Annotated in this window: 37 protein-coding genes (2 of these 37 running past the window's edge); 14 read left to right on the top strand and 23 right to left on the bottom strand. The window is 73.5% G+C overall.

Annotated elements, in window-relative coordinates:
* A protein-coding gene (locus tag ACFV5H_RS04960) for a ricin-type beta-trefoil lectin domain protein (RefSeq protein ID WP_385192869.1) crosses the window boundary here: on the top strand, positions 1 to 1,075 show its 3' portion. It extends 158 nt beyond the left edge of the window; only the last 1,075 of its 1,233 coding nucleotides appear in the window; the start codon falls outside the window, past its left edge; it ends in the stop codon at positions 1,073 to 1,075.
* Positions 1,076 to 1,142: 67 nt separating this feature from the next.
* On the opposite strand, the gene ACFV5H_RS04955 is transcribed toward ACFV5H_RS04960, so the two are convergent.
* Together ACFV5H_RS04955 and ACFV5H_RS04950 are read right to left on the bottom strand one after the other, a co-directional pair.
* Entirely contained in the window at positions 1,143 to 5,111 is a 3,969-nt protein-coding gene (locus tag ACFV5H_RS04955) for a metallophosphoesterase (protein ID WP_385192867.1), read from the bottom strand.
* 140 nt (positions 5,112 to 5,251) lie between these two features.
* The gene (locus ACFV5H_RS04950; RefSeq protein ID WP_385192864.1) at positions 5,252 to 6,313 is read right to left on the bottom strand and encodes an acyltransferase family protein; all 1,062 of its coding nucleotides are present in this window, start codon (positions 6,311 to 6,313) and stop codon (positions 5,252 to 5,254) included.
* Positions 6,314 to 6,531: 218 nt separating this feature from the next.
* On the opposite strand from ACFV5H_RS04950, the gene ACFV5H_RS04945 reads away from it, so the two are divergent.
* The gene (locus ACFV5H_RS04945; protein WP_385049612.1) at positions 6,532 to 7,083 is read left to right on the top strand and encodes a tellurite resistance TerB family protein; all 552 of its coding nucleotides are present in this window, start codon (positions 6,532 to 6,534) and stop codon (positions 7,081 to 7,083) included.
* Here ACFV5H_RS04945 and ACFV5H_RS04940 read toward each other — a convergent pair.
* On the bottom strand, positions 7,060 to 18,876 hold the full coding sequence (locus ACFV5H_RS04940; protein WP_385192862.1) for an amino acid adenylation domain-containing protein: 11,817 nt from the start codon (positions 18,874 to 18,876) through the stop codon (positions 7,060 to 7,062). The two genes, ACFV5H_RS04945 and ACFV5H_RS04940, sit on opposite strands and share 24 nt — an antisense overlap.
* A gap of 132 nt (positions 18,877 to 19,008) precedes the next feature.
* On the opposite strand from ACFV5H_RS04940, the gene ACFV5H_RS04935 reads away from it, so the two are divergent.
* Both ACFV5H_RS04935 and ACFV5H_RS04930 read left to right on the top strand, forming a co-directional pair.
* Entirely contained in the window at positions 19,009 to 20,460 is a 1,452-nt protein-coding gene (locus ACFV5H_RS04935) for a WGR domain-containing protein (RefSeq protein ID WP_385192860.1), read from the top strand.
* A gap of 135 nt (positions 20,461 to 20,595) precedes the next feature.
* Positions 20,596 to 21,318, top strand: a complete 723-nt coding sequence (locus ACFV5H_RS04930; RefSeq protein ID WP_385192857.1) for an FAD binding domain-containing protein — start codon at positions 20,596 to 20,598, stop codon at positions 21,316 to 21,318.
* A 51-nt stretch (positions 21,319 to 21,369) separates the two neighbouring features.
* Here the strand turns inward: ACFV5H_RS04930 and hypE are convergent, their stop codons facing one another.
* From hypE to ACFV5H_RS04855, 15 genes are all read right to left on the bottom strand, one after another.
* The gene (hypE, locus tag ACFV5H_RS04925; protein WP_385049622.1) at positions 21,370 to 22,437 is read right to left on the bottom strand and encodes a hydrogenase expression/formation protein HypE; all 1,068 of its coding nucleotides are present in this window, start codon (positions 22,435 to 22,437) and stop codon (positions 21,370 to 21,372) included.
* Complete coding sequence (gene hypD, locus ACFV5H_RS04920) at positions 22,430 to 23,560, bottom strand: hydrogenase formation protein HypD (protein WP_385049625.1); 1,131 nt, start codon at positions 23,558 to 23,560, stop codon at positions 22,430 to 22,432. Before hypD ends, hypE begins: the two co-directional genes overlap by 8 nt.
* Positions 23,557 to 23,859, bottom strand: a complete 303-nt coding sequence (locus tag ACFV5H_RS04915; RefSeq protein ID WP_385049628.1) for a HypC/HybG/HupF family hydrogenase formation chaperone — start codon at positions 23,857 to 23,859, stop codon at positions 23,557 to 23,559. The genes hypD and ACFV5H_RS04915 overlap by 4 nt, the downstream gene beginning before the upstream one ends.
* Before the next feature lie 42 nt (positions 23,860 to 23,901).
* Positions 23,902 to 26,277, bottom strand: a complete 2,376-nt coding sequence (gene hypF, locus ACFV5H_RS04910) for a carbamoyltransferase HypF (RefSeq protein ID WP_385192855.1) — start codon at positions 26,275 to 26,277, stop codon at positions 23,902 to 23,904.
* Positions 26,274 to 26,969: a hydrogenase nickel incorporation protein HypB gene (gene hypB / locus ACFV5H_RS04905; protein ID WP_385049633.1), complete on the bottom strand. Its 696-nt coding sequence runs from the start codon at positions 26,967 to 26,969 to the stop codon at positions 26,274 to 26,276. Before hypB ends, hypF begins: the two co-directional genes overlap by 4 nt.
* Positions 26,970 to 26,971: 2 nt before the next feature.
* Positions 26,972 to 27,367 (bottom strand): hydrogenase maturation nickel metallochaperone HypA, encoded by a 396-nt coding sequence (locus ACFV5H_RS04900; RefSeq protein ID WP_385049636.1) that lies wholly within the window; start codon positions 27,365 to 27,367, stop codon positions 26,972 to 26,974.
* A 104-nt stretch (positions 27,368 to 27,471) separates the two neighbouring features.
* The gene (locus tag ACFV5H_RS04895) at positions 27,472 to 27,588 is read right to left on the bottom strand and encodes a DUF6893 family small protein (RefSeq protein ID WP_385049638.1); all 117 of its coding nucleotides are present in this window, start codon (positions 27,586 to 27,588) and stop codon (positions 27,472 to 27,474) included.
* Positions 27,585 to 28,127 carry a hydrogenase maturation protease gene (locus tag ACFV5H_RS04890; protein ID WP_385192852.1) on the bottom strand — a complete coding sequence of 181 codons (543 nt, stop codon included), beginning with the start codon at positions 28,125 to 28,127 and terminating at the stop codon, positions 27,585 to 27,587. The genes ACFV5H_RS04895 and ACFV5H_RS04890 overlap by 4 nt, the downstream gene beginning before the upstream one ends.
* The gene (locus ACFV5H_RS04885; RefSeq protein ID WP_385192849.1) at positions 28,124 to 29,533 is read right to left on the bottom strand and encodes a hypothetical protein; all 1,410 of its coding nucleotides are present in this window, start codon (positions 29,531 to 29,533) and stop codon (positions 28,124 to 28,126) included. Before ACFV5H_RS04885 ends, ACFV5H_RS04890 begins: the two co-directional genes overlap by 4 nt.
* The gene (locus ACFV5H_RS04880; RefSeq protein WP_385049646.1) at positions 29,530 to 30,168 is read right to left on the bottom strand and encodes a DUF6084 family protein; all 639 of its coding nucleotides are present in this window, start codon (positions 30,166 to 30,168) and stop codon (positions 29,530 to 29,532) included. The genes ACFV5H_RS04885 and ACFV5H_RS04880 overlap by 4 nt, the downstream gene beginning before the upstream one ends.
* Positions 30,165 to 30,806 carry a DUF5947 family protein gene (locus ACFV5H_RS04875; protein ID WP_385049649.1) on the bottom strand — a complete coding sequence of 214 codons (642 nt, stop codon included), beginning with the start codon at positions 30,804 to 30,806 and terminating at the stop codon, positions 30,165 to 30,167. The genes ACFV5H_RS04880 and ACFV5H_RS04875 overlap by 4 nt, the downstream gene beginning before the upstream one ends.
* Positions 30,803 to 31,387: a hypothetical protein gene (locus ACFV5H_RS04870; RefSeq protein WP_385049652.1), complete on the bottom strand. Its 585-nt coding sequence runs from the start codon at positions 31,385 to 31,387 to the stop codon at positions 30,803 to 30,805. Before ACFV5H_RS04870 ends, ACFV5H_RS04875 begins: the two co-directional genes overlap by 4 nt.
* Positions 31,384 to 33,165 (bottom strand): nickel-dependent hydrogenase large subunit, encoded by a 1,782-nt coding sequence (locus tag ACFV5H_RS04865; protein WP_385049655.1) that lies wholly within the window; start codon positions 33,163 to 33,165, stop codon positions 31,384 to 31,386. Before ACFV5H_RS04865 ends, ACFV5H_RS04870 begins: the two co-directional genes overlap by 4 nt.
* A gap of 66 nt (positions 33,166 to 33,231) precedes the next feature.
* The gene (locus ACFV5H_RS04860) at positions 33,232 to 34,320 is read right to left on the bottom strand and encodes a hydrogenase expression protein HypE (protein WP_385049657.1); all 1,089 of its coding nucleotides are present in this window, start codon (positions 34,318 to 34,320) and stop codon (positions 33,232 to 33,234) included.
* Positions 34,321 to 34,375: 55 nt separating this feature from the next.
* Positions 34,376 to 36,082, bottom strand: coding sequence for a hydrogenase maturation protein (locus ACFV5H_RS04855; protein ID WP_385049659.1), 1,707 nt, complete (start codon positions 36,080 to 36,082; stop codon positions 34,376 to 34,378).
* Between the two features lie 251 nt (positions 36,083 to 36,333).
* On the opposite strand from ACFV5H_RS04855, the gene ACFV5H_RS04850 reads away from it, so the two are divergent.
* Positions 36,334 to 36,720, top strand: coding sequence for a hypothetical protein (locus tag ACFV5H_RS04850; RefSeq protein WP_385049662.1), 387 nt, complete (start codon positions 36,334 to 36,336; stop codon positions 36,718 to 36,720).
* A gap of 41 nt (positions 36,721 to 36,761) precedes the next feature.
* Here the strand turns inward: ACFV5H_RS04850 and ACFV5H_RS04845 are convergent, their stop codons facing one another.
* Positions 36,762 to 38,240, bottom strand: a complete 1,479-nt coding sequence (locus ACFV5H_RS04845) for a glutamate-cysteine ligase family protein (protein WP_385059461.1) — start codon at positions 38,238 to 38,240, stop codon at positions 36,762 to 36,764.
* A gap of 269 nt (positions 38,241 to 38,509) precedes the next feature.
* The gene (locus tag ACFV5H_RS04840; protein WP_385192847.1) at positions 38,510 to 38,953 is read right to left on the bottom strand and encodes an SRPBCC domain-containing protein; all 444 of its coding nucleotides are present in this window, start codon (positions 38,951 to 38,953) and stop codon (positions 38,510 to 38,512) included.
* Between the two features lie 137 nt (positions 38,954 to 39,090).
* Between ACFV5H_RS04840 and ACFV5H_RS04835 the strand changes: the two genes are divergently transcribed.
* Positions 39,091 to 39,534, top strand: coding sequence for a DNA-binding protein (locus tag ACFV5H_RS04835; protein WP_385059456.1), 444 nt, complete (start codon positions 39,091 to 39,093; stop codon positions 39,532 to 39,534).
* A gap of 8 nt (positions 39,535 to 39,542) precedes the next feature.
* On the opposite strand, the gene ACFV5H_RS04830 is transcribed toward ACFV5H_RS04835, so the two are convergent.
* Positions 39,543 to 40,202: a lysophospholipid acyltransferase family protein gene (locus tag ACFV5H_RS04830; RefSeq protein ID WP_385059453.1), complete on the bottom strand. Its 660-nt coding sequence runs from the start codon at positions 40,200 to 40,202 to the stop codon at positions 39,543 to 39,545.
* A 203-nt stretch (positions 40,203 to 40,405) separates the two neighbouring features.
* Here ACFV5H_RS04830 and ACFV5H_RS04825 point away from each other — a divergent pair, with 203 nt between their 5' ends.
* From ACFV5H_RS04825 to ACFV5H_RS04805, 5 genes are all read left to right on the top strand, one after another.
* Positions 40,406 to 40,600 carry a DUF2795 domain-containing protein gene (locus ACFV5H_RS04825; RefSeq protein WP_385059450.1) on the top strand — a complete coding sequence of 65 codons (195 nt, stop codon included), beginning with the start codon at positions 40,406 to 40,408 and terminating at the stop codon, positions 40,598 to 40,600.
* Between the two features lie 71 nt (positions 40,601 to 40,671).
* A complete protein-coding gene (locus ACFV5H_RS04820) occupies positions 40,672 to 41,085 on the top strand; it encodes an SRPBCC family protein (protein ID WP_385051067.1) in 414 nt (137 codons plus the stop codon).
* Between the two features lie 31 nt (positions 41,086 to 41,116).
* Entirely contained in the window at positions 41,117 to 41,653 is a 537-nt protein-coding gene (locus ACFV5H_RS04815; protein ID WP_385051066.1) for a (2Fe-2S)-binding protein, read from the top strand.
* Positions 41,654 to 42,673: an FAD binding domain-containing protein gene (locus ACFV5H_RS04810; RefSeq protein WP_385051064.1), complete on the top strand. Its 1,020-nt coding sequence runs from the start codon at positions 41,654 to 41,656 to the stop codon at positions 42,671 to 42,673.
* A complete protein-coding gene (locus ACFV5H_RS04805) occupies positions 42,670 to 44,799 on the top strand; it encodes a xanthine dehydrogenase family protein molybdopterin-binding subunit (RefSeq protein ID WP_385192845.1) in 2,130 nt (709 codons plus the stop codon). The genes ACFV5H_RS04810 and ACFV5H_RS04805 overlap by 4 nt, the downstream gene beginning before the upstream one ends.
* On the opposite strand, the gene ACFV5H_RS04800 is transcribed toward ACFV5H_RS04805, so the two are convergent.
* Positions 44,777 to 45,586 carry a pentapeptide repeat-containing protein gene (locus tag ACFV5H_RS04800; RefSeq protein WP_385192843.1) on the bottom strand — a complete coding sequence of 270 codons (810 nt, stop codon included), beginning with the start codon at positions 45,584 to 45,586 and terminating at the stop codon, positions 44,777 to 44,779. The genes ACFV5H_RS04805 and ACFV5H_RS04800 overlap by 23 nt on opposite strands.
* 116 nt (positions 45,587 to 45,702) lie before the next feature.
* Entirely contained in the window at positions 45,703 to 46,650 is a 948-nt protein-coding gene (locus tag ACFV5H_RS04795; protein WP_385051058.1) for a methionyl-tRNA formyltransferase, read from the bottom strand.
* A 256-nt stretch (positions 46,651 to 46,906) separates the two neighbouring features.
* Here ACFV5H_RS04795 and ACFV5H_RS04790 point away from each other — a divergent pair, with 256 nt between their 5' ends.
* From ACFV5H_RS04790 to ACFV5H_RS04780, 3 genes are all read left to right on the top strand, one after another.
* Entirely contained in the window at positions 46,907 to 48,256 is a 1,350-nt protein-coding gene (locus ACFV5H_RS04790) for a lysine N(6)-hydroxylase/L-ornithine N(5)-oxygenase family protein (protein ID WP_385051057.1), read from the top strand.
* A gap of 97 nt (positions 48,257 to 48,353) precedes the next feature.
* Complete coding sequence (locus ACFV5H_RS04785) at positions 48,354 to 49,409, top strand: iron-siderophore ABC transporter substrate-binding protein (RefSeq protein ID WP_385192841.1); 1,056 nt, start codon at positions 48,354 to 48,356, stop codon at positions 49,407 to 49,409.
* Between the two features lie 102 nt (positions 49,410 to 49,511).
* Positions 49,512 to 57,671, top strand: the 5' portion of a protein-coding gene (locus tag ACFV5H_RS04780; protein ID WP_385192839.1) for an amino acid adenylation domain-containing protein. The gene runs 5,982 nt beyond the window's last position; the window shows 8,160 of its 14,142 coding nt (coding positions 1–8,160); its start codon is at positions 49,512 to 49,514; the stop codon falls past the right edge of the window.

Here is a 57,671-nt window from a genome sequence, read left to right as displayed (position 1 = left end):
GGCGGTCGACTCCTCGAAGTGGCAGATCGAGACCGGCGACAACGTCAACAACCACGAGCGGCAGTACTATACGTCCGGCAACAAGAACGCCGCCCTGGACGGCCAAGGCCATCTGGTGATCACGGCCCGCAAGGAGAACCCGGCCAACTACCAGTGCTGGTACGGCACCTGCCAGTACACCTCGGCCCGGCTCAACACCTCCGGCAGGTTCACCGCGCAGTACGGGCACGTCGAGGCGCGGATGAAGGTCCCGCGCGGGCAGGGCATGTGGCCCGCGTTCTGGATGCTGGGCACACCGGTCAACTGGCCGGACTCGGGCGAGATCGACATCATGGAGAACGTCGGCTTCGAACCCTCCACGGTGCACGGCACGATCCACGGCCCCGGCTACTCCGGCTCCGGCGGCATCGGCGCCGGCTACACCCTGCCGGGCGGACAGGCCTTCGCGGACGCCTTCCACACCTTCGCCGTCGACTGGGCACCGGACTCGATCACCTGGTCCGTCGACGGCAACGTCTACCAGCGGCGCACCCCCGCCGACCTCGGCGGGAAGCAGTGGGTGTTCAACAAGCCGTACTTCCTGATCCTCAACCTGGCGGTGGGCGGCTACTGGCCCGGTGACCCGGACGGCTCCACCGTCTTCCCGCAGCAACTCGTCGTGGACCACGTGTCGGTGACCACCAGCGGCTCGCCGGCCGGCGGCGCGATCCGCGGCCTGGCCGGCAAGTGCGTCGACGTCGCCGGGGCGAACACCGCCAACGGCACCGCCGTACAGCTCTACGACTGCAACGGCACCTCCGCCCAGAACTGGACCGTGGGCTCCGACGGCACCATCCGCGCCCTCGGCAAGTGCCTGGACGTCGCCTCGGGCGGCACGGCCGACGGTACGCCCGTCCAGTTGTGGGACTGCAACGGCACCGCCGCCCAGAAATGGGTCGTCACCGCCGCACGCGACATCGTCAACCCGCAGGCCGACAAGTGCCTGGACGTGACCGGCAACAACTCCGCCAACGCCACCCGCCTGCAGATCTGGACCTGCACGGGCGCCGCCAACCAGAAGTGGACCGTCGGCTGAACCGACGGTGCCGGACACACCGCTGCCCCGGACCGGCCGGTCCGGGGCAGCGGTGTGTCTCAGCCGGTCACCGCCGGGTTTCGACGGACGTGAACCACGGGTGGACGGGTACGCCGGGCCCCCATGTGCCGGGCCGGCCGCCCGCGTCCTTGGTCACGAAGACGCTCGGCTCGGACGCGGTCACGCCGCCGCCGGCCGAACGCGCCGTGACGAACCACGCACGGGCCGTGCCCGGCGCGAGGTTCTTCCAGGTCACCGAGGCGACCTCACCGGAGTCGACCCTGTCCCTGCCGATGACGCGCACCGGGTCGTACAACGCCAGCGAGTCCGTCCGGAACGACGTGGTGCGGGTGTTGAGGTCCACCGGCAGCACCATGTTGTCCTCGGTGCCGTCGTAGCGGTGGTCCGCGTCGTACTCGGTGGCACCGAACTCGTCGAGCAGCGGCGAGTAGGTGTCCACGGTCAGCTCGGCCCGGTCGACGTCGAACTGGAGCATCCGGAAGAAGCTCGAACCGAACCGGAGCTGGTCGTCGGGCCGGTAGCCGCCCACTTCGGTGAGGCCGAGCCGGTCGGCGGACACGGTGTAGAACTGGTAGTCCGCGAGCAGTTCCACCACACCGTGGGAGACCTCGCCCACCTCGGGCCTCACATTGGTGCCCACCCCGTGCTCGTGACCGGCGAGGATCAGGAACACGTTCGGGTTGTCCTGCACCACCGTCTTGTACAGCATCGACCCGTCGGGCGCGGAGAACGGGGCGCCGCGTCCGTCGGGGCTGCTGCTCGGCGCGAGGTAGTCGTGCGAGAGCAGGATGCCGTTGCGGTCGGGGTGGCGGGCGAAGACGGAGGCGGCCCATGCGGCCTCCTCCTTCGTCACCCCGTACGACAGGCCCACCACGACGAAGTCGACACCGCCGGCGGAGAACAGGTCGTAGTGGTTCTGGTTGTCACCCGGCCGCCAGGGGCCGCCGTACTCGGCGTGCCGCCAGCCCTCGGACAGCGCCTGGTAACGGTCCGGCCCGTAGTACCGGTTGTAGAGCGCGTCCGGCCCGTTCTCGGTGCCCGACTGGTTGTCGTGGTTGCCCGCGATCACACCGTTGGGAATCCCGGCGTCGTCGAGGATCCTCTGCTGCTCGGAGGACACCTCCATCTCGCCCACGACCTGCCGCTGGGTGGCCTCGTCGGCGGGCTTGCGGATGTTGTTCTCGATGATGTCGCCGGTGTGGGCCACGTACGAGATCTTCCGCTCGTCCTTGTTGGCGGCGATCCAGCGCGTGACGTCCCCGTACGCCTTCTCCCACACCGCGCGTTCCGCGGCCGTCTCCTGCTCCACCGCGCCCTCGGAGAGGTACTGGGTGTCGGTGAAGTGGACGATCGAGAAGTCGTACGCGTCCGGGTCGGCGAACCGGTCCGGGGCACCGGCGTCGATGTCGTCGGCGAACGGGTCCTCGCCGGTCACCATGACGTGGACCTGCTGCCGGTCGACGTACGCCCGGTCGACGACCGCCGTCAGCACGGTGTCGCCCTCGGCGGCGCCCCGGGCGCTCGTCAGGACGTCCCACTGCTTCGTCGCGGTGTTCCACACGCGCAGCGCGGCGAGCCGTTCGGGGTCGATGACCCCTTCCCAGCGCAGCACCGGCGCGTCGGTACGGCCCTTCACGCGGACGTCGAACCGCTGGTAGGTGACGTCCTGGGCGGCGGGCGCGTCGAGTGTCCTGCCGTCGGCGGGGGCGAGGCCGGTGGCCTTCACCCGGCGTTCGCCCGGCACCCGCAGCGTCGTGGGGACGGAGTCCGCGGTGCCCTCGTACACCTGCCGCGGCGTGAGGATCTCGGCCTCGGAGAAGGTGGCGCTCACCTCGCCCCCGTCGGGCTCCGCCACCTCGGCCGACAGCCGGACACTGCGGCCCGCGTCGGTGGTGCCGGCCTTCGGGGTGAGGCCCGTGGGGGTGTCCGGGATGCCGGCGGAGGTGAACCTCACTTCACGGGTGCCGGCGTTGCCGAGGCTGTCGGTGCCGGACACCGACAGGGTGTGCTCACCGGCGGACAGGCCGGGACCCACGGCCGTGCCGGGCTCGACCGGCTTCCCGTCGAGCTTCACCTCGGGTCCGTCGACGACGCCGGAGGCGTCCTCCAGCCGTACGTCGAGCACGACCGACGCGGTGATCCGCCGCCCGGCGGCCGGGGTGCTGGCGGCGATCCGGGGCGCCGAGTTGTCGGTGACCAGCGTGCGCGTGGCCGTCCTGCCGGACCGGGACGTCGCGGCCAGGATGTGCTCGCCGTCGTCGACCCGCCGGGTGTCGAGGTCGGCCCGCAGACCCTGGGCGGCGCCCTCGACGAAGAACTCGAGGTCGATCTCGGCCAGCGGGTTGACGTTGTCCCCGCAGTTCCCGTCGCCGAGACCGTACGAGCCCTTGAGCATCCGCCCGGTGGCGGTGCCGCTCGCCGGGGTGAGGGTGATGCCGGAGACGGCGAAGTCGTCGCGGTTGTCCCCGCACGAGGTGGGGAACGTGCCGGCGACGAAGTCGACGGTGTTCCAGCCGGGTTCGAGCCACTCGTTGGGGAAGGTCAGGTCGACGTGCTGTCCGACGAAGTCGCTCTCCAGTACCTGCTTGCGGCCGTTCACCAGGACGTGGTTCCCGTAGCGGGCCTCGATCGAGTTGCCGCCCACGGTGAAGCCGAGGGCGGCGGTCCCGGCGCCGAGGGTGTCGCTGACGTGCACGGCCGGGGCGTCGATCGAGTAGTGCAGCTCGACCTCCCGCAGCCGGGTGTCACCGCTGCCGCAGGAACCGTCGCCCAGGGCGTAGGAGTCCGCGATGTCCCGGCCCGTGACGGTGCCGCCGCCCAGGACGAGTTCGAGGTCCGCGATGTCGAAGTCGTCGCGGTTGTCGCCGCAGCTGTCCCGGTACGCGCTGGTGACGACCTTGACGGTGTTGTCGCCGGGCACCAGATGGCGGGCCGGGATCGCGATCTCCACCCGCTGGTTCACCCAGGTGCCGCCCAGGTCGATCCGCTTGCCGTTGACCAGCAGGTGGTTGCCGTACTTGTCGTCGATCGAGTTCGAGCCGACGTCGAAGGAGAAGGTGGCCGCGCCGCTGCCGAGGTGCGCCTCGGTGACGGGCGCCGCGCCGTCCACGGTCAGCGACCCGACGCCGCCGTCGGTTCCGGCCGGGAGGCTCGCGGACACCGTCTGCCGGCCGGCCACCAGCGTGCCGTCCTCGGGCAGCAGCCGGGGCGCGCCCGCGGGCGCGTTGTTGACGGTCACGTCGTTCTCGACCGTCTTGCCCGACGTGGTGGTCGCGCCGATGACGTGCGTGCCGTTGCGGAGCTTCGTGGTGTCCAGCTCGGCGCGCAGACCGGTGGTGCCCTGCGGGTCGCCCAGGACGAAGAAGGTGAGTGCCGCCTTCGTCCGCAGGGTGGGGTTGGAGCCGCAACTGCCGTCGCCGAAGGAGTAGGTGTACTCGTTCTCCTCGCCGTCGGCCCTCTCGCCGAGCAGCTCCAGGGTGATGTCCGAGAGCACGAAGTCGTCGTGGTTGGTGCCGCACGAGCTCTCGACGGTACCGGCGACGATCTCGATCGTGTTCTCGCCCCTGACCAGGTGCCGGTTCGGTATCTCGATCGTGCCCCGTTCGTTGACGAGGTCGCCGATGTCGGCCCGGTGGTCGCCGTTGACCACGATGTGGTTGTGGTAGCGGGCCTCCGTCGAGTTCGAGCCCACGTCGAAGGTGAGCCGGGACACCCCGGCCGTCCGCTCCGCGTCGACCTCCTTCCCGTCGACCGCCAGCTTCGTCACGGAGTCACCGGCGAGCGTAGGCGTGGCCGCGATGTGCCCGGTGCCCTCCAGATAGGTCCCGTCGCGGGGGACCAGCGTCGGCAGGCTGGTCCCCTCCGCCGAACCGGCCTGCTCCGCGGGCCGCTCCGGGGCGGCCCGGGCCGCCGCCGTGTTCCCGCTCACCAGGAGCAGCGCCGCGAGCGCCACTCCCGTGAGACGCCGTGCCCCGGACCCGCCGTCCGGCCGTCTTCGCCGCTGTCCTGTCCGCATCAGCAGCCGCCCTCCCTGATCGCCGCACGATGAAGGGCACACCGGCAGGTGCGGGCATGCCCATGGCGAATCCTGGGCGGTGCGGGTGAACACGGGTGAAGCAGCCGTGGACGATCAGCGGAAGGAGGTACGCGACCCGGTCAGCGCCTGAACGCCCAGGCGGTCCTCGGCTCCACCGCCCAGCGGAAGACCCGCCGCACCGGCGGTGTGCACAGCGCCGTCACGACCACGGCGGCGACCAGGGTGACCGCGATCCCGCCGAGCGGGCGGTACAGCCAGTCCTGGTCGTACCAGCCCCAGTACTTGCTGACCTGCGCGACGAAACCGTGCAGGAGATAGCCGTACAGCGTGGCCGCGCCGAGCGCCGTGAACCAGGTCCGCCGCCCCGGCACCCAGGCGAGGAAGCAGGCGACGAGGAGCAGCGAGCAACCGAACAGGACCAGGGTCACGGCGGGGCCGTACCAGGCCGGGGCGGACAGTTCCTGCGCGCTGTCCCGGTGGTAGAGCCAGCCGGACGTCACCCGCGGGACCGCCCAGTACGCCACGGCCGACGCCACCGCGAACACCGGCACGGCCAGCATCCGCATCCGGCGGCGGCGCACCATCCGGAAGTGCTCGGGCCGCAGGACGAGACCGAGCACGAAGTACGGCAGGAACTGCAGCACGCGCTGCACGTCGAGGTCCTCGCCGAGCGACGGGGACACCGTCGCCAGCATGGCGACGACGAGCGCGACGGGAACCGGCCACCGCACGAGCTTCCACAGCGGCGTGGTGAGCCGCCACACGAACAACGCCGCCAGGAACCACGTCAGATACAGCGGCTCCAGCAGGGTGATCGGCCGGTCGGGGACACCGTCCGTCCACCGGGTGAAGAGGGTGTACGCCGTCTCGAACACGATGTACGGCAGGACGACGCCGGTGATCAGGCGCTTGACGCGCTCCGGACCGCCGTCGAAACTCCGCGAGTGGTAGCCCGCGACGACGATGAACGCGGGCATGTGGAACGCGTAGACGAGCATGTACAGCGCGCTGACGGTCCGGCTGCCGTCGCGCAGCGGTTCCCAGGCGTGCCCCACCGCGACCAGCACGATCGCCAGGTACTTGGCGTTGTCGAAGAACGCGTCACGCTGCGGCGCCTGCCGGGACGTGTCGTCCTGCTCGGCACGGGGGACGGCGGCGGCGGGGATGCTGGGCGACGACATCCCAGCCGCCTCACCCGTCCCGCGGGTGGCCAAACCTGTGAATCCGTTCGGCCGCTGACCGAGATGCTCCGGTTTCCGCCGTTCCGGCGCCGAGCAGGTCCCGGTGGCTGGACCGCGGGCTGTTCTCCTTTGCTTTTCTTTTGCCGTCCGGGAACATGGTCGCGGCCGCGTCCGTTTGACCGTACGGACCGTGACAGCGACAGAAGAGGTGGCACCAAGTGGCGATGTTCGACCGGCTCAAGGAACAGGCCAGGGCCCTCCAGCAGTCCCAGGGCTCACGGGCGGGGAGCGGGCAGCAGCACGGACACGGCTCCTCCTCGGGCGGCGGCTCCAAGGCCCAGCTGATGGGCCTGTTCAAGTCCCAGCTCGCGTCGGCCAAGGCGGAGCTCAAGAGCGGTGCCTACCGGGACGCCAGCATGGCGATGTGCGCGCTGGTCGCCGCGGCCGACGGACGCGTCGACCCGGCCGAGCGGCAGCGCGTGGAGGAACTGATCGTCTCCAACGAGGTGTTGCAGAACTTCCCGGCGGACCAGCTCCGCAAGCGGTTCAACGAGCACGTGGACCGGCTCACGGCCAACTTCGAGCTGGGCAAGGCCCGGGCGCTGGAGGACATCGCCAAGGCGGCGAAGAAGCCGGTCGAGGCCCGGGCCGTCGTCCAGACCGGCCTCGTCGTCGCCGGGGCCGACGGCAGCTTCGAGCCGGCCGAGCAGTACGCCGTGCGCGACGCCTGCTCGGCCCTCAACCTCTCACCGGCGGAGTTCGGCATCTGACGGCGGCTCGGACAGACCGGCGCCCGATGCCGGGCCGACGGTGTGACCGAGCAGGTGCAGCGGTGCCGCCGTGACCCCGGCTTCCTCCATGGCGTCCCAGTGGGCCCGCGCCACCGCCGCGTCCACCAGACCGTGCACCAGCGGCAGCCGGTCGTCCGAGGCGCGCAGCAGGGACTCGGCGCGGCAGGAGGCCAGCGTTCCCTCGATCCAGGGCTGGGCGAGGTAGCCGGCCGCCGCCGCGGCCGGGAGGTCGTCGGCGACCTCCCGGCCGGTGCTGCCGACGTGCAGCAGCCCGCCGCCCAGGACCAGGACGTCGCTCCGTTCCCGCATACGGGCGAGGGCCCGTCCGGTGTCGAAGCAGTGCGGGAAGGAGTCGTCGACCACCACGGCACCGGGCCGGAGCCGGTCGACGTCGAGCACCGCCGTCGCCCCGCTCACCGCCGTCACCAGCAGATCCGCGGCGTGCACGGCGTCCGGCAGCATCCGCTGTGCCTCGACGACCTCCACCTCGCCGGCCAGCCCGCGCTCCCTCAGCCGGCGGCCGAGCTCCCTCAGCCGCGGCCCGCTGCCGCGCACGTCGCACAGCAGCAGACGCCGGGGCGGACGGGTGGCCGACGACAGCAGCAGCTCCAGTGACGACGCACCGATCGAACCCAGCCCGGCGAACGCCACCTCCAGCTCCGCGAGATCCCGGCCGGTCGCGTCCAGCGCCGCGTGCACGGTCCTGACCACCGACACCACCGTCGCCGCGTGCCCCGTCGTCACCGCCGTCGGGTACCGCCGGTGCCGCAGCACGTCGAAGCCGTATCCGGTCAGCGACGGGATCATCCCGGCGAGGGACACGCAGCGCGCGCCCAGAGATCCGGCCAGCGACACCGCGCGAGCGGTGTGGTCCACCAGACCGGCCTCCCGCCCGAGTTCGTCGGCGAACAGCGGCACGCACACGAAACCCGACCGGCCCAGCGGTGTGCGCACCGTCTCCAGCAGCCGCGGGCCGCCGTCGGGGAACAACAGGGCGCGCACCTCGGCCCGGGGCAGCGCCGCCTCGGGCAGGCCGGCCAGCCGGGCGAGATGCTCCGGCGCCGGCAGATAGCCGACGAGAGCCGCGTCCATCGTCCCCCGCCGCTTCCTCGGCGGGGGCACCACGACCCGGCGGTTCCCGGCCGCCCGCACCAGACGGCCCCGCACCGAGCGGACGAAGCCGTCGAGCGCGGCCGGTGAGAACGCGGCGGCGCTGCCCCGGACCGTGACCCGCAGCCCGTCACCGTCCGGCCGTACCGCCATGAACAGGTCCGTCGCCGACGACGGCGGCAGGAACACGCTGTCCTCCGCCTCCCACGACACCCGCAGCGCGGCGTCGTCCCGCGGGGCCAGCGCGGCGAAGTCGAGGTGGGTGAAGAAGAACTGCGACGTCACGGGCAGACCGTCGGCGTGCCGGGGCACCACGTCCTCATGGGCGCGCGCCTCCTCCGCCTCCGCCACGATCCGGCGCAGCGCGTCACCGAACTCCCCCTCCGTGAGGGGCGCGTCGGCGGCGCCGGCCGGCCGCACGGGCACGGCGCCGGCGAACGGCCCGAAGACCCGGTGCGCGTCGGGCAGCGCACCGTCCCGGCCGCTGACCGCCAGGCCCACGACCAGATCCGGCCGGCCCGTCACCGCCGTCAGCTCCTGGTAGTAGGCGGTCAGCAGCGGGGCGTACAGCGTGGTCCGCGCGGCCGAGGCGACCTCGCGCAGGGCGGCCGTCAGTGTCGCGTCGAGCGTGAACCCGGCCGACTCGAAACGGTGGTCGCCGCCCGCGGCGGCGGTACGCAGCACCGGCGGCCGGTACGGGGCGTTCAGCCGGCCGGTCCGGGCCCGGTGCTCCGCCGTGGCCGGTGTGCCGGCGGCGGACCCGGCCACCGCCAGGGCGTGGTCGCGGAAACCGGACCGCGGCGCCGGCAGTCCGGGCGCGGCACCGCCGGCCAGCCGGTCGTACACCTCGACGAGTTCCCGTATCAGCAGCGCCGAACTGTAACCGTCACCGATGAGATGGTGCGCGTGCACCAGCAGGACGTGCTCCCGCGGCTCCAGGGTGAGCACCCGCAGGCGTGTCAACGGCCACGCCCAGGGTTCCAGACGCCGCTCCGCCTCGGTCGCGGCCCGCTCGTCCACCTCGGAGGGCCCGGCGACCGTCTCGAAGCCGACCGGCAGCCGCAGCGACCGGGGCAGCTCCTGCTGCACGGGCGGCCGGGCACCGGCGGGAAAGACGGTGCGCAGCATGGCGTGGCGCTCCACCAGCACATCCACCGCCCGCTGGAAGAGGTCCGGATCCAGCGGCCCGGACAGCCGGAGCCGCGCCAGCCACGTTCCGACGCCCGGCGAGAGCGCCTCGGCGAGGAGGAACCCGCGCTGGCCGGGAGTGACCGGGAACGGGCCCGCGTCCCGGTCACCGGCCGGAGCGGGCGCGGCGTCCGTGACGTCCCCTCCCGTGGCGCCGTCCACGGCCTCCGCCAGCGCGGCGAGGGTGCGGTGACGGTAGATCACGGTCGGCCGGGGCAGCGGCCCCGCCCGCTCCGCGAGCCGGGCGAACACCTGGAGGACCAGCAGTGAATCGCCGCCCAGTTCGAAGAAGTCGTCCTCCCGGCACACGGCACTCACCCGCAGCACCTCGCACCAGATCGCCGCCAGCCGCCGCTCGGTCGCCGTGGCCGGGGGAGTCCTCCCGTCACCGGACGGCGTGCCCGGACCGGGGTCCGCCGCCGGCAGCGCCGACCGGTCGACCTTGCCGGTTCCGGTCAGCGGCAGCGCGTCGACGAACGTGATCCGCGCCGGGACCATGTACGACGGCAGCAGCCCGGCCAGCCGCCGGCGCACCTCGCCCGCGACCGGCCGTCCGGCTCCCGCCCGGGTGGTGACGAAGGCGAGCAGCCGCCCCTCGTGCGCGAGCACCACGGCCCGCCCGACACCGGGACAGGTCTGCAGCGCCGCCTCCACCTCGCCCGGCTCCACCCGGTTCCCGCGGATCTTCACCTGGTCGTCGACCCGTCCCAGGAACTCCAGGACCCCGTCCGCCGACCGGCGCACCCGGTCCCCGCTGCGATACCAGCGCCGCCCCCCGCGCATCGTGAACGCCCGTGCGGTCAGCTCCGGTTCGCCCAGGTAGCCGGAGGTCAGGCCGGTGCCCGAGATGAGCAGTTCCCCGGCCTCGTCCGCCCCGCACACGGCCCCGTCGTCGTCGACCACCTCCAGCAGGGCACCGGCCGCGGGCCGCCCGATCGGCAGCCGCCGTACCTCGTCACCCGGGCGTGCCTCGATGATGTGGCAGGTGGCGTTGACGGTCGCCTCGGTCGGCCCGTACAGATTCGCGATGCGCGTGCCGCCTCCGAACAGGTCGAACCAGCGGCGCACATGCTCCACGGGCAGCGCCTCACCGCCGACGTGCACCCAGCGCAGCGCCGACAGGTCCACCGGCGCCGCACCCTGCCCCGCCCGTGCCTCGGCGGCCGACAGCAGCTGCTCCCACAGCGTCGGGACGGAACTCCACACGGTCACCCGCGCCCGCTCCACCCGCGCCAGCAGCAGCTCGGGGTCCCGCAGCAGATGCCTGGGCACGGTCACCACGGTGCCGCCCGCCATCAGCGGCGCGAGCAACTGGCGCACCGAGGCGTCGAAGCACGGTGACGCGGTCTGCGCGAGACGGTCCTCGGGGCCGTAGCCGAAGGTGTCGACGGCCCAGTCGAGGTAGTTCTCCATCGCCCGGTGGGTGACCGGCACCGCCTTCGGGCGTCCCGTCGACCCGGAGGTGAAGATGACGTACGCGACCGCCCCGGGGTCAGGCGCGACGGCGGCGGTACGGCCGTCGCCGTCCCACGGGCCGTCGGCCGCCACCGTCCGTACGCCGGTCAGGGACCCGGCGAGGCCCAGGGTGGGGGAGTGGCACACCACCGTGGAGGCGCCCGTACGGGTCAGCTGATCGACCAGTCTGGCCCGGGGGTGCTCAGGATCCAGCGGGACCCAGCCGGCCCCGGCCCGCAGGATGCCCACCACCCCCACCACCGTGTCCACGCCCTGCTCGGTGAGCAGCCCGACCAGGTCACCCCGACGGACGCCACGGGCGCGCAGCCGCGCCGCGAGGGCGGCGGAGGCACGGTCGAGCTCCCCGTACGCGAGGGACGCCTCCCCGGCGTCGACGGCGGTCGCGCCGGGGCGCGCGCGGAACCGGTCGAGCAGCCGGGTGACCAGGGGGAGACGTCCGTCGGGCAGCGCGGACGGCACCGGTCCGGGCGTGGGTACGAGCGCCGCCAGCTCCTTGCGGAACTCCCGGTCCAGCCGTGCCACGGTGGCCCGCTCGAACAGCGGCGCCGGGAAGTTCCACGACACGCGCAGCACCGGGCCGTCCGCCCAGCACAGCAGGGACAGCCGGGTCGTCGCCGACCCGGTGCCGGCCGCGGTCGCCCCCACCTCCACCGGACAGCCGGGGGCCGCCGCGGCCGGGAACCGGGCGAAGCTGAAGCCCGCCGGGCTCACCGCGCGGGGCCCGGCACCGGCACCGGGCAGCATCCCGGCCAGGTCCAGACTGCTCGCCCCGGTGTGCCGCTCGTTCTCCAGCCACCGGCGGCGCAACCGCTCGGCCAGCGCCACGACCGGCTCCCCGTCGTCCACCTCGCACAGCAGCGGCAGGGTGTCGGCGAGCGGACCGACGAGCCGGTCCACCCCGTCGAAGCGGTCGTCGCGGCCCGCCCTGGCCACGTTCACGGCGACGTCCCGGCGCCCCGTCCACCGCGCGAGACAGCGCACGTACGCGGCGAGGAGCAGATGGAACAGGGACACGCCGTGCGCGGCGGCGAGCCGTTCGAGACCGGCACTCGACTCCGCGTCGAACGCGCCGTGGTGCTGCACGATCGGGCCGGTCGAGGGAGCGTCGGGATCACCGTCGTAGGGCAGCCGCAGCGGCGCACCGCGCTCGGCGAGACGCTCCGCCCAGTAGCGCCGGACGGCATCCGGCACACCGGAGCGCCGTGTGCTCGCCGCGTACCGCGCGAAGTCCGGCGCCGCCGGCACCGGCTGCGGCGCGGGCTCCCCGTGCCACAGCGCGGTGTACGAGGTCCACAGTTCCTCGGCGAGGACGTTGAGGCTGTACCCGTCGACGGCCGCGTGGTGCACGACCAGCAGCAGATGGGCGAGTTCCGGCTCCTGGCGGAGCAGCACGGCGCGTACCGGCGGTTCCGCCGTCAGATCGAAGGGCCGGTTGCACACGGCGGACTCGGTGCCGGACAGGTCCTCGGCGGCGCAGTCCCGCACCTCGTACCAGTCCGCCACCGGAACCGGTGCCGCCACCCGCTGCGTCGGCCGCGTGCCCGAGGTGTCCACCCGCAGCCGCAGCATGCCGTGCCGTTCCGCCAGGTGCGCCAGCGCCCGGCCGAGGACGCCGGTGTCGAGCGGGCCGCGGACCGTCAGCCGCAGATGACCGCGCGCCGGAACGTCCGGGTGGAGCAGGCTGCTGGTGTGGAGCGCGAGCTGGACGGGCGTCAGCGCGAAGGGCTCGCCGTCCGGGCGGTCCGGGACCCGGTCGTCGAGGTGGGCGGCGAGTTCGCGCACCGTCCGGTGCTCGAAGAAGAGCGTGGTGGGCAGGGACCGCCCCAGCTTTCGCTCCAGCCGTTTGACGAGATCGACGGCGCCCAGCGAGTCCAGGCCGAGGGTCAGGAACGGCGTGTCGTCGTCGACCGCAGCCGACGGGACCTCGAGGGAGTGCGCCAGCAGTTCCCGCAGTACGGCGGCCGTACCGGAGGAGGCCGGGGTTCGCCCGCTTGTTCCGTCGGCCGTGGGCGGCGGAGCCGGGGTGACCGGGAGCGCCGGGGTGACCGGGGGTGCCGCGGGTGTCAGATCGGCGAGCACCAGCTGTGCCACGCCCGTGCCGCAGGCCGATCGCAGGGCCGCCAGTGCGGGCGCCGTCGCCAGCGGCCGGCCCGCGGCGGTCGCGAGGCCGCCGACGCCCCCGGCGGCGAGACCCGTTCCGCCGAACGGCCCGAGGTTCACCGACAGCCACGGGCGGCCCGCCCGCCGCTCGGCCCCGGCGAAGGAGTCGAGGAAGGCGTTGGCCGCCGCGTACGCGCCCAGGGCGCCGGCCAGGCCGGGCAGCACCGACGACACCGACGAGAACGCGACACGGACCCCCGGGCGCTGCCCGTGCCGGTCCAGCGCCTCGGCCAGCAGGACGGTGCCGAGCGTCTTCGCGCCCAGCGCGTCGACCGTCTCCCGTACGTCCGTTCCGCGCAGACTGCCGGGCCGGGCGACCCCGGCCGCGTGGAAGACGGCGTCCAGCGGGGGGAGGCCGGCGACGAGCCGTTCGACGTCGTCGGGGACGGTGAGGTCGGCCGTGACGTAGCGGGCGTCGGCGCCGAGAGCGGTGAGTTCTTCCAGGAGGCCCCGGGGTGGGTGGGGGGAGCGTCCTGCCAGTACGAGGACGGGGCGGGCCCGGTCCGCGAGGTGCCGGGCCAGCGCGGAGCCGATGCCTCCGGCGCCGCCCGTGATCAGGAACGTGCCGTTGGCGGGCAGGGGGGCCTCGTCGGCCGTTTCCCTCTCGGCGCGTGGCACGACTACGCGTGTCGAACGTTGCCCGGCCCGCCAGGCGACGGCTCCTTCCGCCTGCGGCGCCGACGCCTCGGTGAGCAGTGCTTGCAGGTGTTGCTCCTCGTCGTCGAGGGAGGAGAGGTCGATCCAGTTCGCGATCACCCCCGACTCCTCGGGGACGGCCAGGGCGAGTCCGCCGAGGACGGCCTGGGCGGGGTTCGGGTGTTCCGGGCCGTGGCCCGTGACGTGCGCGTCCTGGGTCACCACCAGCAGGCGGCGGGCGCCGGTGCGGTCCAGCAGCGCGAGCGCTTCGTGCAGCGCGGTGACCGCCTGGTGCTGGTGCTGTTCCAGGTCCGGCACCGTTCGGGGTCGGGCCGTGTCGGCGAGCAGGATCACGGTTTCCGGGGTTTCGGCGCCAGCCGCCCCCCGGGCGGCGAGCCGACCTGCCAGCCGGCGTACCGCTGTCGGGTCCGCACCGGTCACTGTGACGGCGGGGTGCGTCGGAGTGGGCCGGGGGCGGGGTCGCGCGGCTCGGAGCTCGCGAGGTGCCTCCCCCGCTCCCGGCTCCGCTCGAGCGGAGGGACCCCCGTCGTCCGCCCTCCCCCACGCCCGGCTCCGCTCGAGCGGGGGGACCCCCGTCGCCCCAGCGGCACGACTGCCCGCGGTGGGCGTGTTCTGCCACACGACGTCGTGCAGCAAGCCCTGCGTCGTGGGTTCGGGCCAGTACCTGCGTCGCCGGTACGGGTAGGGCGGGAGCGGTATCCGGCGGCAGTCCTCGTCGAGGGCCGTACGGTCCACCGGTACGCCTCGGGTCCACAGGCGGGCCACGGTCTCCAGCAACTCCCGTGCCCCACCCGCCGCTCCGACCGCGGACACCACGAAGGCATCGGTGGCGGGCGCTACCGTCCGGGTCGGGCCGAGGTCCACGAACGTGTCGTAGCCCTCCTCCACCAGGCGCGCCACCGCTCGGTCGAACCGCACCGGACGCAGGGCGTGTTCGCGTAGGTGGTCCGGGGGCATCGGGGGCTGCCATGCGGCGGTGAGCGTGCTCATCACCGGTGTCGTGGGTGCCGTCGGGGTCAGTTCGCGGGCCGCGTCCGACAGGGCCTGGGCGACCGGCTCCATCAGTGGGGAGTGGAAGGCGCGCGACACCCGCAACGGGCGGACCGCCGCGCCCTGTTCGGTGAGCCGTCGCGACGCCTCGCGGACCGCGTCGGGGGTGCCGGAGATCACCAGCCGCTCCGGTCCGTTGTACGCCGCGACCGCCAGTTCGCCCCCGGAGGCGTCCACCAGGGCAGCCACCTCCCGTTCCCCGGCGCCCAGTACGGCGGCCATGGCGCCCGGCGCGGTCGACCCGCCCATGAGCCGGCCCCGTTCCGCCGCGAACGTGACCGCCTCGCGCAGGGACAGCGTCCCGCCCACGCAGGCGGCGGCGAGTTCGCCGACGCTGTGTCCGACGACCGCGTCGGGCCGTACGCCCCAGGCGGTCAGTTGCCGGGCGAGGGCGACACCGTGCGCGACCAGCAGCGGCTGCGCCACCTCCGTCGCGGCCAGGTCGTCCTCGGTCACGTCGGTGTCGACGCACCAGTCCGTCAGCTCCCGCCCGCACACCCTCCCGACGACCGCCGACGCCTCGTCGAGCGTGGCGCGGTACACCGGCGCCGTGCCGTACAGCGCCGCGCCCGGCCCCGGCCGCAGACCGCCCTGACCGGGCAGGACGAAGACGGTCCGGGGCCGGTGCGTCACCGTCCCGGTGATCGCGCCCTGCCGTGTCGTGCACGCCGCGGTGAGCCGTTCCTGCAGGTCGCCGTCGGCGACGACCGCGAGACGGTGGGGCCGCTCGTCCCGTGCCGTACCGGCCGTCGCGCAGACGTCGGCCTCGTCGAGCTCCGGGTGCTCGCGCAGATGCTCCGCGAGCCGCGACGCCCACGCCTCCAGCCCCTCCGCGCTGCCCGCCGAGAGAGTCAGCAGACGAGGGCCGCCGCCCACCCGGCGCGCGGTGCGCGCCGGCGCGGGCGGGGCCTCCTCCAGGACGGCGTGCGCGTTGGTGCCGCCGAAGCCGAAGGCGTTGACGCCCGCCCTGCGCGGTCCGTCCGACTCCCAGTCGGTCTCCCCGGTGACGAGGGCGAACCCGGACCGTTCCACCGCGGGGGAGGGCGGGGTGTGGTGCAGCGAGGCGGGCAGCCGGCCGTGGCCGAGAGCCAGGACGACCTTCACCAGCGAGGGCAGCGCCGCCGCGTTCAGCAGATGCCCGATGTTGGTCTTCACCGAGCCGAGCAGCCGGGGCCGGCCGTCCGGACGGGGCGGGAAGGCGTGCGCCAGGGACCGCAGTTCGATCGGGTCGCCGACGGCCGTGCCCGTGCCGTGCGCCTCGACGTAGGTCACCGACGCCGGGTCGACGCCGCAGTCCTCGTACGCCCGGGTGATCACCTCCCGCTGGCGCAGCGGATTGGGCGCCATCAGGCTCAGCGACGTACCGTCGTTGTTGACGGCGGTGCCGCGGACGACGGCGAGCACCGTGTCGTCGTCACGGTGGGCCTCCGCCGGCCGCCGTACGACGAGGGCCGCCCCGCCCTCGCCCGGTACGAACCCGTCGGCCGCCGAGCCGAAGGCGCGGCTGCGCCCGGTCGGCGACAGGGCCTGTGCCGCCTCCAGAGAGCGGTGCGCGGCCGGGGTCAGATGCAGGTTGACGCCGCCGACGACCGCGAGGTCGCACTCGCCGTCCGCGAGGCTGCGCCGGGCCAGGTGCAGGGCCACCAGGCCCGAGGAGCAGGCGGTGTCCACGGCCAGCGCCGGGCCGTCCAGGTCGAGACAGTGCGCCACGCGGGCGGCGACGAGGTTCGGGAGGTTGCCGGTCAGGGCGGACTCGGCCGGTGGTGCGGCACCGGGGGCGGCGTCGGCGAGGATCTGCCGGTAGCCGCTGTCGCCGACGGCGGCGAAGACGCCGATCCGCAGACCGCGGCGGCGCGGCCCGGCGTATCCGGCGCGTTCCAGCGCCTCGTGGGCGAGTTCGAGGAAGATCCGTGCCTGCGGGTCGAGCGCGCGCGCCTCCTCGGCACCGATCCCGAAGTGCCCGGCGTCGAAGGCGGCGGGGTCGTCCAGGAAGGCACCCCACCGTCCGTCCGCCGCCCCGGCCGTGCCCCAGCGGCCCGCGGGCACCTCCGTCACCGCGTCGCGGCCGGCGGTGAGCAGCTCCCAGAACTCCTCCGGCGTACCGGCGCCGGGGAACCGGCAGGCCAGCCCCACCACGGCGGTCTCCGGGCTCCGGGACGACGTACCGCCCCCGATCTCCCGCCGCCCGGAGGCCTGTTGTCCCGTCGCGGCCAGGAGGTGGTCGGTGAGGGCGGCCACCGTGTCGTCGCGCATCACGGCCGGCCCGAGCGTCATGTCCAGCGCCCGTTCCAGCTCGGCGAGCGCCTCCATCGCCTTGAGCGAGCCGCCGCCCAGCTCGGCGAACCGGTCCCGGTCCCCGAACGACGGCTCCGGTATGCCCAGAACCTTCGCCCAGACCTCCCGCACCACGCCCCGCACCTCCGCCCGGGAGCGGGGCACCGGCGCCGGATCCCCGGACGACCGCGGCGGCTCCTGGCTCGTCGGGGCCGCCCCGGAGGCGGCCGTGGGCCGGTACGCCCCCTCCTCGAACCGCGACCGCATCCGCCGCCTCTGCACCTTGCCGCTGGTCGTGCGCGGGAAGGCGGACGGCGGCAGCGCGAACACCCGCACGTCGTCGTGGCCCAGCGCCTCCCGCACCCGCCCCGCGACCCGGTCCAGCACCCCGGCCGCCGAACGCGGCGGCCGGGCCCAGGCCACGAACACCACCACCCGCTCCCCGCCGGCCACCGGGTCGGTCGACCCGACCACCACCACCGTCGTCCCGGACGGCACCCCGGCCGTGGCCGCCGCGACCTCCTCCATGTCCGGGGCGTGGAACGTACGGCCGTTGACGAAGAGCACGTCCTTGTGCCGGCCGCTGACACACAACCGGCCGTCCCGCAGGAAACCGAGGTCACCGGTGCGCAGCCAGCCGTCGGCGAAGGCGGCCGCCGTCGCCTCCGGCAGACCGTGGTACCCACGGGCGACCTGCGGACCACGTACCTCGACATGCCCCACCCGCCGGTCGCCCAGCGGACGGCCGCGGTCGTCGGTGACACGGACCGAGCACCCCGGCACCGGCAGCCCCACGTCCATCAACTCCACGGCGTCACCGCCCGGTTCCCGCTCCACCGCCCGCCCGCGGCTGAGCGCGGCACGCTCCAGGGCGACGGGCACGGCGACCTCGCCCGGCGGCGGGAACGCGACGGCCAGGGTCGCCTCGGCCAGTCCGTACACGGGCGTCGCCGCCCTGGGGTCGAGCCCGGACGGCCGGGTCCGGGCGGCGAAGTCCCGCCACACCGTCGCCGAGATCGGCTCGGCGCCCACCAGGAGCAGCCGCACCGTGCTCAGCTCGAGCCCGGCGAACACCTCCTCGGGGACCCGGCGGACGGTCAGCGCCAGGGCGAAGTTCGCGGCGGACAGCAGGGTGGCCCGGTGCGCGGCGGCCACCTCGAACCACAGCCGCGGGTTCTTCGCGAACGACAGCGGGGCGATCCTCACCTGCTTGGCCCGCGCGGCGAGCGGCGCCAGATGGGTGCCGATGAGCCCCATGTCGTGGAAGTACGGCATCCAGCCGACCACCACGTCCCGGTCGGTGAGCGCGGCGGCCTCGACCAGCTGGCGGAGGTTGGCCAGCACGGCGGCGTGGGTCAGCTCCACACCCTTGGGCGCCCCGGTGCTGCCGGAGGAGAACTGCAGGAACGCCAGGTCGTCCGGGGCGGCGGTGGCGGGCGACTCGACGGCGCAGGACGTCCGCAGCTCCTCCAGCCGCAGGACCCGGGCGCCGTCCGGGAGCCGGCCGGCCACGTCCGCGCAGGCCTCGTCCACCGCGACCGGGGGACGCCCGAGGTGCTCCCACACGGGGCGGACCCGCCGCACGTCGGGCGCCAGCGGCACCGGCACCAGACCGGCAGCGAGCGCGCCCCAGAACAGGGGCTGGAAGTCCTCACCGCGGTCCGCGACCACCGGCACACAGGTGCCCGGCACGACTCCCGCGTCACGGTAACCGCCCGCGACCCGCAAGGAGTCCTCCAGCAGCCGCCGGAAGGTGACGGGCGTCTCCCCGCCGTCTCCCCGGACATGGACGACCACCTGGTCGGGGGCACGGCGGGCGGCGTCCAGCAGGACGTCCAGCAGCGTTACGGCGTTCATGTGTCCGTTCGTTCATGCGTGGGTGGCCGAGCGGCGGACGACGACCGACCCCGTTGTCAGTGGCTGCCCCTACGGTTTGATCAGTAGGACCCGGCGGAACGGCCGCGGGTTCCGTCTGGGGAGGGGTTTGTCATGTCTGCCGGTTCCACGGTGTCGACGACGTATCTCGAGCTGTCGCAGGAGGACGGCGCCGCGCACAAGTTCTACGAAGTGACGGTCGACGGCCAGACGGTGACGGTGCGCTACGGCAGGATCGGCGCGGCGGGACAGACCCAGACGACGACGTTCCCCACGGTCGCGAAGGCGCGGGCCGCCGCGGCGAAGAAGGTGGGGGAGAAGGTCCGCAAGGGCTACGAGCCGGCGGTGCGGGGACAGCGGGCCCCGCGCGCGGTGACCCGCCGTCAGGTGGCCTCGGCCCCGTCCACCGCGCGCGCCGTGGCCCCCGTGCTGTGGCGGTTCGGCACCGGGTCCTCGGCGTTCGGCATCCACGTCGACGACGACCGCTGCTGGGTCGGCAACCAGTCCGGTGACGTCTTCACCCTGGACCACGAGGGCGAGGTGCTGGCCCGCTTCAGCCTGCCGGACGGGGTGAAGTGCCTGGTCGCGGACGACTTCTGGATCTACGCGGGCTGCGACGACGGCCGGGTCTACGACCTCTCCTCGAAGCTGCCGTTCGCCGCCTACGACATCGCCGCGGACGTCGACATCTTCTGGCTGGACATCCACGAGGGCGTGCTGAACGTCTCGGACCGCGCCGGCCGCCTCACCGTCATCGACCACGAGGACGAGCACCAGTGGACCCGCCGCAGCCAGGGCGAGCACGCCTGGATGGTCCGCGCCGACGACCGGGCCGTCTACCACGGGCATCAGGGGGGTGTCACCGCCTACGCGCCCGACGGCGGCGGCGAGCTGTGGCACACCCCCACTCGCGGCGGGGTGCTGTTCGGCTGGCAGGAGGACGACACCGTCTACGCCGGCACGGCGCACCGCGTGGTGCAGCGGCTGTCGAAGACGACCGGTGCCGTCGAGGCCACCTACGCCTGCGACAGTGCCGTCTACTCCTGCGCCACCTCCCCGGGCGGACGGTTCGTCTTCGCCGGTGACGCCGCGTCGTCCGTCTACTGCTTCGACCGGGACGGCACGCGCCTGTGGAAGCTCGGCACGGGAGGCGGATCGGCGCTGTCCATGCAGTACCGGAACGAGCGGCTCTACCTGGTGACCACGGACGGTTCACTGGTGTGCGTGGACGCGAGCGAGGCCGCCGTCTCCGCGGCGCAGCAGGGCACGGTGCCGGTCGCGCGGGACGTCAAGCTCGCCGCGGCCCTGCCGACCTACGCGCCGGCCACGGCCGCGACCGCGGTGGCGACCGTCGCCCAGGCCCCCACCGGTACCGTCGTCGTCGAATGCGTCCAGCAGCACGGCCGGCTGCGCGTCCACGTCGTGTCCGACGGCTACGACGGTTCCTGGAACGTGCAGTTCCCGCGGGCGATACGGGTGCCCGGCGCACGCTACGTCGTGGACGCGCTGCACCCGGCGGCCGGCGGCTTCTACCGGGTGCGCGGGGAGATCCGCCGGCTCCAGTGACCGCCGGCGGGCGCACTCGGCGAACCCGTGAGCCCTGTATGCGCCCCCGCATGGGTACGGACAATGCAGTGCTCGTGATCGCCCCGTGAAACGCCGTGGTTTCCCGGCCCCGTTCAGGAAAGCAGGTCGACCGTCGTGCTGTTGCGTCTTCCCACGTCCCTGTCCGAAGCCCAGCGGTATCTGGCCGAAGGAGCGGTGCCCGTCGGCGGAGCCACCCTCGTGTGGGCCCTCTGGCAACGCGACGGCTTCCCCGAGCAGGCCATGTCCCTGCGCAAGCTGCCCCAGGCCAACCTCATAGAGCGCGAGGCGCTGGGCTCCGCCGTCCTGCTGCACCAGGTGGACGACCGGGTGCCGGACGTGCTGCGCCGAGCGGCCTCCACCGTGGGCACCGGCGCCGTACGCCGGACGGCCACCGTCGGCGGCAACATCGTGGGCAGCACCCTGCGCTGTCTGCTGCCCGCGGCGCTGGTCCTGGACGCGCGGGCGACCGTACTGGACCGGGACGGCACCTACGAGACCGACCTGGCCGAGGTGGTGGCCAAGCGCCATCTGCTGCTCGGCATCCGCTGGCGCGACCCCGTGGCCAGCGGATACCACAAGGCGGACGGTGAGGCGGGCGGGCCGCCGCCCCTCGTCGTCGCCACCGCCGTGCACACCGGGAGCGACGGTGCCCGCAGCCTCTTTGTCGCCGTCCGGGACGGTTACGAGGTGATCAGCGGGACCACGCCCTGCGACACCGGAGCCGAGGAGGTGCTGCGGGCCCTGGGCCGTACGGACCTGGGATCACTGCCCGCCGAGGCACGGGACGAGGTGCGACGTGAGGTGACCGCGCTCCTGGACCGCACCGCCGGCCGCTGACGCCGGTGCGCCACCCGGGCCGCCCGGGTGGCGCACCGGCGCGCGCACCACTCAGCAGATCCGCGGGAGCTGTTCGCCCATCGGCAGGTCCACCACCCGGGTCCCCCCGAGCCCGGTCCGCGCGACCACCATGCCGGGGTGCTCCGCGACCACCTCGCCGATGACGGCGGCGTCGGCGCCCAGGTGATGTGCCTTCATCGCGGCCAGGACCGCGTCCGCGTGCTCCCGCGGCACGAAGGCGACGAGTTTGCCCTCGTTGGCCACGTACATCGGGTCGAGCCCCAGCATGGCGCAGGCGCCGGCCACCGGCGGCGGCACCGGGACGGCACGTTCCTGGACGACGACTCCGCACCCCGACGCCACGGCGATCTCGTTGAGCGAGGCCGCCAGACCCCCGCGGGTCGGATCGCGCAGTACGTGGAGGTCCGGGGTGACCGCCAGCATCGCCTCGACGAGCCCGCCGAGCGGTGCGCAGTCGCTCTCGATCGCGGTCTCGAACCGCAGGTTCTCCCGTTTGCTCATGATGGCCACGCCGTGCACGCCGACGGCACCGCTCACCAGGACGACATCGCCGGGAACCACCCGCTGCGGACGCAGGTCCACCCCGGCGGGGACCACACCGATGCCCGAGGTGTTGACGTACACGCCGTCACCGTGGCCGGCCTCCACGACCTTGGTGTCACCCGTCACCACGCGCACACCCGCGGTACGGGCCGCGGCACCGATCGCCTCGGCGACCCGGCCGACCGTCTCGATCTCGACGCCCTCCTCCAGGATCAGCGCGCACGAGAGGTACGCGGCACGGGCCCCGCTCATCGCGAGGTCGTTGACCGTGCCGTTGACCGCGAGATCACCGATGCTGCCGCCGGGGAAGAACAGCGGCCGTACCACGAACGAGTCGGTGGAGAAGGCGAGCCGGGCCCCGTCCAGCTCGACCACGGCCGAGTCGGTGAGCGCGGCCGGCGCCGCTCCGCCGAGCCCCGGCAGGACCACCTGCTCGATCAGTTCGGCGGACAGGGCACCGCCACCGCCGTGGCCCATCACCACGCGCGGCCGGTCGCGCAGGGGCGCCGGACAGGACCAGGAGAGCATGTCCGGGGCTGCGGTGGTGTCAGACAACGGAGCTCTCCTTCCGCTGCGGGACGGCCACGTCCAGTTCCAGCCGCCGGTACAGGTAGTACGCGGCGCAGGCGCCCTCACTGGACACCATGGTCGCTCCCAGCGGCGTACGCGGCGTACAGGCCGTCCCGAACGCCTCGCACTCGTGCGGCTTCAGCAGCCCCTGCAGCACCTCACCACTGCGGCACTCGGCGGGTTCCAGGGTGGCGATGTCCCCCACCTGGAAGCGGTGCTCGGCGTCGTGGTCCCGGTAGCGGGCCGACAGCCGCCAGCCGCTGTCCGGGATGACCCCGATACCGCGCCACGCCCGGTCGGCGACCTCGAACACGTCGTCCAGCATGGCCCGCGCCGCCGGGTTGCCCTCGTCCCGCACGGCGCGCGGATAGGCGTTGTCGACCGTGTGCTCGCCCCGCTCCAGCTGCCGCACGGTCCGCCGTACGCCCTCCAGGATGTCCAGCGGCTCGAACCCGGTCACCACGATCGGCACCCGGAACCGTTCGGCGAGCGCCGGGTACTCCTCCGTACCCATCACGCTGCACACGTGCCCGGCCGCGAGGAACCCCTGCACCCGGCAGTCCGGGGACTGCATGATCGCCTCGATCGCGGGGGGCACCCGCACGTGCGAGACCAGCAGACTGAAGTTGCGGATGCCGCGCCTGCGGGCCTGGTGCACCGTCATCGCGTTGGGCGGCGCGGTGGTCTCGAAGCCGATGCCGAAGAACACGACCTCCCGGTCCGGGTTCTCCTCCGCGATCCGCAGCGCGTCCAGCGGGGAGTACACCACGCGCACGTCGCCGCCCTCGCCCCGCACCTGGAACAGGTCGCGTCCCGTGCCCGGGACCCGCAGCATGTCGCCGAAGGAGCAGAAGATCACCTCGGGCCGCGAGGCGATCGCCAGCGCCTTGTCGATCACCTCCAGCGGCGTCACACACACCGGACAGCCCGGACCGTGGATCAACTCCACCTCGTCGGGCAGCAGTTGGTCGATGCCGTGCCGGATGATGCTGTGTGTCTGGCCGCCGCACACCTCCATCAGCGCCCACGGCCTGGTCACCGTGGCCCGGATGTCGTCGAGCAGCCGCGCCGCGAGCGCCGGGTCCTGGAACTCCTCGATGTACTTCACCGCCGTACCTCCCCGGTCAGTTCCTCCCCGCCGGCCTGCGCGGCCTGCTCCCACGGATCGCCGAACTCCTCCTGGAGCATGCCGAGGTCCTCGAACAGCTCCAGGGTCCGGCGGGCCGACTCCTCGTCCAGCCGCTGCAGGGCGAAGCCGACGTGCACGATGGCGTACTCACCGACCTTCAGATCGGGCAGGTACTCCAGGCACACCTCCTTGACCACACCGCCGAAATCGACGGTGGCCATGCGGGTCCCGTCCCGTTCCTCGACGCCCAGCACTCTGCCGGGTACCGCCAGACACATGCGGATCTCCTCACTCGTCGCGCGCGGGGACGCCCGCGCCCGTCATCGGCTTCCGGCTCCCGCCCGGGCGGCCACCACCAGCTGGCCGAGGGCCAGCCCGCCGTCGTTCGGCGGGATCTCGCGGTGGCGCAGTACGGTGAAACCGGCGGTACGCAGCTCACGGGCGCAGGCCGAGGAGAGCAGCGTGTTGGAGAACACCCCGCCGGTCAGCGCCACCGTCCGGAGCCCCGCGGCCTCGCCGGCCGCCACGCACACCTCCCGCACCAGCCGGGCGACGGCCAGGTGGAAGCGGGCGGCGACCACACCCGTGGGAACCCGCCGCCGTACGTCCTCGACGACCGCCGTCAGCAGCGGCGCGGGGGAGGCGGTCAACGGGCCGGGGCCGCCCGCGAGCCGGAACGCGTAGCGCGGGTCGTGGGCCCGGTCGCCGGCCGACACGGCCGCCGCCTCCAGCTCGATCGCGGCCTGCGCCTCGTACCCCGCGTGGTGGCACACCCCCGCCAGGGACGACACCGCGTCGAACAGCCGGCCCATGCTGGAGGTCGGCACACAGTTCAGCCCGCGCGCCAACTGCGTGCGCAGAACGTCGAGTTCGTCCGGCGGGCAGGCGGCCGTGCACGGCAGGTCCGGGTCGGAAGCGATGCCCGCGGCGTCCAGATGGGCCAGCGCCGTCCGGTACGGCCGTCGCACCGCCGCGTCACCGCCGGGCAGCGGCACATAGGCCAGATGCGCGAACCGCTGGTACCCGTCGTAGTCCGCGAGCAGGAACTCACCGCCCCACACGGCACCGTCGTCCCCGTGCCCGGTGCCGTCGAAGGCGACCCCGATCACGCGGCTGCCGGCCGCGACCCCGTGCTCGGCCAGGACGGAGGCGACGTGCGCGTGGTGATGCTGCACCCGGGCCACGGGACGGTCCCCGGCGTGCCGCCGCGCCCATGCCACCGACCGGTATCCGGGATGCGTGTCGGCGGCCAGCAGCGCCGGCCGCACACCGGTCAGGGACTCCAGGTGCCGCTCGGCACGGCCGAACGCCTCCTGGGTGGCGAGGTCGTCCATGTCCCCGACGTGGGCGGACAGCCAGGCCCGCTCACCCCGCCCGAGACAGAAGACGTTCTTCAGGTCCCCGCCGACCGCGAGCGCCGGGGCCACCGGCACGGGCAGTGCGACCGGCAGCGGCGCGTAGCCGCGGGAGCGGCGCAGCACCAGCGGCTCGCCGTCACAGACGCGGACCACGGAGTCGTCGCACGGCACATGGACCGGCCGGTCGTGCGTCAGCCACGCGTCGGCCAGCCCCGCCAGCCGCACCAGGGCCTCGTCGTCGTCCGTCACGATGGGTTCCCCGGACACGTTGCCGCTCGTCATCACCAGCAGCCGGGGCGCCCCCGCCGCCGCGAGCAGCAGATGGTGCACCGGCGTGTACGGCAGCATCACGCCCAGGTCGGGGCTGCCCGGCGCGACGGCATCGGCGGGCACGGGCGCCCCCGGGGCCGGCCGGACACCGGAGCGCCGCCGCATCAGGACCACCGGGCGCACCCGCCCGGTGAGCAGTTCCCGCTCCACCGCGCCGATGTGCACCAGGTGCCCGACGTCGTCGGCGTCCCGGGCCATGAGCGCGAACGGCTTGTCCCCGCGGGCCTTGCGGCGGCGCAGCCCGGCCACCGCGTCCGGCCGGGTGGCGTCACAGGCCAGGTGGTAGCCGCCGAGCCCCTTGACCGCGAGGACGGCGCCCGCGGCGAGCAGCGCGGCCGCCGCGCCGACGGGGTCGTCGTCGGCGGAGGGGGACACGCACCCGGGTCCGGTGACGAGCCGCAGCCGCGGACCGCACGCGGGACAGGCGACCGGCTGCGCGTGGAAACGACGGTCACGGGGGTCGTGGTACTCGCGGGCGCAGTCCGGGCACAGGGGGAAGTCCGCCATCGTCGTGTGCGCACGGTCGTACGGCAGACCGGTGACGACGGTGAAACGCGGCCCGCAGTGCGTACAGGTGATGAACGGGTGGCCATGGCGCCGGTCGCCGGGGTCGCCGAGCTCGGCCAGACAGTCGGCGCAGGTCGCGGTGTCGGGCGCCACGAGCGTACGCACGGGACCCCCCGCGCGGGACGCGACGATGCCGAAGCCGCTCTCCCGTGTGGCCGGCAGCTCGTCGGTCTCCACCGACTCCACCACCGCGAGCGGCGGCGCGTCCGGCGCGAGCCGCGCACAGAACCGGTCGACGTCCGAGGACGCGCCCTCGACCTCCACCACCACACCGTCACCGGTGTTCGTCACATGCCCCGCCAGCCCCAGCCCGGTGGCCAGTCCGTACACGAACGGCCGGAAGCCCACCCCCTGCACCACGCCCCGTACGACGACACGGACCCGGCGTACGGGACCGGTGTCCGGTGCCGGCGCGGGACGGAGGCCGGGAGCGGTGCTCACGCCTCGGCCCGCGCCATCACCGGCGCGTGGACTGCCTCCCCGTCGGCCGCCGCGAGCGCCCGGTCCACCAGGACACCGGCGCCCTCACCGGTCCGTACGGAGGTCAGCACCACGTCGACACCCGGGTTGACCCGCTCCACATGGGCGCGGAAGGCGGCCTCGTCGAACGCGGCCGGACCGGCCAGGTCGGACTTGGTGACGAGCACCAGCTGGGCCAGGCCGAACGCGGTGGGGTACTTGAGCGGCTTGTCCTCGCCCTCGGTGACGGACGCCAGGACGACCCGCAGGGACTCGCCCAGGTCGTAGGAGGCCGGGCAGACGAGGTTGCCCACGTTCTCCACGAAGAGCAGCCGGGTGGCGTCGGGCAGCCAGTCGTGCAGGTGCCCGGCGAGCATGTCCGCCTCCAGATGGCACAGCCCGTCGGTGAGCACCTGCTTGACCGGGACGCCCGAACGGGCCAGCCGCCTCGCGTCGTTCTCGGTGGCGAGGTCCGCGGTGAGGGCCGCGGTGGCGATGCCGCGTTCCCGCGCCAGCAGCAGCTCACGCTCCAGCAGGGCCGTCTTGCCGCTGCCGGGGCTCGACAGGAGGTTGACCACGGTGGTGCCCCGGGCCGTGAGTTCGGTGCGCAGGACGCCCGCCGCCATGGTGTTCTTGGCGAGCACGGCCTGCCGGAGGTCGACTGTGCGGCACATCGTCAGCTCTCCTCGGATCGCGATACCGGTGTGAGGTCGGGTTCTGCGGGCGGCGCGGACCAGTGCACCTCGGTGATCCGCAGTTCGCGGCCCGAGAGCAGTTCGCCGGCGCCCCCGCGGCAGGCCGCGCAGATCATGTCCGGCGGCATCCCCGTGTCCCAGACGCGCCCGCACGGTGCGCAGGAGGCCCGGCCGGGCACGAAGCGGGTGACGAGCTCGGCGCCCTCCAGTAGCGTTCCGCCGCAGGCGAGTTCGAAGCAGAAGGCGAGGGAGTCGGGGACGACGCCTGCCAGTTCGCCGATCTCGACGGCGACCCGGCGCACCCCGTGCGCACCGCCGGACCGTGCCGCCTGCTCGACCTGGTCCACGACGGACAGGGCGACGGACATCTCGTGCATCGCCGCTCCGTCCTGGGCCGGGGGTGGGGTCCGCTGCCCATTACAGGCACGGCCGGTGCGGCCGGCGGCCCGGCGCGCCGGGACCGTAGCCCGTTCGGCGGGCGTCACATACTGCGGATGCGCAGGTAACGCCGTACGTCCGGCCAGAGGTTCACGGCGATCGTCGCCACCGCGGACAGGGTGAGGACGGCGGCGACACCGCCGACGAGGCGTTTGCTCATGGTGCTCTCCGAAGGGATGGAAGGGGGGTTTCGTCGTCGGTCGGTTCGCCGATCAGTCCGGCGACCAGACGCACCGCCTCGGGCACCGCGGCGGCGACGCGCGGGCTGAGACCGATGCCCTCCTCGACGGTGGCGGGCTCGCAGCCCACGACCAGCGTGCGCCGGGGCGGCACCGCGCCGGTGCCCGCGCACAGGGTGTCGAGCAGGGCGAACACGGCGTCGGGCGACATGCGATGGCCGTCCAGGGGGACACCCTCCGGTGACGGCCGGCCGCCGGGCTCCGCCGCGTCGATCACGTACAGGGTGCCCGGCTCCCCGCCCCGTGCCGTCGCGTCGAGCACGACGAGCGTGTCGTACCCGTCGAGCAGCCGGTAGGCCAGGTGGACGCCGCGGATGCCGATGTCGGCGACCTCGACGCCCTCCGGCAGCGGCCGTCCGGCCAGAGCGCGGGCGGCCTCGACGCCGAAGCCGTCGTCGCCGAGGAAGACGTTGCCGACCCCGGCGACCAGGGTGCGCGGGCGTGCGGCGGTGGCGGTCACGGTGCCTCCACGTCGATCTCGTCGGGCTGGAAGTAGAGGTACCGGCCCTGCTCACGACGGATGTCGGCGCCCGGATCGTCCTCGACGGTGACCGCGATGTGCACGCCCCCGTCGACGTCGTGGAGGACCGCCTCGACCAGGGCGCGCCGGCCGGTGAGGAACAGGTCCTGGGCGTCGGTGTGCCGCAGCCGGGGCCGCAGCACGACCCGGCTGCCCGCCCGCACCTCCCGTCCGTCGACCAGCACATGGTCGTGGGCCGGGTCCACCGAGGCGTCCGCGCCCGGATCCCACCAGGGGGTGTCCGGCCGGACGAGGCCGCCCTCCGGGCCGCCGAACACCGGCGGCGCGGGTGCGGTGACCTCGCGCAGACCCCGGACCGCCCCGTGCAGCCGCTCCAGCACCTGGGCCGGCATCGAGTCGGTGAGCTCGATCACCGCCGCCGCCCGGTCGTCCGTACCCCTCGCCTCACGCTTCTCCTCGTCGGTGAGGGCCGCCGTGCGCAGGGCGAGGATCTCGTCGATCTCCGTGGCGTCGTACAGGGCGCCCGGACTCTCCGGGGCGATGGCCGGGTGGTCCTCCAGGATGATCGGGGAGGAGAACACCAGGTCACGGGAGTCCGGTTCACCGGCCAGCACGGGCCAGGTGTGCAGATTGCGGCAGGCCGCGGCGGCCCCCTTCGCCCATTCCGGAGGGTCCGTCAGGGACAGGAACCGCCCCGCGTCCAGGTGCAGCAGCGTGTGCGTGGCGACCAGGGAACGGGACAGCGCCGCGTCACGGCCGGCGCCCTCCTCGGGCAGCCACCCGCCGGTGTTCTCCACGACCACGCCCAGCCGCTGCGTGGCGTACGGGCCGTCCAGCGGGCTCGCCGACAGGCGCAGTACGCCCTCCACCGCCTCGTGGCGCCGGACCAGCCGCCCCACGACCGTCCCGTCCGCGTCCGTGACCGGTTCGGTCTCCTCGCCCGCCGGCCGGCCGAAGGGGACGACGGTCCCGGAGTCCGCCAGCTCCTCGACGGGAACGGTGAGACGGACCCGCTCCTCCCGGCCCTCGTCCCACGGCACGATCACCCGGTCCGCCAGGCGCAGTTCGCCGACGGTCTCGAAACCGCCGTCCGGCAGCACCCGCTGCACCGTGCGCCGCCGGGCGTGCAGGAAGCGCACCTCGACCGAGAGGGTGGCGCCCCGCCGGGGCTCCATCAGCAGCTCGGTGTGCTGGAAGTCGTGCTCGGCGGACGTCGCCGTCCAGGACGGGGGCACCAGCACCCCGAACTGCCAGCGCAGCCTGTTCTTGGCGGCCGACGCACGGTACGGGTAGAGCACGTACCCCTCGAACAGCACGGCGTCGGCGACATGGCGCGCCACCGCGAGGCGGGCCTCGGCCGGGGCGGTGAACGTCGTCGTGGTCATCGTGTCCTCTCACCCGCCGCTTCCAGCAGCCCCTCGACGGTCGCCTGCCACGAGGGCAGCGCCCTCCGGGACCGGTAGGCGAGCAGCGCGTCCATCGCGTCCCGGGGCAGCCGGATCCAGGCCGATCCGGGGAAGTGCCGGTCGACCATCTCCCGCCAGGTCTCCACCGGCATCCGGAACAGGGCTTCCCGGTCCCACGGGACGGGTTCGACCCGGAACCCGCCGGCGCCGGTGAAGGCGGTGCCGGAGAACAGCATCCGCAGCGGCACCTCCCCCTCCTCCAACGCGTGGAAGTAGCGGGAGCAGGCGATGTCCATGTCGTAGGTGCAGGGCACCACCAGGTCCGTCTCGGTCTCGCCGGTGAACCCCCGCACCATCACCGGGACCTGCGCGAACTCCAGCGGGTTGAGGGTGCTGCCCCAGCGGGAGCGTTCCCCGAACAGGTCGGTCAGGGCGGCGGCCTCGGTGTCGTCGTAGCCCCGGCGGGCGGGCTCGATACGGATCTGGCAGCGCAGCGCCAGCGCGTGCACCCGTGCGCCCGGGGACGCGGTGACCCGCAGCCGGAAGACCAGCGCCGGACCCGCGGCGTACGGGTCGGCGCGCACCCCGGTGCACGCGAAGCCGAACTCGGTCACGAAGGGCTCCCCGTGAAGTCGCGGGCCCGTTCGCGCACATGGCCGAAGAACTCCTCCAGATCGGCACGCGCCTGCGCGCCCCCGTCGAAGCCCTGCCATCGCAGTCGCATACGGCCCACCAGTTCGTAGCAGATGTCGATCGGCACCAGATGGCACTCCACGCGCCCCTGGTGGCGGCGCAGCAGCAGCGCCTCCACGTCGGGTTCGAGGAGCCCGGCCAGGGGGGAGGCGTCCAGCACGGACTGCCAGGTCTCCGGCTCCAGTTCGCTCTCGGTCGCGCCGGCCGGGCTCGGGTAGAGCGCGACCAGCCGGTCGAGCGCGGAGTTGCGGAAGAAGAACGCGACGCCGACGGGGATGCGCAGCCGCTCCCAGGCCGCCTCGTCGAGACCGTGCCCGGGGTCGCTGAGATAGCGGCCGGGAACCGCGCGGAACCGGCCCGTGGACGCGCCCGACGCGTCCAGGAGCCGGGCGCAGGGGTCGCAGGCGCAGGCCAGGGCCCGGTTCTCGGTGTCGACGAGATGCCGGTGGCCGGGGTCCGGCAGCGCGGCGGCACACAGCTCGCAGCGCTCCTCGCGGGGTGGCCGGGGCGCGGTGAACCGGAACAGGCCCGCACGTTCCGGGAGTTGCCGCGTGCTCATGACGTCGCGGTGGCCGGCGGACGGCCGTTCGGCCCGGACAGGGACGCGCCGGGCGGGCCCGAGCCGATCTGGAGCAGCACCGGCTCGGACGCGGTGTCCGCCTCCCACGTCACCGCCGTCACCTCGGGGGCGAAACACGTGAGCGTGTCCCGGGCCGCCTGCTCGACGGCGTCCGGGGAGCCGCCGCAGCCGCAGCCCCCCGAGCCGATGAGCCGCAGCCGCAACTCGCCCGTGGCCGGGTCGAATCCGGTGCTCTCCACGTTCTGCGGGAGGGCGTCGAGGGCGTGGGCGATACGGGCCGGCGCGTCCTCCGGGTGCAGCCCGTGCAGCACCAGCAGGCCCGCGACGAGCTCGTCACGGAGCAACGCCTCCACGGCCTCGCGGGCCGGCCGGTCCGGGCGGCGGCCGAGCAGGTCCATGACCCGCGCGAACCCGCCGCCGTAGAACTCCATGAGGACCCGCACGAGTTCCTCGGCGGTCTCGCACGCCGCGCGGTCGCCGGAGGAGGCGAGCCGGTCGAGGACCTCCTCGACCATCCGCCCGGCCGTCTCCGCGTTCGGCGTGGTCTGCGCGCCGCTCATCCGGCCAGACCGCTCAGACCGGTGGGCACGTGCATCGACTTCACCGTCCGGCCGTCGCCGACGTACATGTGCACGCCGCACGGCAGACACGGGTCGAAGCTGCGCACGGCGCGCATGATGTCGATGCCCTTGAAGTTCTCCGGGGAGTTCTCCTCGAAGATCGGCGTGTTCTGCACCGCGTCCTCGTACGGGCCGGGGGTGCCGTAGGTGTCACGGGTGGAGGCGTTCCACGGGGTCGGCGGGTACGGGTGGTAGTTGGCGATCTTCCCGTCCCGGATCACCATGTGGTGCGACAGCACACCGCGCACCGCCTCGGTGAAGCCGACGCCGATCGACTCGTCCGGCACCTCGAACCTCTCCCACGTCTGGGTGCGTCCTGCGCGCACCTCCGCGAGGCCCATCTCCGCGAAGTGCAGGGCCACGGCGGCGGAGTACGCCTGGAAGTAGGTGCGGGCGCGGTTGCGTTCCAGCGCGTTGGACCACTGCGGGATCTTCCACTCGAAGGTGGTCTCCGGCTTGGTGAGGGTGCGCGGCAGGTTGATGACGACGCTGTGCCCGGTCGCCTTCACGTACCCGATGTCGACGAGCCCGGACAGCGCGGTGGACCACAGGCGGGCGAGGGGGCCGCCGCCGGTGTCCAGCGGCAGGTGCTCCTTGCCGTCGAACCAGCGGGGGGACATCACCCAGCTGTACTTGTCGTCGAAGTTCCGCTTCTGCGGGGCGGGGACGGTGTGCTGGTTCCACGGGTGGCGCGGGTCCACCGGGTTGCCCAGCGGGTCGTGCGTGACGAACTGCTCCTTCCCCTCCCAGTCCTCGTAGTACGAGCTGCCCAGCAGGATGCGGATGCCGAGGTTGATCTCGGTGAGGTCGTTGGTGACCAGCTCGCCGTCCACGATCACGCCCGGGGTGACGAACATGCGCCGTCCCCAGTCGGTCATGTTGGCGTAGGTGAAGTCGCAGTACTCGGGGTCGTTGAACGCGCCCCAGCAGCCCAGCAGTACGCGCCGGCGGCCGACCTCCTCGTAGCCGGGCAGCGCCTCGTAGAAGAAGTCGAACAGGTCGTCGTGGAGCGGCACGACCCGCTTCATGAACTCGCAGTACCGCATGAGGCGGGTCATGTAGTCCGTGAAGAGCTGTACCGAGCCGATGGTGCCGACACCGCCCGGGTACAGCGTGGAGGGGTGCACATGGCGGCCCTCCATCAGACAGAACATCTCCCGCGTGTACCGGCTGACCTGGAGCGCCTCCCGGTAGAACTCGCCCTCCAGCGGGTTGAGCGAGCGCATGATGTCGGCGATGGTGCGGTAGCCGTGGTCGGCGGCGTGCGGCGCCTCGGTGCGCTCGGCGAGTTCGAGGACGCCCGGATTGGTCTCGCGGACCATCTTCTCGCAGTAGTCGACCCCGACCAGGTTCTCCTGGAAGATGTTGTGGTCGAACATGAACTCCGCGGCCTCGCCGCAGTTGATGATCCACTCACCGAGGTGCGGCGGCTTCACGCCGTACGCCATGTTCTGCGTGTAGACCGAGCAGGTGGCGTGGTTGTCACCGCAGATGCCGCAGATGCGGCTGGTGATGAAGTGGGCGTCGCGCGGGTCCTTGCCCCGCATGAAGAGGCTGTAGCCGCGGAAGACCGACGAGGTGCTGTAGCACTCGGCGACCCGCTTCTGCTTGAAGTCGATCTTCGTGTGGATGCCGAGGCTGCCCACGATCCGGGTGATCGGGTCCCATGCCATCTCCACCAGGCCGGTGCCGTCACCGGTCTTCGTCGAGGTCGCCATTGTGTCTGTGCTGCCCTTCGGTCGTTCGGTTCGGTGAGCGGGTCGCGGGCCGGCGTGGGGTGGTGATCACCAGGGCGGCCGGTAGCCGGTGGTGAGTTCCCGGCCGGTGTGCCGCCACTTGGGCTCCTTGTCCACCGTCCGGGCGGTGATGGTCCGCAGCTTGCGCACCACGCCTCCGTAGGCGCCGCTGACGGAGCTGGAGAACTTCGCACCGGGCGGTTCGTCCATGAACGGCATGAACTTGTCGGGGAAGCCGGGCATGGTGCAGGCGATGCAGATGCCGCCGACGTTCGGGCAGCCGCCGATGCCGTTCATCCAGCCGCGCTTGGGCACGTTGCACTTGACCACGGGCCCCCAGCAGCCGATCTTCACCAGACATGTCGGGGAGTCGTACGCCATGGCGAACTGGCCCTGCTCGTAGTAGCCGGCCCGGTCGCACCCCTCGTGCACGGTGGCCCCGAACAGCCAGGTGGGGCGCAGCTTGTCGTCCAGCGGGATCATCGGGGCGGAGCCCGCGGCCTGGTAGAGCAGGTAGGTGAGGGTCTCGGCGAAGTTGTCCGGCTGGATGGGGCAGCCGGGGACGCAGACGATCGGGATGCCGGCCGCCGACTTCCAGTCCCAGCCCAGGTAGTCGGGCACGCCCATGGCACCGGTCGGGTTCCCGGCCATGGCGTGGATGCCGCCGTAGGTCGCGCAGGTGCCGATGGCCACGACGGCGAGGGCCTTGGGGGCGAGCCGGTCGATCCACTCGCTGGTGGTGATGGGCTGGCCGGTCTCCGGGTTGTCGCCGAAGCCGCACCAGTACCCTTCCTGCTTGATCGCCTCGTTCGGCACGGACCCCTCGATGACGAGGACGAACGGATCGATCTCGCCGCGCTCGCCCTTGAAGAACCACTCGATGAACGTGTCCGCGCCGCCGACCGGACCGCACTCGAAGTCGATGAGCGGCCAGTGCACGGCGATCTTCGGCAGACCCGGCAGAGCGCCCAGGGCGATCTCCTCGATGCTGGGCTGCATCGCGGCCGTCAGGGCGACCGAGTCGCCGTCGCAACTCAGCCCGGCGTTGATCCAGAGGATGTGGATCGGCTTCTCGTCCGTGCCGATACCGCCGGACGTCTCCGCCTCGGTGTTCGTGGCCGGGGGGCTTGCGTTCATCAACGCCTCCTGGGAAGGAATGCGGCCATGCCGATGTCTCGGCCGGTGTCCTGGCTCAAGCGTCGGCCACACCGGGCGGCACCGCAGGCGGAGCCGGTGACGGCTGTTTGCGTACGAACGCCCGGCGCAGCGCGTGGTACGGAGCACCGGGGGCGAAGAAAATCCTGTGCATGTGCGCGAGTTCCCGCTCGCGCACCGCCGCCAGTGGTGTGACGGCCTCGCGGCGCTCGCTCTCGGCCTTCTTCGCGACGAGCCGCGACTGCGCCCCGGAAGAACCCGCCCAGCGCTGCGCCAGCCGGGTGACCTCGGCGGAGAAACCGGCGGGAGGGCACTCGATCACCCGGTCGGCCAGGCCGATGTCCCGCGCCTGCCCGGCGCCGACCGGAAGCGCCTCCCGGACGAGCCGCTCGGCCGTCGCGGCGCCCACCCGCCGCGGCAGGCTGTACGTCCAGTACTCGGAGCCGTACAGGCCCATGAGGCGGTAGTGCGGGTTGAGCACGGAGCCGGAGCGGCACCACACCTCGTCGGCGGCGAGCGCCAGTATGACGCCGCCGGCCGCCGCGTTGCCGCCGATCGCGGCGACGACGAGCCGGTCGGTGGTGGTCAGGACGGCCTCCACGAGGTCGTCCATGGCGTTGATGTTGGCCCAGGACTCCGCCGCCGGGTCCGGTGCCGCCTCGATGACGCCGAGGTGGATGCCGTTGGAGAAGAAGTCACGGGTGCCGCCGAGCACCAGCACCGACGTGGGCCGCTCGCAGGCCGCCCGGTACGCGGCCAGCAGCCGCCGGCAGTGGCCGGTGGACATCGCGCCGCCGGGGAAGGAGAACGACAGCGTCCCCACCGGGCCGTCCTCCCGGTACGTGATGTCCGACCAGGGCGCGCCGTCGCCGGCGGGACACAGCGGCGGCACGGACAGCTCCGGCAGCCGCGGCAGCCGCCCGGCCAGGGCGAGTACGGCGGGCAGCTTGCAGGCGCGCGGGACACCCGGTCCGGTACGCGCCCGCAGTTCGGGGATCCACACCGCGCCGTCGACGGTGGCCCGGCAGACGGCGCCCGCCCGGGTCGCCAGCAGTTCGCCGGGACGCCCGCGCAGCCGGGGCTCGGGGTGCCCGCCGTGCAGGAACCATTCCTCACCGAGCAGTCCGTCCAGGACGCCGGGCTGGGAGTCGGCGGCGCGCAGCTTGCGCAGCACCGTCGCGGTCGGATCGTCCGCCCACGCGATACGGCGGGTCTCCTGGCGCATCGGGGGCCGGGTCCGGGCGCCCGGCGCGGTGGGCATCCCGTCCTGGGCGGTGGGGGAGTGGCGGCCGGAGGCGAACCGTTCGACGGCCGTCAGTACGGCGTCGAGGGCGGCGTCGGACAGCTCGCCCCGGTACAGGTCGCTCTTGCCGGTCCGGGGCACGGGGAACCCCGCCGTGGCCCACACGGGCCCCGCGTCCATCTCCTCCTCGGCCTGGAGCACGGTGACGCCCCACTCGGCCGCGTCCTCGTGGACCGCCCAGTCCAGGGAGGACGGCCCCCGGTCGCCGACGGGGCCCGGGTGCACGATCAGACACGTCCGGGCCGTCCACACCTCGCGGGGGACGACCGTCCTCAGCAGGGGAGCCACGATCAGCTCGGGGTCGTGCCGGTCCACGGCCGCGACCACGTCCCGGCCGGCCGGCGTCACCTCGACGGCGACGGCGTGGCCGTGGCCCCGCAACTCGGCGTGGACCCGCTGCGTGAGGCTGTTGTAGGCGCTGGCGACGAGCAGGATGCGCATGGCGACGGCTCTTCCGGAGGGACGGCGGGACCGGTGCGGCCCGGCTGACTGCGATGGTCGGGCACAGCGGTCCGTGAGCGTCGACACGAATCCCGTTCCTCACCCTCGCGGGTGACACTTCCGTCCGCATGGCAGGCGGCACGACCGGACCGGGGTCACCCGATATGCCCTGAAAAGTGATGAGTGGGAGGCTTTTACTGCCGGGGCACTGGGAGACGTGCCCCCACGAGAGCGGACAGGTGGGCCGACACATGCCCGAGGATCGCAAGTCGCCGCAACCGTCACAGGGCCGCGGGGCCGGCCGTCATCAGGGGAGCGAGCACCACGGCTGGTCCCCGGACGTCGACGAGACACGACAGGAGGAGAACCCGAGCGCCCGCCGCTCCTTCCACGCGGAGGAACACGCGCCGTCGCGCGGAGCGGGCCGCAAGCACGTCGAGGAGGAGCGCACCTCCGTCCCGGGTGACGTCGCGCGCAGTGACGCGCGGCGGGGCGAGGAGTACGCGGACCGGGACGAGGAGGGCAAGCGGGGCACGGGCCGCCGAGGCCGCTCCGCACGTCCCAGCGGCACCAAGGACGAGTCCGCCTTCACCGGGGTCGACCCCGACGACTCCGACACCGGACGCCGGCCGGGCTGACGGGCGGGCGGCGTCCGGGCCGGGCCCGGACGCCGCCCGGATCAGTCGACGGGCCAGGTGTGGACCGGGGCGTTGAGGTGCATGTAGTCGATGTACTGCTGCGTCATGCGCCGCAGCGCCTCGTGCCGGCCGCAGTGCGCCGAGGCCTCGATGTGATGGAACATCTCCTTCTGCCACACCGCTCCGTTGCGGCCGGTGACACAGCGCTGCTCGATGACGCCGAGCAGCGGCTCCCGCCAGGCGTCGTCCATGCCGGAGCGCTCCAGCCCGCGGTGCGCCAGCGGCAGCAGCCGCCGCAGGACCAGCTCGGAGGCGGGCACCTCGCCCATCCCGGGCCAGTACAACCGGGCGTCGATGCCGTACCGCGCCGCCGTCCGCAGATTGTCCTCGGCGGCCGAGAAGGACATCCGTGACCACACCGGACGGTCCTCCTCCACCAGGGCGCGGGTCAGCCCGTAGTAGAAGGCGCCGTTGGCGAGGGTGTCGGCCACGGTCGGTCCTGCGGGCAGCACCCGGTTCTCCACCCGCACATGCGGTTTGTCCTGGGCGACGGCGTAGACCGGGCGGTTCCAGCGGTAGATGGTGCCGTTGTGCAGGGTCAGCTCACCGAGTTCGGGGATGTCGCCGCGCTCCAGCGTCTCCGCCGGGTTCTGCTCGTCGCACAGCGGGAGCAGGGCCGGGAAGTAGCGCAGGTTCTCCTCGAAGAGGTCGAAGACGCTGGTGATCCAGCGCTCCCCGAACCACACCCGGGGCCGTACCCCCTGCACCTTGATCTCCTGCGGGCGGGTGTCGGTGGCCTGCTCGAACAGCGGGATCCGGGTCTCGTGCCACAGCTCCTTGCCGAACAGGAAGGGGGAGTTGGCGGCGAGCGCGACCTGGACGCCGGCGATCGCCTGCGCCGCGTTCCAGTAGTCGGCGAACTGCTCCGGGGACACCTGGAGGTGGAACTGCGTACTGGTGCAGGCGGCCTCCGGAGTGATGGTGTCCGCGTAGGTCCGCAGCCGGTCGATGCCGGTCACCTCGATGTGCAGGTCCTCCCCGCGCGCCTCGAAGATCTGGTCGTTGAGCAGCCGGTAGCGCGGGTTCTCCGACAGTGCTCCCTCGCCGACGTCCTCCTGGCGCAGGGTGGGGAGGATGCCCGTCATGATCAGATGGGTGCCGATCGACCCGGCGCGCTGCTCCGCGTGGTTCAGCGCGGCGCGGATCTCGGACTCCCAGGAGTCGGGGCCGCCCGCCGTGAGCCGCCGCGGCGGGATGTTGATCTCCAGGTTGAACCGGCCCAGCTCCGTCGCCCAGGCCGGGTCCGCGATCGCCTCCAGCACATCGGTGTTGCGCATCGCGGGCTCGGCCCGGTCGTCGACCAGGTTCAGCTCGATCTCCAGCCCCACCCGGGGCCGCTCGGCCTCGAAGCGCGACTCGCGCAGCATCTGCGCGAACGTCTCCAGGCACTCCTGCATCTTGATCCGGTAGCGGCGGCGGTCCTCGCGGGTGAAGGTGAGCGCCGGGACGTCCCGTCCCATCGGTCTCCCTCCAGGGCTCTCGTCCTCGGAACCTGTCCACCCCAGACTCGCACCAGCGGACGAGTCCGACCACGCGAGCCCGGTCCGTCGCCCGAGCGGGTCCGGCGAAGTCCGTTGCGGCTCGGCAGCGCCCCGAAGGGGCGCGGGGAACTGCGCGAGCAACCACGATGCACCCGCACAGGACCATGGCAGAACACCCCCAGGGGCGCGGGGAACTGCGCGACCGGCCACGACGGCGCCGCAGACGGTCGCCGTACCCGGCGGAGCGCCTAAGGGCCCTCGGCCAGGAAGGCGGTCAGGCCGTCGAGGAGCATGGTGCTGCCCTGTTCGGCCATGTCGCGTTCCTCCGCCGTGTCGCACGTCTGGCGGAGCGTGATCCGCGTCCGGCCGCCGTCCTCGTCGAGTTCCACCGCCATCGTCGACGGCTCGGGCCTCCCGGACACGTCCATCCCCACCACCAGCAGGCGGTTCTCGGCGACCTCCAGGTAGGACCCGGTCAGCGGGAACTCATCGCCGTCCGGCGTGACCATGGTGGCCTTCCAGGCGCCGCCCGGCCGTACGTCCATCTCGACGGATCCGGGGGCGGCGTACGCCCACCGGGCGTACTGGTCGGGAGTGGTCCACGCCTGCCACACCCTGCCCACGGGGGCGTCCAGCGTGCGGGTCAGGTCGTAGGAGAAGCCGCTGTCGGTGGTGGTCTGCTCGGCGCTCATGGTGTCGTCCTCTTCCGTCCTGCGTCTCGGTGGGTGAGCCTCGCGCAGGTGTAGACGTGCGGGGGTGCGCGAAGTCATCGGCCGCCAGAGGGTGTTTTCCGTTGACAACAAATCGTTCATCCTGTGATGCTCGTTCCATGCCACAGACCACCCCCGCACAGCCCGACGACCCCTTCGTCCCGCCGAGTTCCGACGCGGCACGCGTCCAACGGGTGCACGCCTCCCTGTTCCGCATCGCCGAGCGGCACGCGGCCACGGACGCACAGCGCCGCCGCCAGATCCACCCCGGCGTGATCGGACCGCACGAGGCGGTCAGGCTCGTGGCCTTCCTGCTCAGCGGCGCCGCCCTGCCCGAGGACGGTGAACCCGAGGTGGACCACGCGGACATCACCGCCGCGCTGAGCCTCGTACCGCGTGCCCGCGCGGAGATGGACGAACTGGAGGCCGGACTCCTGGAGATGGCGCGCGGACGCGGCATGACCTGGCCGGAGATCGCCTTCGGCCTCGGCCTGGGCAGCCCGCAGGCCGCCCGGCAACGCTACGAACGCCTGGCCGGCCGCACCGACACGGGCGACCGGTAGCCGCCCGGTCAGCCGTCGCGGGCCGGCTCGCCCACGGCCCGGGCGGCCCGCCGCCAGGCGGCACTCACCGCCCGGTGCGCCGTCGCCGTCCCGGCCGCCGTGCCGGGCGGCAGGTGCACGGGACGGCCGATGTGGACATGGAGACGCGGACGGCGCAACGGGGCGGTGAGCACACCGGCCAGTTGCTTCGCGACCGGTCCGGAGGCCAGCCGCCGGGCCCCCACCTGGCCCACGGGGACGACCGGCGCGCCGGTCGCGGCCGACAGCCGCGCCGGACCCGTACGGAACGGCCGGGGCGCGGCACACCCCGCGTCCGGACGTGACGGCAGGCCGCCTTCCGCGTAGATGAGCACATGGCGTCCCGACCGCACCGCCTCCGCCGCGGCCTGAAGCGCGTCCGCCGCGCGGGCCGATCCCCGGTGCACGGGAACGTGTCCGCCCTTCGACAGGGCGCGTCCCAGTACGGGCACACGCCACAGCCCCGCCGTCGCCAGGACGACCGGTGTGACGCCCACCCCGCGCAGGGCGGCCAGCACGAGCGCCGGATCGGCCATCGAGTCGTGGTTGGCGACGAAGACACTGCCCGCCGGGAACGGCCCGTCGGTCTCACGGGTGACGGTGAGCCGCCCGAACAACGGCAGCAGGGCGGCGGCGGCACGGCTGAGCAAGGGACGTCCTTCCGGCAGACGGGGTTCTGCCGGTCAGCTTCGGGCGCGGCGGGCTCCTCGCGCCTGAGTACGCGTACTCGGACCGGCGGCGCCGCCTACTCGGTTCAGGGCCGGGGACCGGGGCTGAATCACCCCCGGGCGCCCTGGGTACCCGCCACTTCCCCGCGCGGACACGCCGCGCCGCTCCACCACGGGAGGCCGCCATGGCCGACCTCAACCCGATCGATCTGCAGAAGGCCCTCAAGGGCGCCGACTACCCCGCCGGCAAGGACGACCTCGTCTCGGTGGCGAGGAGCAACGGCGCGGACGACACCCTCGTCAAGAAGCTGGGGCAGACCGGCACCAAGCGGTTCGACGGCCCCGACGAGGTGCAGAAGGCGGTCTTCGGCAACGAATAGCGCCCTGTCCCGGGGCTGCCGTGCGGGCAGCCCCGGCCCTGCCGACAACCGAGACGAGGAACGGTACCGCGATGACCGAGTACGAACGTTCACACACGATGCCCGCATCACCCGAGCACGTCTTCGACCAGGCGGCCAACGTCGGCCAGATGGGCGACTGGCTGCCCGAGGACCTGCACGTGCACGCCGAGGAACTGCCCGCCGTCACCGTGCACGAGGACCGCTCCGACGAGGACACCTCCGCCCTGCTCCGCGCCCAGCGGGACCAGATGCGGCTCGAATGGGGCACGCGTGAGCAGGGCGGCTACACCGGCTGGCTGCAGGTCGCCGGCATCGGCAGCGGGGCCAGCGAGGTCACGGTGCACCTCTCCTTCTTCGACGACAGCCACGACCCGGGCGAGAAGGCCGTCGGCGACGCCCTGGACTCCAGCCTCCGACGCCTGGAGGAACAGGTACGGCTCCGTGTCGACAACGCCGCCGGCTGACCGTCCGCCCCCTCCGGAAGGCCACCCCACCATGAGCAGTGAGCCCACCCCCGAACACCGCTCGGACACCGCACTCAGGGTCAACGGCAAGCCGCACACCCTCCGCCTCGACCACCGGCGGGTCCTGCTGGACGTCCTGCGCGAGGACCTCGGCCTCACCGGCGCCAAGAAGGGCTGCGACCACGGCCAGTGCGGGGCCTGCACGGTCCTGGTCGACGGCCGCCGCGTCAACAGCTGCCTGCTCCTGGCCGTGTCCCTGGACGGCCGCGACGTCACCACGGTCGAGGGCCTCACCGACGGCGGCGACGGTCTGCACCCCCTGCAGCAGGCCTTCCTCGACCGGGACGCCTTCCAGTGCGGGTACTGCACGCCGGGACAGATCTGCTCCGCCGTCGGCGCCCTGGCCGAGGCCGAGGCGGGCCATCCCTCCCACGTCACCGACCCCGCCGCCCCCTCCGGGCGGCCCGTTCCGCTGGACGCCGCCGAGATCCGCGAGCGGCTCAGCGGCAACCTGTGCCGCTGCGGCGCCTACCCGCACATCGTCGAGGCCGTCGAGGACGTGATCTGAGTGGAACCCTTCGGATACGTGCGGGCCGGCACCGTCGAGGAGGCGGCCGAGGCGCTCGCCGCGCATCCCGGCGCCCGCTGCCTCGGCGGCGGCACCAACCTCGTCGACCTGATGAAACTGGGCGTGGAACGCCCCGACGTCCTCGTCGACGTCAGCCGGCTGCCGCTGGACACGGTGGAGGAACTGCCCGACGGCTCCGTGCGCGCCGGCGCCACCGTCCGCAACAGCGACCTCGCGGCCCACCCCCTGGTCCGCGACCGCTACCCCGCCCTGTCCCAGGCGCTCCTCGCCGGCGCCTCCGGACAGCTGCGCAACGCCGCCACCACCGGCGGCAACCTCCTCCAGCGCACCCGCTGCCCCCACTTCCAGGACCTGTCCAAGCCCTGCAACAAGCGTGCGCCCGGCAGCGGCTGCGGCGCCCGGGAGGGCACCCACCGCGACCACGCGGTCCTCGGCCACTCCGAGCACTGCATCGCCACCCACCCCTCCGACATGGCCGTCGCCCTGGCCGCCCTCGACGCACGCGTGGAGCTGTACGGCGACGAGGGCGCCCGGGACGTCCCGGCGGACCGGTTCCACCGGCTCCCCGGCGACCACCCGGAGCGGGACACCGGGATCCGGCCCGGCGAGCTGATCACCGGCGTGGTGCTCCCGCCCGCCACGGCGTCGCTGCCCTCCGCCTACCGCAAGGCCCGCGACCGCGCCTCGTACGCCTTCGCCCTGGCGTCGGTCGCCGCCGTCCTGGACACGGCGGACGACGGCACCGTCGCCCACGTGGGGCTCGCCTTCGGTGCCCTCGCCCACAAGCCGTGGAGGGCCGAACGCGCCGAGACGGCGCTGCGCGGCGCCCCGGCGACCCCGGACTCCTTCGCCCGCGCCGTGGACCTGGAACTCGAGGCGGCCCGGCCGCTGCGCGACAACGGCTACAAGGTGCCCCTCGCCCGCAACCTCGCCGTGGACGTCCTGACCCGGCTCGCGCCGCCCGCCCGGCGCCCCCGACACCTCACGGAGGACTCATGACCGGCACCGGTACCGCGCTGGGTGCTCCGGCCGAACGCCGCGAAGGACGCCAGAAGGTCACCGGCGGCGCCCGCTACGCCGCCGAACACCCCCTGCCGGAGCGCGCCCACGCCTGGCCCGTCCTCGCGGCCGTCGCCCGCGGCCGGGTGACGGCCGTCGACACCACGGCCGCCCTGGAGTCGCCCGGCGTCCTGACCGTGCTCACCCACGAGAACGCCCCCCGGCTCACCGAGCCCGACGACCCCACCCTCGCCGTGCTGCAGGAACCCGGTGTGCCGCACCGCGGCTGGGTCGTCGCGCTCGTCGTCGCCCGGTCCCCGGAGGAGGCCCGTGCCGCCACCAGGGCCGTCCGGATCGAGTACGCCGAGGAGAAGCACGACGTGACGCTCACCGCGGACCATCCCGGGGCGTACGAGCCGGAGACCGCCAACGCCGGCTACCCGGCCCGCCGTGAGTACGGGGATCCCGACGGCGCCCTCGCCTCCGCCCCCGTCCGGGTCGACGTCTCCTACCGCGTGCCGCCGCTGCACAACCACCCCATGGAGCCCCACACCAGTACGGCACGGTGGGAGGACGACCGGCTCGTCGTCCACACCTCCAGCCAGGGCGGCACCGCGGTGCGCGCCACGCTCGCCGCGCTGTTCGGGCTGCCCGAGGACCGGATCACCGTCGACACCGGCCATGTGGGCGGCGGCTTCGGCTCCAAGGGCACCCCGCGCCCCGACGTCGTGCTCGCCGTCATGGCCGCCCGGGAGACCGGCCGGCCCGTCACCGTCGCCCTGCCCCGCCGCGACATGCCCGCCCTCGTCGGCCACCGGGCCCCCACCCTGCACCGGCTCCGCCTCGGCGCCGACGACGACGGCCGGCTGACCGGCCTGACCCACGAGATCGTCACCCACACCTCCCGCGTCAAGGAGTTCGTGGAGCAGGCGGCGGTCCCCGCACGCGTCATGTACGCCACCCCGAGCAGCCGTACGCTCCACCGCGTGGTCCGGCTCGACGTGCCGACCCCGTCCTGGATGCGCGCCCCCGGTGAATGCCCCGGCATGTACGCCCTGGAGTCGGCGGTGGACGAACTCGCCGACGCCCTCGGCCTGGACCCGGTGGAGCTGCGCGTCCTCAACGAACCCGAGCGCGAACCGGACAGCGGCAAGCCGTTCAGCAGCAGGCACCTCACGGAGTGTCTGCGCGAGGGCGCCCGCCGCTTCGGCTGGGACAGCAGGGACCCCCGCCCCCGTTCCCGGGCGGAGGGGCCGCTGCTCGTCGGCACGGGCGTCGCGGCGGCCACCTACCCCGTCCTCGTCCAGCCGTCCACCGCCGAGGCACGCGCACTGCCGGACGGGACCTTCGTCGTCCGTGTCAACGCCACCGACATCGGCACCGGGGCCCGCACCGTGCTCGCCCAGGTGGCGGCGGACGTCCTCCGTGTGCCGCTGGACCGGGTACGGACCGAGATCGGCGACAGCGACCTGCCGCCCGCGTCCCTGGCCGGGGGATCCTCCGGAACCGCCTCCTGGGGATGGGCCGTGCACGACGCGTGCGCCAGGCTCACGGGCCGGCTGGGCGGCCTCACCGGCCGGCTGCCCGACGAGGGCGTCACCGTCCACGCCGACACGGCGGGCCGGGCGGACGCCGAGAGCGCCTACGCCCGCCACGCCTTCGGGGCGCACTTCGCCGAGGTCACCGTCGACTCCGTCACCGGCGAGGTCCGGGTGCGCCGGATGCTCGGCGTCTTCGCCGCCGGACGCATCCTCAACGCCCGTACCGCACGCTCCCAGTTCATCGGCGGCATGGTCATGGGACTGGGCATGGCACTGACCGAGGGCAGCACGATGGACGCCGCGTTCGGCGACTTCACCGAGTCCGACCTGGCGTCCTACCACGTGCCCGCGCACGCCGACGTGCCCGCCGTCGAGGCGCACTGGATCGACGAGCACGACGGCCACCTCAACCCGATGGGCAGCAAGGGGATCGGCGAGATCGGCAACGTGGGCAGCGCGGCCGCCGTCGGCAACGCCGTCCACCACGCCACCGGCGTCCGCTTCCGCGACCTCCCGCTGACCCCGGACAAGGTGCTCGCCGGACTGTCGGGACCGTCCGCGCCTACCAGTGGGCGGGGCGGCTGAGTCCGGGAGACAGCACGGTGGCCGCGTCGCCCCGGGCCGCGTCGAGCTGCGCCTGGGTGAGGAAGAGGGCACCGGTGAGGTCGGCACCGCGGAGGTCCGCGTCGCGCAGGTCGGCGCCGATCAGGTCGGCGTCGCGCAGATCCGCCCCGCTCAGGTCCGCGGCGACGAGGAGGGCCCCGCGCAGGCTCGCTCCCCTGAGACCGGCGCCGGACAGCTTCGCGCCCATCAGATCGGCTCCGCGGTGGTCCTTCCCGCGGCCCGGGACGCGGGCCCGGACGAGTTCACTGGCGCGCAGCAGCAGCGGGTTGACCTCGCCGCGCAGCGCGTTCACGTCCAGCGCGGTGACCGCCTCGGCGCTGCCGCGGGTCAGGCCGTCGATCCGGGCCAGCGCCCGCCGCAGCTCCTTGTGGACGGGCCGGGCCGCCGCGAGGTCGAGGGCCTCGGCGACGTACCGGAGCAGTTCGTGCAGCTGCCGCATCACGGGGAAGACCTCGAACATGGCGCGCGCCGACTCCGGTGCCCGGCGCCAGTCGGTGCCGCCGAAGGTGACCTGCGACACCTTCTGTCCGGCGCCGAAGCAGTCGAAGACGGTGCAGCCGGGGTAGCCCCGGTCGCGCAGCCGTTCGTGGATGCCGCAGCGGAAGTCCGACCGGAGGTGGGAGCAGGCCTGCCCGGCGGCCTTGTCGACGGCGAAGTCGGCGGAGCGGGCGAAGGGCAGGGCCACACAGCACAGGCCGAAGCAGTTGGCGCAGTCGGCCTGCAGGTCCTTGCGGCCCCCGGAGGTCACGGGGGCTTCGTGCTGGGGTGACACCGTGCGGGCTCCCGTTGTGCGACGAGCGGTCGGCGCCCATTCTCGCAGACGGTCCGCCTGCGGATCCTCGGGGACGGTTCACCTGCGGATCCTCAGGGACGGCCGGTGAGGTAGCCGCCCATCGAGGTGAAGTACTCGGTCGCGCCCAGTTCCCGGCCGTCCTCGGTGCGTACGCGGGTGATGGCCAGACCGTGGTTGCGGCCGGTGCGGGCGTCGGCGCCGGCGACGATCACCACGCCGTCGCCCTCGCGGTAGAAGATCCGGCCGGGCGTCCCGCCGTAGCGCCCCCGGGACACCACGGCGGCCAGGACCTCGAGGCGCCGGCCCTTGTGGAAGGTGAAGGCGCTCGGGTAAGGGTGCGACTGGGCGCGTACGAGGCGCTCCAGGTCCTCGGCGGGCCAGTTCCAGTCGATCCGGATGTCCTCGAGGGACCGCTTGTGGAAGAAGCTGGCCTGCGAGCGGTCCTGCCGGGTGAACTCGGTCCGCCCGGAGGCGATCAGACCGAGGGCGCCCGTGGTGACGGGGGCGATCAGGTCGACGGTCTTGTGGAACAGGTCGGTCGCCGTGTCCGTCGGTCCGACCGGGACCGCCCGCTGCAGGACGATGTCCCCGGCGTCGAGTTCCTCGTCCATCAGGTGCGCGGTGACGCCGACCTCGGTTTCGCCGTTGATGAGGGCCCAGATCAGGGGGGAGAAGCCGGCGTACTTCGGCAGCAGCGAGTCGTGGACGTTCAGCGTGCCGTGCCGGGGCAGGCCGTAGATGTGCGGGGGGATCCAGGTGCGCCAGTTGTTGGCGACGATGATGTCCGGGTCGGCTTCCTTGAGCCGCGCGAACAGCTCCTCGTCGTCGGGGCGGTCGCGGACGACGACGGGGATGCCGTGTTCCTCGGCGAGCTCGGCGACCGAGTCGCTCCAGATCCGCTCGTAGGCGTGCTCGCTCCTGGGATGTGTCACCACCGTCACCACGTCGTGCTCGGAATCCAGCAGGGCCCGCAGGGTGCGATGGCCCCAGGTCTGATAGCCGAACATGACGACCCGCATGCGGTTCCTCCTCGGGCAGGGAATGGCCGCCGCCAGTAAAGCAAGGCTTACCTAACGTTGCAACGGCGCCCGGATGAAAGCGATTTGACGATCGGTCAGAAAATCGAACTCGTGAACTGTCCTTTTTGTCCGGTCGACAGCTTCACGGCCTAAGCTTAGGCTTCCCTAAGTTTTCCGGGCCCGCTGTTCCGCCGGCGCGCCCCTCCTCCCGTAATCCCGACGCCGGGCAACCGGCCGCCCGCACGATGGGAGTGACATGGCTCAGGTTCTTCCTGGCGACCCACCTCCGGTCCACGACCTCGTCGGCATCGGCTTCGGCCCGTCCAACGTGGCCATGGCGATCGCGCTCAGCGAGCACAACGCGCGTGTCGGCAGGCAGGAGACGGTCACCGCCCACTTCTTCGAGCGGCAGCCGGCGTTCGGCTGGCACCGGGGCATGCTGATCGACGACGCGACGATGCAGGTGTCCTTCCTCAAGGACCTGGTGACCCTCCGCAACCCGACCAGCGAATACAGCTTCCTGAGCTATCTGCAGAGCAAGGGACGCCTGATCGACTTCGTCAACCACAAGAGCTTCTTCCCGCTGCGCACGGAGTTCCACGACTACTTCGAATGGGCGGCGGAGAAGGTCGACGACATGGTCTCCTACGGCCACGAAGTCGTCGCCGTCGAACCCGTCCTGCGCGACGGAGCGGTCGAGTACCTGGACGTGACGGCCCGCTCGCGGGACGGGCTGGTGGTCCACCGGGCCCGCAACCTGGTCATCGGCACCGGGCTGCGCCCGCGGATGCCGGAGGGGGTCGAACGCTCCGACCGCATCTGGCACAACTCCGACCTGCTGGCCAAGGTGGACGCCCTGGAGGGCACGGATCCCTCCCGGTTCGTCGTGGTCGGCGCCGGCCAGAGCGCCGCCGAGAACGTCGCCTACCTGCACCGCCGCTTCCCCGGCGCCGAGGTCCACGCCGTCTTCTCCCGCTACGGCTACAGCCCCGCCGACGACAGCAACTTCGCCAACCGCATCTTCGATCCCGATGCGGTGGACGAGTACTTCACCGCCCCCGAGGACGTCAAGCGCAAGCTGATGGACTATCACGGGAACACCAACTACTCCGTGGTCGACACGGACCTCATCGAGGACCTGTACCGGCGCGTGTACCAGGAGAAGGTGCTCGGCACCGAGCGGCTCCGCTTCCACAACGTGTCCCGGCTCACCGGAGTCGTCGAGACCCCGGAGCGGGTCCACGCCACCGTCGTCTCCCTGGTCACCGGCGAGCGGACCGCCCTCGACGCCGACGTCGTCGTGTACGGCACGGGATACCTGCCCGCCGACGGACTGGCCCTCCTCGGCGAGACGGCCGGGCTCTGCCACCGTGACGACGAGGGCCGCGTCCGCGTCGAGCGGGACTACCGCGTGGCGACCCGTCCCGCACTGCGCTGCGGCATCTATCTGCAGGGCGGCACCGAACACACCCACGGCATCACGTCGTCCCTGCTGTCGAACATCGCGATCCGGGTCGGCGAGATCCTGGACTCGATCCTCGACCGGAACCCCGCGTCCTCCGACGCGCCCCGTCCCCTTACCGACGGGATCGGCACCTCCCGCTAGCCGGCCCGAGGGCCGGCCCCCCACACCGCCGCGCACTGCCCGGTCGTCGTACCCGGCAGGCGCGGCACCCCTGTGAAACCCCGTGAAAGGAACCAACGTGTCCACTGGAACACGCCCCGCGCCGGCGCGGATCGCCGGACTCCTCCCCAGAGCGGTCGTGGCCGTCGTCGCCGCGCTCGCCCTGACCGCCTGTGGGGGCGGGACCGACGACTCCTCGTCCGACGGGGACTCCTCGTCCTCGGCCGGTGCGGGCGCGCAGTCCGCGGCGTTCCCGGTCACGGTCGAGCACAAGTACGGCAGTACGACCGTCGAGGAGGAACCGAAGAAGGTCGTCACGCTCGGACTGTCGGACCAGGACGCGGTGCTGGCGCTCGGCGTCGAGCCGGTCGGCGCCGTCGACTGGTTCAAGGAGAAGCCGTACGGCAAGTGGCCCTGGACCAAGGAACTCTGGGGCTCCGACACCCCCGAGATCGTCGGCGAGCGCGACGAGTACAACATGGAGAAGATCGCCGCGCTGCAGCCGGACCTGGTCATCGCCCAGTACTCGGGCATGAAGAAGGAGCAGTACGACACGCTCTCGAAGTTCACCAAGGTCGTCGCCCAGCCCAAGGACCACCCGGACTACGGGGCCCCCTGGCAGGAGATGACACGCCAGATCGGCAAGGCGCTCGGCAAGGACGACCGGGCCGAGAAACTGATCTCGGACATCGACGCGCGGTTCAAGGCCGTCCGTGACGAACACCCCGAGTTCGGCGGTCTGACACTGGCCGTCGCCGACAGCTTCGAGGCCGGCAAGTACTCGGCGTTCACCGCGACCGACCCCAAGGCCATCTTCTTCAAGGAACTGGGCTTCGAACTGAAGCCGGAGATCGACGAGCTGGCCAAGCCGGGCTGGAACGTGGCCGAGCTCAGCGCCGAGAAACTGAACGTCCTCGACGTCGACCGGCTGGTCTGGGTCACTTCCGGCACCGACGCCAACGACCGCGTCAAAGCGGAGCCGCTGTACAAGAAGCTGAAGGTCAGCCAGGACGAGCGCGACCTGTTCGTGCCCTACCAGGACCCGGACATCGGCGCCGCGTTCTCCTTCAACACGGTCCTGTCGATCCCGTACGCGATCGAGGAGATCACCCCGCTGATCACGGCCGTCGAGTGAGACCGGCGGGCGGCGGACACCGACGGGCCCGCCGCCCGCCGCACCGGTCCGGAACCTCCACGGCCGCTCACCGACGCACATCAAGGAAGGGTTCCTCTCACGATGCCTGACGCCGAGTCGGACCGGACCGCCGGGTCCGGACCGTGGCCCCTGACCGGAGCGCAGTCCGGTATCTGGCTCGCCCAGCAGATCGAGCCGGACAGTTCGGTCCACACCCTCGCCTTCGTCCTCGAACTGCGCGGCGCCGTCGACCCCGGCCGCCTCGCCGCCTCGGCCCGCCGGGCCGTCGAGGAGGCCGAGGCCCTGCACATCCGCGTCACCGCCGACCGGGACGAGCCGCGGCAGACGGTCGTACGGACCCCCGTCGACGTGCCCGTCCTCGACCTCCGGGGCGGGAGCGACCCGGACCGGGCGGCCGCCGCCTGGATGGACGCCGACCGCGACCGGCCCGCCGACCTCGCCGGCGGCCCGCTGTTCGCCCAGGCGGTGCTCCGGCTCACCGACGACCGTGTGCTCTGGTACCAGCGCTACCACCACATCGTCGTCGACGGCATGGGCGCCGCCCTGATCACCCGCAGGGCCGGTGAGCTCTACACCGCGGGCGAGCGGGCACCCGCCGCCCCCGACGGGGCGCTCTCCCGTCTGGTCACCGCCGACCGGGAGTACCGCGCGTCCGCGCGGCACCGCACCGACCGCGCCTACTGGCTCGACCGGATGTCCGGCCGCCCGGAGCCCGTACGCCTCGTCGAGCGCGCACCGGCGCCGATGACGCGGCGGGTGCGGCGCTCCACGGTGCTCGGCGCGCGGGACACCGCCCGGCTGGAGGCCGCCGCCCACGGCGCAGGCGTCCGGCTCTCCCGGTTCCTGATCACGGCCGTGGCCGCCTATCTGCACCGGACCAGCGGCGCACAGGACCTGGTCCTCGGCCTGCCGGTCACCGCCCGCCAGGACGACGGGGCGGCCACCGTACCCGGCATGGTGTCCAACGTCGTCCCCCTGCGGGTCCCGGTCCACCCGGGCACCACCGGAGCCGAACTGGCGGCCGGGATCGGGCACATCGTCGCCGAGGCCGTCGAGCACGGGCGCTACCGGGCCGAGGACCTGGCCCGGGACCTGGGACTCGCCGACGGCCTGGCCGAACTGGTCGGGCCGACGGTCAACATCCTCCCCGGCACCGCCGACCTGCCCTTCGACGACCACCCGGCCGAACTCCACCCGGCCTGGCTCGGCCCGGTGAACGACCTGGCCTTCACCTTCTCCCGGGCACGGGACGGACAGGGCGTACGCCTCCACCTCGACGCCGACGCCGACGTCTGCGACGAAGCCGCCCTGCGCGACCACGAACGCCGCTTCCTCGCCCTGCTGGACTCCCTGGCCGACGACCCGGACCGGCCCCTCGGACACATCGACCTCACCGACGGCGCGGAACGCGGCCGGCTCCTCGGCGAACTGGGCGTCTCACCGCGCGAGGTGCCCGAGCTGACCTGGCCCGCGGCCTTCGAACACCAGGTCCGCGGGGCGCCCGACGCCGTGGCACTGGTCTGCGAGGACCGGGAACTGACGTACGACGGACTGAACGCCCACGCCAACCGGCTCGCCCGGCTCCTGACCGCCCGGGGCGTGCGGGCCGAGGACGTCGTCGCCGTGGCCCTGCCCCGCTCGCCCGAACTGGTGATCTGCCTGCTCGCGGTGTTGAAGACCGGCGCCGCCTACCTTCCGCTGGACGCCGACCACCCGAAGGACCGCATCGCCCACATGCTGTCCGACGCGGGGGCACGCACCGTCGTCACCGTGCGCGACCTGGCCGGGGAACTCCCCGCCGTACCCGGCGCAGGCCACCTCCTGCTCGACGACCCGGCCACGGCGGCCGCGTACGCCGCACAGGACCCGTCCGACCTCTCCCTGCCGATCCCGCTCGACCGGGCCGCGTACGTCATCTACACCTCGGGCTCCACCGGCCGCCCCAAGGGCGTCGTCGTCACCCACGACGGCGTCGGCAGCCTCATCGCCACCGCCACCGACCGCATCGGCGTCGGCCCGGACAGCCGGGTCGTGCAGTTCGCCTCCGTCGGCTTCGACGTCACGGTCTGGGACCTGATCATGTCGCTCTGCGCGGGCGGACGGATCATCGTCGTCCCCGACGGGCGCCGCGTCGCCGGACCCGCCCTCACCGAGTACATCGCCGGGCACCGCGCCACCCACATGATCCTGCCGCCGTCACTGGTCTCCGCGCTGCCGCGGGACTGCGAACTGCCCGACGGCGCCGTCCTCGTCGTCGGCACCGAGGCCGTGCCGAGCGAGCTGATCGCCCGCTGGGCCGGGCGGCTGAAGGTCGTCGTCGCCTACGGGCTCACCGAGGCGAGCGTCAACTCCACCCTGTGGCCCGCCGACCCCGCCCGGCCGGGACCCGCGCCCATCGGCCGGCCCGACCCCAACACCCGCGCCTACGTGCTCGACTCCGCGCTGCGCCCGGTCCCGGTGGGCACCGAGGGCGAGCTGTACGTCGCCGGCCGCGGTCTGGCCCGCGGTTACCTCGGCCGGCCGGGGCTCACCTCCGAGCGGTTCGTCGCCGACCCGTTCGGCGCGCCCGGCACCCGTATGTACCGCACCGGCGACCGGGTGCGCTGGGCCCCCGACGGCAACCTGGAGTTCCTCGGCCGCGCCGACGGCCAGCTGAAGATCCGGGGCCACCGGATCGAGCCGGGCGAGATCGAGAGCGCCTTCATGGCCTCTCCCGGGATCTCCCAGGCCGCGGTCCTGCCACGGGACGACCACCGGGGCGTCACCCGCCTGGTCGCCTACCTCGTGGCGGACGACGACGCCGCCGTGACGGCCGCGCGGGCCCGAGTGGCCGAGATCCTGCCCGACTTCATGGTGCCGTCCGCCGTCGTCGTCATCGACGGCCCCCTTCCGCTGACGCCCAACGGCAAGCTCGACAGGCGTGCCCTCCCCGCTCCCCGCTGGACCTCCCTGAGCGGGACGGACGCGCCCTCCACCCCCGCCGAGACCACGCTCGCCGGTCTGTTCGCCGACGTGCTCGGCATGCCGTCGGTCGGCGTCCACGACAGCTTCTTCGAACTGGGCGGCGACAGCATCGTCGCGATCCGGCTGGTCAACCTCGCCCGGGCGGCCGGGCTCGCGATCACCCCCCGCGACGTGTTCCGCCGGCGGACCGTGGCGGCGCTCGCCCAGGCCGCCGACCGGGCCGGCCCCGACACGCAGCCCTGCACCCCGGTGCACCTGGACGAGGACGCCCTGCCGGTCTCCCCGCTCCAGGAGGGCTTCTTCTTCCACGCCCGGTACGACACCGGCGCCGCCGACCCGTACCTCGTGCAGCAACTCCTCGACCTCGCGGGCCCGGTGGAGCCCGACCGGCTGCGCCGGACACTGCAGCTCCTCCTCGACCGGCATCCGCTGCTGCGGGCCTCGTTCCGCCAGCTGCCCGACGGCCGGGTCGTCCAGCGGCTCGCGGAGCACGCCGTCCTGCCGTGGCGGGAGACCGACACCCACACGAGCGGCGGACCGGACGCCCTGCTGGAGGCGGACCGGGCCGAAGGCTTCGACCTCGCCCGGCCCCCGCTGCTGCGGGCCACCCTGATCCGTGACGGCCGGCGCCACCGCCTGCTGCTCACCCTGCACCACATCGTCGCCGACGGCTGGTCGCTCGCCGTCCTCCGGCGCGAACTGCTCGCCGCCCACCGGGGCGAGGACCTGCCGGAGCCCTTCGCCCCGCACCGCCACCTGGCCTGGCTGGCCGGCCGGGACCGCGACGCGGCGCGCGAGGCGTGGCAGCGGGCGCTGTCGGGACTCCCCGGGCCCACCCTGCTCGCCGGCTCCCTCACGACGGCGGACACGCACCGGGTGCCCGCCCGCCCGGACCACCTGGACGTCCCGCTGCCCGACGACGACCTCACCACGTACGCCCGCACCCACGGAATCACCCTGAGCACCGTCGTCCACGGCCTCTGGGGCCTGCTCCTCGGCGGCCTGACCGGCACCCAGGACGTGGTGTTCGGCACCACGGTGTCCGGCCGGGGCCACGGGACCGGCGACCTGGACCGTGCCGTCGGCCTGTTCATCAACACCGTCCCGGCCCGTGTACGCCTGATGCCCGACGAGTCCCTCACCGGGCTGCTGCGGCGCGTCCAGGACGAGCACGCGGCCCTGCTGGACCACCAGCACCTCGGTCTCGCCGACATCCAGCGGACCGCGGGCGGCGGCGAACTCTTCGACACCCTCGTCGTGTTCGAGAACCACCCGACCGCCTCCGACGACGGTGCGGGCACCCTCCGCATCACCGGCTCCGAGGTGTTCGACACCGTGCACTACCCCCTCGCGCTGATCGTCGAGCCGGAGGCCGGCCGGCTGCGGCTGCGGTTCACGTACGACGCCGCACGGCTGGACCGGACGGTCGTGGCCGGCCTCGCCGACCGGTTCGTGACCCTGCTGCGCACCCTGACGTCCGACCCCGGCCGCCCGGTCGCCCGCACCGGCCTGCCGACCCACCGGGAGCGGCAGCGCCCGACCGGGCCCGGCACCACCGCGCACCCGGTGCCCGACGCCACCCTGGCCTCGCTGTTCGCACAGCAGGCGGCACGCACGCCGCACGCCACGGCGCTCGTCTTCGAGGACACCGCCCTCACCTACGCGGAACTCGACCGGCGCGCCGAGGCCCTGGCCCGTCGGCTGCGGGCACGCGGCGCGGGCCCCGAACGGTTCGTCGCGGTCGCCGTGCCCCGGTCGGCGGAGCTCGTGGTCGCGCTGCTGGCGGTGCTCAAGGCGGGCGCCGCCTACCTTCCCGTCGACCTCGACCACCCCGCGGACCGGGTCGCGTACCTGCTCGGCGACTCCGGAGCGCGGACCGTCGTGACCACCGCCGAGGCCGCCGTGAGGCTGCCCGAAGCGCCCGGCCTCCAGCACCTGATCGTCGAGGACGACGAGGACGTCCCCGACACCCGGCCGGCCCCGGCCTCCCCGGACCATCCCGCCTACCTGATCCACACCTCCGGCTCCACCGGGCGCCCCAAGGGCGTCGTGGTCACCCACCGGGCGATCGTCAACCGGCTCGCCTGGATGCAGGCCGAGTACCGGCTCACCGACGACGACCGGGTGCTCCAGAAGACACCGTCCGGTTTCGACGTCTCCGTGTGGGAGTTCTTCTGGCCCCTGCTGGCGGGCGCCACCGTCGTCCTCGCCCGCCCCGACGGCCACCGCGACCCCGCCTACCTGACCGAGCTGATCCGCACCGAACGGATCACCACACTGCACTTCGTGCCGTCGATGCTGGCCGCCTTCCTGCGGTTCACGGAGACGGAGCGGGACCGGCCGTGGGCGGCGAGCCTGCGCCGGGTCTTCTGCAGCGGCGAGGCGCTCCCCGGCGCGGACGCCGCACGCTGGCGGGACCTCACCGCCCGCTCCGGGCACGGCCCCGTCCCCCTGCACAACCTCTACGGCCCCACCGAGGCCGCCGTGGACGTGACGTACTTCCCGTACGACGGCGGCGGCGAGACCACCGTGCCGATCGGCCGGCCGGTGTGGAACACCCGGCTGTACGTGCTGGACGCCTTCCTGCGCCCGGTGCCCGACGGCGTCCCCGGCGAACTCCACCTCGGCGGGGTCCAGCTGGCGCGCGCCTACCACGACCGGCCGGGACTGACCGCCGAGCGGTTCGTCGCCGACCCCTTCGGCGAGCCCGGCGAGCGCATGTACCGCACCGGCGACCTGGTACGGCGCCGCGCCGACGGCGCCGTCGAGTACCTCGGGCGCACCGACCGGCAGGTCAAGATCCGCGGCAACCGTGTCGAACCCGGCGAGATCGAGGCGGTGCTGAGCGGTCTGCCGGGCGTGGAACGGGCGGCCGTGATCGCCCGTGACGGCACCCTGATCGCGTACGCCGTGCCCGCGCCCGACGCCGGTCCGGTGGACGCCGAGAGCCTGCGCGCGGCGCTCGCGGACGCGCTGCCCGCGCCCATGGTGCCGGGTGCCGTCCTGCTGACCGGCGAACTGCCGCTGACCCCGAACGGCAAACTCGACGTCAACGCGCTGCCCGCGCCGTCCGCCGCCCCCCGGACCGGTGGCCGCGCACCCGCCGACGAGCGGGAGCGCACCCTGTGCGACATCTTCGCCGCCGTGCTCGGGGTGCCCGGCATCGGCGCCGACGACGACTTCTTCACCCTCGGCGGTGACAGCCTCACCTCCGTCACCGTCGCCACCCGGGCCAGGGAACACGGACTGTCCATCGGCCCGCGCGACGTCTTCGAGCACCGCACCCCGGCCGCCCTCGCCGCCGCGGCCGGCGAGCACACCCCCCGGAACCCGACCGCCTCCGACGTGACGCTCCCGGCGACCGAGGCAGGCCGGGCCGCCGCCGCCCTGAAGGCCGTACTGGCCCGGCAGGAGCGGTCCGGCGCGGCGGCCGACCCCGCCCTGCGGGCCCTGCTGGACCGGCTCACCACGGCAGCCGGCACACCCGAGGCCCCCCTGCTCACCGCCGAGGAGACCGCCCGCGTCGAGGCCGCCGCCGGCGCGTCACGGGTCGCGGACGTCTGGCCCCTGTCCCCGCTCCAGGAGGGCATGTACTTCCACGCCACCTACGACGCCGGCGACACACTCGACGTCTACCTCTCCCAGGAGACACTGGACTTCGACCACCGCCTGGACGCCACCCGGCTGCGCGCCGCGTGCCGGACGCTCCTGGAGCGCAACACCGGCCTGCGCGCCGGGTTCGTCAGCGACGGTCTGCCCCGCCCGGTGCAGTTCATCGCGGAGCACGCCGGGTTCCCCCTCGTCGAGCACGACCTCTCCGCACTGCCGTCCGACGGGCAACGGGCCCGCACGGACGAACTCCTCGCGGCCGACCGCCGCCGCCGCTTCGACCTGACCGCCCCGCCCCTCGCCCGCCTGCTGCTGCTCCACCTCGGCGACGGCCGGGACCGGCTGGTCGTCACCCACCACCTCATCCTCTGGGACGGCTGGTCCGCCTGGCTGTTCCTGGAGGAACTCCTCGCACTGTACGAGCGTGCCGGCGACGCCACCGGACTGCCGGCCCCCGGCTCCTACCGGGACTACCTGACCTGGCTGGACCGGCAGGACACCGACACCGCACTGACCGCGTGGCGCCGGGCGCTCGCCGGGTTCGACGAGCCGACCCTGGTCGCCCCGGCCGGCCGCGACGGCGGCCCGGTGATACCGGTGGACTTCGACGCGACACTCACCCGCGAGGCCGGCGACCGGCTGCGCACCGCCGCCCGGCGCCACGGACTCACCCCGAACACCCTGCTGACCACGGCCTGGGCCCTGGTGCTCTCGACGCTGACCGGCCGTACGGACGTCGCCTTCGGCACGGCGGTGGCCGGCCGGCCCGCCGACGTCCCCGGCGCCGCCGGCACCATCGGCATGTTCCTCAACACGGTCCCGGCCCGCATCTCCCTCGACCCCGGCGAACCCCTGCTCGACCTGTTGCGCAGGACCCAGTCCGAGCGCGCGGCGGTCATGCCGTACGAGTACCTGGGGCTCGGGACGCTGCAGCGGGAGACCGGCCACCGGCGGCTGTTCGACACCCTGTTCGTGCTGCGCTCGGCCGACGGCGAGGAGCGGGCCGCCACGCTCCGGCGGCGGCACGGCATCACCGGCATCTCCAACGTGGACGGCACCCACTTCCCGCTCACCCTGATCGTCACGCCGGAGACCCGGCTGCGGGTGACCCTCGCCGCCCGGCCCGACCTGTTCGACGCGGACACGGCCACGGTGATCCTCGCCCGGTTCACGACCGTGCTGGAGCGACTGGCCGACGTCCTCACCGGACCGGAGGCGGACAGCGCCCGGACCGCCGGCCTCGACCTGCTGCTGCCGCGGGAGCGGACCGCCCCGGCCGCGACCCGCGAACCGGTGCCCGACGACACCGTCGCCGACCTGCTCGCCGACCGTGCCGCCCGCACCCCCGACGCGGTGGCCCTGGTCTTCGGCGAACAGTCCCTGACCTACGCCGGGCTGGACGCCCGGATCAACCGCCTCGCCCGGCTGCTGCTGGCCCGGGGCGCGGGACCGGAGAAGGCCGTCGCGCTCGCCCTGCCCCGCTCCCTCGACATGGTCACGGCACTGTTCGCCGTCCTGCGCACCGGGGCCGCCTATCTGCCGCTCGACCTCGACCACCCCGCCGACCGGCTGCGCCTGATGGTGGCGGACACCGGCCCGCTGTGCCTGGTCTCCACCACGGCCGTGGCCCCCGCCCTGCGGGGCGAAGAGGGACCGCTCGCACCCGAA

This window comes from Streptomyces sp. NPDC059787 (genome assembly GCF_042732315.1).
In the GTDB taxonomy this organism is placed as follows: domain Bacteria; phylum Actinomycetota; class Actinomycetes; order Streptomycetales; family Streptomycetaceae; genus Streptomyces; species Streptomyces atrovirens.
Note: the sequence above shows the minus strand (reverse complement) of the source record. Positions and strands in the feature narration are given on the sequence as shown.

What these genes read in the sequence shown, in the direction of transcription:
- ACFV5H_RS04845 (WP_385059461.1), bottom strand. Translation starts at nt 38,240, where the DNA reads ATGGGACGGGACGTCCCGGCGCTCACCTTCACCCGCGAGGACCGCCGC.
- ACFV5H_RS04820 (WP_385051067.1), top strand. Translation starts at nt 40,672, where the DNA reads ATGACCGAGTACGAACGTTCACACACGATGCCCGCATCACCCGAGCAC.
- ACFV5H_RS04935 (WP_385192860.1), top strand. Translation starts at nt 19,009, where the DNA reads ATGTCTGCCGGTTCCACGGTGTCGACGACGTATCTCGAGCTGTCGCAG.
- ACFV5H_RS04805 (WP_385192845.1), top strand. Translation starts at nt 42,670, where the DNA reads ATGACCGGCACCGGTACCGCGCTGGGTGCTCCGGCCGAACGCCGCGAA.
- ACFV5H_RS04870 (WP_385049652.1), bottom strand. Translation starts at nt 31,387, where the DNA reads ATGAGCGGCGCGCAGACCACGCCGAACGCGGAGACGGCCGGGCGGATG.
- ACFV5H_RS04840 (WP_385192847.1), bottom strand. Translation starts at nt 38,953, where the DNA reads ATGAGCGCCGAGCAGACCACCACCGACAGCGGCTTCTCCTACGACCTG.
- ACFV5H_RS04865 (WP_385049655.1), bottom strand. Translation starts at nt 33,165, where the DNA reads ATGGCGACCTCGACGAAGACCGGTGACGGCACCGGCCTGGTGGAGATG.
- ACFV5H_RS04875 (WP_385049649.1), bottom strand. Translation starts at nt 30,806, where the DNA reads ATGAGCACGCGGCAACTCCCGGAACGTGCGGGCCTGTTCCGGTTCACC.
- ACFV5H_RS04860 (WP_385049657.1), bottom strand. Translation starts at nt 34,320, where the DNA reads ATGAACGCAAGCCCCCCGGCCACGAACACCGAGGCGGAGACGTCCGGC.
- ACFV5H_RS04950 (WP_385192864.1), bottom strand. Translation starts at nt 6,313, where the DNA reads ATGTCGTCGCCCAGCATCCCCGCCGCCGCCGTCCCCCGTGCCGAGCAG.
- ACFV5H_RS04815 (WP_385051066.1), top strand. Translation starts at nt 41,117, where the DNA reads ATGAGCAGTGAGCCCACCCCCGAACACCGCTCGGACACCGCACTCAGG.
- ACFV5H_RS04855 (WP_385049659.1), bottom strand. Translation starts at nt 36,082, where the DNA reads ATGCGCATCCTGCTCGTCGCCAGCGCCTACAACAGCCTCACGCAGCGG.
- ACFV5H_RS04955 (WP_385192867.1), bottom strand. Translation starts at nt 5,111, where the DNA reads ATGCGGACAGGACAGCGGCGAAGACGGCCGGACGGCGGGTCCGGGGCA.
- ACFV5H_RS04850 (WP_385049662.1), top strand. Translation starts at nt 36,334, where the DNA reads ATGCCCGAGGATCGCAAGTCGCCGCAACCGTCACAGGGCCGCGGGGCC.
- ACFV5H_RS04790 (WP_385051057.1), top strand. Translation starts at nt 46,907, where the DNA reads ATGGCTCAGGTTCTTCCTGGCGACCCACCTCCGGTCCACGACCTCGTC.
- ACFV5H_RS04795 (WP_385051058.1), bottom strand. Translation starts at nt 46,650, where the DNA reads ATGCGGGTCGTCATGTTCGGCTATCAGACCTGGGGCCATCGCACCCTG.
- ACFV5H_RS04900 (WP_385049636.1), bottom strand. Translation starts at nt 27,367, where the DNA reads ATGCACGAGATGTCCGTCGCCCTGTCCGTCGTGGACCAGGTCGAGCAG.
- ACFV5H_RS04895 (WP_385049638.1), bottom strand. Translation starts at nt 27,588, where the DNA reads ATGAGCAAACGCCTCGTCGGCGGTGTCGCCGCCGTCCTCACCCTGTCC.
- ACFV5H_RS04940 (WP_385192862.1), bottom strand. Translation starts at nt 18,876, where the DNA reads ATGAACGCCGTAACGCTGCTGGACGTCCTGCTGGACGCCGCCCGCCGT.
- hypB (WP_385049633.1), bottom strand. Translation starts at nt 26,969, where the DNA reads ATGTGCCGCACAGTCGACCTCCGGCAGGCCGTGCTCGCCAAGAACACC.
- ACFV5H_RS04835 (WP_385059456.1), top strand. Translation starts at nt 39,091, where the DNA reads ATGCCACAGACCACCCCCGCACAGCCCGACGACCCCTTCGTCCCGCCG.
- ACFV5H_RS04915 (WP_385049628.1), bottom strand. Translation starts at nt 23,859, where the DNA reads ATGTGTCTGGCGGTACCCGGCAGAGTGCTGGGCGTCGAGGAACGGGAC.
- ACFV5H_RS04825 (WP_385059450.1), top strand. Translation starts at nt 40,406, where the DNA reads ATGGCCGACCTCAACCCGATCGATCTGCAGAAGGCCCTCAAGGGCGCC.
- ACFV5H_RS04885 (WP_385192849.1), bottom strand. Translation starts at nt 29,533, where the DNA reads ATGACCACGACGACGTTCACCGCCCCGGCCGAGGCCCGCCTCGCGGTG.